A 53,937-nucleotide genomic window follows, 5' to 3' on the forward strand; every position below is an offset into this window, starting at 1 on the left:
GGTTGACCGCGGCGATCATGGGCGCGGTGCGGGACGCGCAGCGCCAGACCGCCCGCAGCGTCGCCGACTCCTTCGCCACCATCAACGGCGACAGTGAATCCACCGACATGGTCCGGTCCTTCCTGCCGCCGGACCCGCCGCCGGACGGGGACTTCGCCGCGCCGGAGAACGCCGAGCCCGAACGGACCCCGCCGCCCGCCGCGACCCCGCCGCCGGCACCGCCGCGGCCGCCGGGGCCGCCGCCCGCCGGGCCTGCCCCGCGTCGCCGTCCCGCGGCCGACGACACCCTCGACGACGAATCGAACCCCTGGTGAGCGGCGGCGGCTTCCGGGTCGACTCCGAGCCGCTGGCGAAGTTCGGCCAGCACCTCGACGAACTCGAGAGCAACCTCAAGAGCACCGCGGACCTGGTCGGTGGCATGACCTGCGACCCCGGCATGTTCGGCATCAACCCGGCGTGCCAGCTGATGGCCGCGGGCGCGAGCACGTGGACCGACAAGGCCCACCACCAGTTCGGGGACTACGCGAAGACCATCGGCGAGTTCGCCGACAAGGTCGCGGAGGCGGCGAAGCGCTACAAGGCGGGCGAAGACGACGCCGTCGACTCGATCGTGAGGTTCGAATAGTGGCCGACGACTACCAGAGCAAGGACGTCAGCCTCCACGGCGGCGAGCTCTTCAACAGCGACAACGCGTCCGCCGGGGCCGGGTTCTTCGAGGCCGCGGTGGGCCTGGACAAGGCCGTCAAGGACAACGACAAGGTCGCGATCGGCATCGGCTCGGCGGGCATGGCGCTGGAGACCATCGGTCTCGTGCTGGACCCGATCGGCAGCCTGCTGACCGCCGGGATCGGCTGGCTCATCGAGCACATCACGATCCTGCGGTGGCCGCTGGACATCCTGATGGGCGACCCGATCGGCATCGCGGCGGCCAGCGAGGCGCTCACGGCCGAGAAGAAGAAGCTGGAACAGTGGTCGCAGGACCACCAGACGGCGCTCGACACGCTGCTGAAGGACTGGTCCGGCAAGGCGGCCGACGCGTTCAAGAAGGACATGGACGCGGTCACCGAGCAGCTGAGCTCGCTCGGCTGGTACCTGGACCAGGCCGGCAAGAACATGAAGATCGCCGGCGGCATCGTCGGCGCGTTCCGCGGCATCTTCCGCGACCTGATCGCGATGCTCCTGGCGACGATCGTCAAGGGTGCCCTGATCGCGGCGGCGCTGGCCCCGGTGACGTTCGGCGCGTCGATCGCGATCTTCGTCGGCACGACGATCGGCACGGTGGCCACGGCGCTGGGCAAGATCGGCACCAAGCTCATCGAGCTGGCCAAGAAGCTGGGCGACCTGGTGGCGGCGCTGGCGAAGATGGGCAAGGCGGGCGACGAGCTGGCCGGGGCGAAGCCCCCGGCCAGCAGCCTGACGCCGACGCCTGCCCCGAAGCCGCCCGCGACACCGCTGCCGAAGCCGGACGCGACGCCGGCCCCGCCGAAACCGGGCGACAGCAGCACGACACCCCCGCCGGCCGCGCCCAAGCCCGACCCCGCGCCGACCACGCCGAAGCCGGACACCACACCGTCCTCGGCCACCCCGGACCCGACACCGGCACCGCCGAAGCCCGACCCGGCACCGCCCAAGCCGGACACGACGCCGTCTTCGGCGACCCCGGACCCGACGCCGGCACCGCCGAAACCCGACCCGGCGCCGCCCAAGCCCGACACCACACCGTCCTCGGCCACCCCGGACCCGACACCCACACCGCCACCGGCAACACCGAAACCCGAACCCGCACCGCCAAAGCCCGACACCACACCGTCTTCCGCCACCCCGGACCCGACACCCACACCACCTCCGGCAGCGCCGAAACCCGAACCCGCGCCGCCGAAGCCGGACCCGGCACCGTCTTCCGCCACCCCGGACCCGACACCACCACCACCACCACCTGCAACACCGAAACCCGAACCCGCACCGCCGAAGCCCGACACCACGCCGTCCTCGTCGTCGACCACCCCGGACCCGGCGCCGCCCAAGCCGGATCCCGCGCCGCCCAAGCCGGACCCGGCACCGTCGTCGGCCACGCCCGACCCGGCGGCCACCCCGGCGCCGACGCCGCACAAGCCGTTCACCGACCAGATGACCAACGTCATCCGGGACAAACTGTCCAAGATGGACGGTGTGACGCCGGAGATCATGCAGAAGTTCGACGAGATCAGCAACTTCTCCGTGCACGAGCTGGGCAAGGTCTTCGGCAAGGAGGGCGCCGAGAAGTTCGAGTCGGCGATCAAGGTCATGACCGACCCGTGGTTCGGCAAGTCCGGCCTGGCCGGCAAGACCGTCGTCGACCTGATCAAGGGCGTGCCGGCCAGCATCGGCAACGTCACCGGCGGCGGGGACGACGGCTAGCCCCACCCGGCGGGGGCGCCGGAAGGCGCCCCGCCGGTCACGGGCCGGACAGGATCACCGCGCGCGAGGCCAGGTGCAGCGCCAGCCGCTCGTCCGGGCGGGACAGGTCCACGCCCAGCAGCTGCTCGATCCGCGCGATCCGGGCCGCCACGGTGTTGCGGTGCACGCCGAGGACCGTCGCCGTCTCCGCGATCGACGATTCGGCGTCCAAATAGGACGCGAGCGTCCGCACCAGGTCTCCCGGCGCGTCCTTCAAGGGCGCGACCAGCGCGCGGGCCGCGGGTTCGAACGTGTCCGTGCGGGTCCACTCCAGCAGCAGCTGGGCCATGCCGAGCTGGTCGACGTGCAGGAAGTGCCCGGTCTCCGGGCGGGTCGCGGCCAGCCGCGACGCGTCACTCGCCTCGGCGACCGTCGCGGCCAGGCCGTCCGGACGCGGGTGCGGCCGCCCCACCCCCATGTGCGCCCCGAGCCGCAGCGCCCGGTGGGCGGCCTGCAACCGGCTCGCCAGCGACCGCACCCGCTCCGCGGTCGGCTCCTGGTCGAACGTGACCCAGCCGGTCCAGCCGTCACCGTGCTCGACCACCACCGCCTCGACGTCCTCGGCCCGTAGCGCCCGCACGACCTCCTGGGTGCGGGCCACGGTGTCGACCGCCGCGGGGACGCCGATGTGCAGCCCGACGTGCCAGCCGCCGAGCCGCCAGCCCGCGTCGGCGACCCGGCGGCGCAGGTCGGCGCCGGGCTCGGAGTCGAGGCGCAGCAGGTCGCCGAGCAACGCCGTGCGCGAGCGCGCGTCGCGTTCCAGCTCGAGGCGGTTGGCGAGCAGCCAGCGCTGCAGGACCCCGGCCGCCACGGCGAGCGCGGGCGGCACGACGTCGGCGCGGGCGGCCTCGGTGCCCCGCAGCTCGACGGTCAGCCACAGGGCGGGTCGCTGCAGCAGGACCGGGTGCGCGAGCAGCACCCCGTCGTCGAGGTCGATCCGCTGCGGCACCGGCTCGCCGAGCCGGACGCGCCCGGCTTCGGCGAGCTCACCGGCCAACGGTGCGCCGCGGTCGTCGAGCACCGCGACCGGGGAGCGCAGCAGCCGCCGCAGCACCGCGACGACGTCCTCGGGCGGGCGCGGCCGGTCGCCGAGGGCGCGGTGCGTGGCCAGCAGGAGGTCCGCCCGGGCCAGTTCCGGCGCCGCGAGCAGCAGCCGGGCCGCCACGACGAGGTCCAGCGGTGACGCGCCGGTGGTCAGCAGCGGCACGGCCAGCCGGTCGGCGAGCAACCGCGACGCGGCGAGCGGCTCGGTGCCCGGCAGCAGCACAGCGGTGGCCCCGGCGTCGGCGCACCGGCGCAGCAGGGCGTCGATCTGCCAATCGATCCCGGCGACCGGCCGGACGACGACGACCAGCTCGTCCGGCACCGGTTCGTGGGAGGCGTCCAAAGTGGCCTGAACCGTCGCGAGTGGACGGTCGAGGCCCGCGGCGCCGGCGAGCAGGCGGACGTGCTCGGCCCAGGACGGCGACGCGAGCACCCGCCGCAGGCTCACCGGACCCCCACCGGATCGCAGTCGATCCCGTACGCGCGCGGCTGCAGCACCGGCAGCCGCCGCGGGTCGGTCCAGAAGGGAGCCGCGGCCAGGCGCACGACGTCGACCTCCAGGCCGACGCGGATCGTGTCGCACTGCACCGGCACCCCGGTGCGGTGGTCCAGCACCGACAGGACGTCCGGGGTGGAGGCGACCGGAACGCCGTCGCGCAACGCTAGGAGGTACTCGTTCTCCATCTCCAGCCGCAGCAGGTCGCCGCCGTCGTGGTCGGCGAGTGTGACGCTGCCCCGGCCGAACCCCGGGCTGCCGTGGGGGCCCGGACCGACGTGCCGCGCCACCTCGAGGACCCGGCCGCGGGCCAGCACCGCACCGTCCAACGCCTCTTCGAGGGCCGTCCGCGCGGGGCTCTCCCCCGCGGCGAGCACGCGGCGGCCGAGCGCCAGCGCGGCGCTGGTGGTCCCCGGTATCGAGCACGCCGCCAGCTCACCGGCCGGGATCGGCGCGAGCGCGAGGGCCGCCCAGCCGCCGGAACCGGCGACGAACGCCCGGGCGCTGCGCTCGACCATCACGTCCGAACCGGCCGCCAGCACCATGACGTGCCCGCCCTGTTCCGCCAGCGCGGCGGGCGCGACCCCGCGGCCGGCCGCGGCGACCGCCAGCTGGTCGAGCCGGGGCAGGCCACGCCCGGACAGGTCGGCGTCCACGTAGGACAGCCCGAGCTGCCCGGCCACCACCAGCGGCATGAGCCCGTTGAGGCCGCCGATCTCGATGGACATCACCGCGTCGGCGCGCTCGCCGGTCCAGCGTTCGACGGCCGCCACGGCGGAGGCGAACTCGTCGCCGCTCGGCAGCTTCTCGGTGAACGCGGCCGTCGCGCCGACCACGCCGACCGGCACCACCCAGGCCGTCGGCGACAGCTCGCGCAGGGACCACACGTCCGGCTCGGGACCACGCTCCAGCTGCCGGCGCAGCAGGAGGGCGCTGGTGGCGGTGTCGCCGCCACCACCGGAGCCGAGCAGGGCGGCGCCGCGTTCGAGAGCGGGCACGTCACCGGCCGTGATGCGCATGGACGACCACATTAGCCGCCCTCAGCGCAGCGCGTAGCCTCCGTCGGGATAGAGCGTCGACCCGGTCGTGTAGCTGTTGCCGAACAGGTACAGCACCGCGTCGGCCACTTCGGACTCGCGGCCGACGCGGTGCAACAGCGTGTCGCGCGAGTACTGCGCGAAGCTCGCCTCCCGCACCGCGGCCGGCCGCCCGGCCCAGAGGTTGCCGTCGATCGTGCCCGGCGCGACGACGTTCACCCGGACCGGGGCCAGCTCCACCGCGAGCCCGCGCCCGAGGCCTTCGATCGCCGCGTTGCAGGCGACGTAGGCGGGCGCCGCCCCGGGTGGCCGGACGCTCGCCGCGCCGGACATCAGCACGATCGACGCGTCCGCGGACAACCGGGGCACCGCGTGCTTCACGGCGTGGTACTGGCCCCAGAACTTCGTCTCGAACGGGCTGGCCGCGTCCTCGTCGCTCAGTTCGCGCAGCGGTCCGACCACATAGGACGCGCCGGGCGTGAACAGGTGGTCGACGCGGTCGAGCGCGCCGAAGAACGCGGCCAGGGAGTCCTGGTCGGTGCTGTCGACGACCTGCCAGGTGGCGCCGAGCGGCTCGGCCGCGGCCGCGAGCTTCGACGACGTGCGCCCGCCGAGGTGCACCTTGGCGCCGTCGAGGGCCGCTCGCCGGGCGACCTCCAGGCCGATGCCCGAGCCGCCGCCGATGACGACCACGGTCCGGTCTTCCAGGCTGCTCACGCGATCTCCTCGACGGGGGTGAAGGGGTGCGGCAGCCCGAAGGCGCCCGGGCCGAACGTGTCCAGCGCCTCGGGCGTGCGCATCAGGGGCGGGGTCGAGATGCCGACCACGGTGACGCGCTGGCCGTAACGCAGGGTCTCGGTGGTGATCGGCTCGGCCGTGGACGCCTCGAGCACGCAGATCAGGTCCGGCACCAGGCAGCGCACCTCGCCGTCCACAGTGGCGAGGAGGTTCTCGTTCTGGAACAGGATCTCCAGCTTGCTCGCACCGTCGAACGAGACGGCCGCCGCGCGGCCCCGGGCGAACCCCTCCTCCGTGCGGCGCTCCACATCGGACACCTTGCCGCGGAACAGCACGCGCAGGTGCTGGTACGGCGTCTCGGTGAGAGCCTCAGCCAGGCGCGCGACCGGATCCTCGTTCCGGGCCCGTGCCTCCCGGATCGTCCGGCCCACGGTCAGGGCCAGGGAAAGCGTTTGCGGAACGGCGGTCCGCTTGACGTCGGCGCCGCTCATCGCGTACTCGGCGATGTGCGCGACACCACCGAGCCGGACGGTGACGCCGCGTGCCAGCCACTCCATCCGCCGGTTGTCGGCGCCGGTGTCGATGATCGTCGTCTCGCCCCGTTCACCGCCGATCGCCATCGGCGAGCCGGGGACGCCGTAGACCCCGAACGTCTCCATCTGCAGTTCGGGGAACGCGCGGCCCATGCCGTCGGCGTCGACCACCGGCAGGCCGAGCCGCGCGCCGACGAGCAGCGGGATCATCGAGTTGATGCCGCCGCACTCGATCGGCATGGTGGCGTCGGCCCGGCGGCCGAGGTGCTGCTCCAGCGTCCGCAACGCCAGCACCGGTTCCGCTCCGCTGGGCAGCTTCTCGTGCACCACGGTCGGCGCGCCCATCTGCGCGGTCGGGATCACCAGTGCCTCCTCGTCCACTTCGGACGGGTCGAGGATCGTGACCGGCCCGTGCGCGCGGATCGCCTCGCGCACGAGCAGCCGCCCGACGTACGGGTCGCCGCCCCCGCCGGTGCCGAGCACGGCGGCGCCGCGGGCGAGGTCGGGCAGGTCGTCCTCGGTCAGGGTCCAGCTCACCCGGCCACCCCGATCGGGTCGATGTCGTACCCGAAGTACCGCGGCCCGGCCAGCGCGAGGCCCTCCGGCGTGTGCCAGCGCGGGTCGGCGGGTGCCGCGATGACCGTGACGCGCTGGCCGTAGCGCAGGCCCTCGGTCGTCACGGCCTCGCCGGACTCGCGTTCCAGCGTGCAGATCAGGTCCGGCACCGACGCCTCGACGACGCTGTCGCGCTCGGCGACCAGGTGCTCGTTCTGGAAGCGCAGCACCAGTTCCGCGCCGGTGTCACCGTCCATCCCGGACAGCCGGGCCTCGCCGCGGGCGAAGCCGGTGACGGTCCGGCGGGCGACGTCGACGACCTTGCCGCTGAACAGCCGCCGGCCGCCGAGCCGCTCGACGACCTTCGCGACGGGGTCGGCGTGCGCTTCGCGCGCGGACCGCACCAGGGCACCCAGCTCGGCGCACAGGCTGAGCGTGCCCGGCACCAGCGCCTCGCGCGCCTGGGTGCCGGACATGGCGTAGTTGCTGATCATCGCCGAGCAGCCCATGTCGATGGTCGCCGACCGGGCCAGCCGCTCGGCCCAGTGGTTGTCCACTGTGTCCAGTACGCCGCGGTTGCCCTTCTCGTCCGCGATGGACATCGGCGTCGCGCGGATTCCGTACAATGTCGGCAAAACCATTTGCAGTTCCGGGAACGCGCGGCCCATGCCGTCGGCGTCGACCAGCGGCAGGCCCAGCTGCGCGGCCGCGACGACCGGGATCAGCGAGTTGACGCCGCCCGCCTCGGCGCACGCGATGTGCGTCAGCTCCTTGCCGAGGTACCCGGCCAGCGTGCGCGCGGCGAGGCCCACCTGCTCGGCCGAGGGCAGCTTCTCGACCATCACGGTCGGCGCGCCCATCATCGCCACGGGCAGCACGACGGCGTCGTCGTCCAGCTCCGCCAGGGGAACCAGCGGGACCGAACCGTGCGTCCGGACCGCCGACGTGGCCAGCAGCCGGCCGATGTACGGGTCGCCCCCGCCGCCGGTGCCGAGGATCGCCGCGCCGCGCGCGATGTCGGCCAGGTCCGCTTCGGTGATCTCGCGCATCACGCCCCCAGCTGCAGGTCGCCGACGGCCTTGACGCGGATGCGCGTGGCGTTGCCGGGCAGGTACGGGATGGGTACCTCGTCGAAGTCGACGATGCCGACCGACGCCGGCGACGCGCCCGCGGCGACCGCCCGGTCGACGGCCTCCTGCTTGGCTTCGTCCACAACGGACTCGCGACGACCGGGTTCGATCACGTAGACGCGGTCGACCTCACCGCCGATCTGCGCGATGGCCGCGCCGATCGCGTTGGCCACGGCGTAGTTCTCCGGCCGGTGCACCGCACCGCAGCCGGCCAGCTCGTCCGGCAGCAGCACCGAACCACCGCCGACCGCCACCACCGGCAGCGGCTCCGCGGACGTCCGCATCCGTTCGACCACATCGGACACGTCGGCGGCGATCTTGTCCAGCGCGGCCCGGACCAGCGCGCGGTCGAGGTGGGCGACCAGCGACGCGTCCCCGATCTCCGCACGGCCGGCGGCGACCGCGATGTCGGTCGCGGTGAGCGTGTCCCCGCCGAAGACCAGGGCCTTCGACGTCAGCTCGTAGCCGACCGAATCCGGGCCCACGGTGACGTTCCCGCGCACCCGGCTGCCACCGCCGAGGCCGATCGACAGGACGTCCGGCATCCGGAAGTTGGTGCGGATCCCGGCGACGCTCACGTCGGTCGTCGCCTCGCGCGGGAAACCCTGCCGCAGCACTCCGACGTCCGAAGTCGTACCGCCGACGTCGACCACCGCGCAGGTGTCCAAACCGGACAGCACGGCGGCACCGCGCATCGAGTTGGTCGGCCCGGAGGCGAAGGTCGCGACCGGGTAGCGGCGGGCGAAGCCGACGTCCATCAGCGTGCCGTCGTTCTGGCTCAGGTACAGCGGCGCGGTGATGCCCGCGCCGGTGACCGACGCGGCCAGCCCGTCGACGATGTGCGCGGCCAGCTCGCGCAGCGCCGCGTTGATCACCGTCGCGTTTTCCCGTTCCAGCAAACCGATCCGGCCGATCTCGTGGGACAGCGAGATCGCGACGTCGGGCAGCTGCGCGCCGATGATCTCGGCCGCGCGGGTCTCGAACTCGGCGTTGACCGGGGAGAAGACCGAGGTGATCGCGACGCTGCGCACCCCGGCCGCCCCCATGTCGTCGGCGGCCTTGCGCAGCTCGCTCTCGTCGAGCTCCGCGATGTGGCGGCCGTCGAACTCGTGTCCACCGTGGACGAGGTAGCTGCGCCCCGACACGGCGTCGACGAGCCGTTGCGGCCAGTCGACCATCGGCGGCAGCGACGCCCCGGCGGGCAGGCTGAGCCGCACGGCCGCGGTCGGCGCCAGCCGGTGCGCCTCCACCAGGGCGTTGATGAAGTGCGTGGTACCGATCATCACCGCCCGCACCGCCGCCGGGTCGAACGCGCGCTGCCGCTGCAGGCCGTCGATCGCGGCCACGATGCCCGAGGTGACGTCCGCGGTCGTGCTGGTCTTGACCGAGGCGAGCACTTGGTGCCCGTCGAGCAGGACGGCGTCCGTGTTGGTGCCGCCGACGTCGATGCCGATGCGCACGAAGATTCTCCTTAAGCGGTCTGGACGGCGGGAGCGGCCTCGGCGGTCCGGCTGCTGCCGAACCCCCGCACGAGGCCGAGCTTCCCGGCGACGACGTACAGGACGAAGGCCACGACGAGCGAGTTGATGCTCGGCAGGCCCCATGCGACGAACTCGCCGAAGAGCGCCGCGGCGATCCAGACGACGATCGTCGCGGGCACCCACAGCGGCGCGTCGTCGGGCAGGGTGCCGCGCGCCCGGGCCGATTCCAGGTCACCGCGCCACTTCTTCACCACGAAGTACTCGGCGACCATGATCCCGGCGATCGGCGGGAACGCGACGCCCAGCACGGTGAGGAAGTCGGTGAACTTCGCCAGGATCCCGGCCGCGGCGAGCACACTGCCGGCCAGGCCGAGCGCGGCCGTGACGAGCCCGCGGTGGGCCTTGCGGCCGGACACCGTGCCGATGAAGTTCACGACGCCGAGCCCGGAGGAGTACAGGTTCCAGTCGTTGATCTTCATCGTGCCCGCGATGACGATCAGCAGCCCGATCCAGCCGACCGACGACGTCACGATCGTCGTGATCCCGGCCGAGCCGACGGCGTGCGCGAGCAGCACACCGGACAGGCCGATGACGTACTCGCCGAGGGTGATCCCGACGAGCGTCTGCTTGACGACGTCCGAAGTGGACCGGTTGAAGCGGGTCATGTCCGGGGTGATCACCGCACCGACGATGAACCCGCCGGCCACCAGGGTGGTGCCCTGCAGCAGGCTCAGTGCCGGCCCGGGCGGGGCCGAGGAGACGAGCGCGCCGACGTCGTGGCGGGTGAGCTCCGAGATGACCGACCAGCCCACCAGGACGAGGAACGCCGGGACGGTCAGGTACGCCGTCCAGGCCATGGAGTGGAAGCCGCGCACCACGATCGCGGTGACGAGCAGGCCGAACACGAGCGCCCAGCCCCACTCCGGCAGGCCGCCGATGAGCGCGACGAGCCCCTGCGCGGAGACCGCGGACTGGATGCCGAACCAGCCGATGAGGCTGATCCCGATGGCGAGCCCGATGAGCGCCGAGCCGCCGCGGCCGAAGCCGGTCCAGCGGGCGATCATGGACGTCGAGAGGCCCTCGCGGACGCCGATGACGCCGACGAGGATGGTGATGAGCTCGAGGATGACCGAGCCGAGGGTGAAGGCCAGTACCGCCGGCCAGAAGCCCATCCCGAAGCCGACGGTGGCTCCGAGCAGGAACTGGGACAGAGCGGAAACCTGGCCGAACCGCTGGACCGCGACCGACCACCACGAGTATCGGGCGTGGTCCGGCACTCTGGTCAGGGCATAGTCGTCGACACCAACTGTTGAGGCCACGCCGACCTCCTTCTCCGGGCTGGGGAACGGTTGCCCGAACCGTAAGCAGCCCTCCCGGAGACGTCACCGTGCGATGTGCACATCCGGAGCGTCAGGACTGTGCAGGTCGCACGGTCAGCCCAGCGGGTCCAGCCCGGTCAGCGTGACGCTTTCCGCCCACAACCGCGACGCGGAGGCGTCTTCGGTCAGGTTCGCCCAGCGTGGTTCGAGCCGGGGCCGGCCACGCAGGCCGAACGTCCGCGGTCCCCACAGCTGCCCGCCCGCGACGTCCGGGCCGAGCACCGCGCGGACGGCGGGGCGCGCGCCGGCGTCCTTGCCCTGCAGCACCACCCGGGCCGGGAGCCCGCGCAGCCACTGGCCGGCGGTGCGGACGTGCACGGGTGGCCGGGACGGCGTCAGCGAGTCGAGCGCGCCGCCCGGGTGCGCAAGCACGCTCAGCCGGGTCGATCCCGCGGCCCGCAGCCGCCGGTCGAGCTCCACCGCGAACAGCATCTGGGCCAGCTTAGACCGCTCGTACGCGCGTTTCGGCTGGTAATCGCGCTCGCCCTGGAGATCGGCGAAGTCGAGGCTCGACGACTTCGCCGCGAAGCTGCCGGTGGTGACGATCCGGCCCTCCGGGGTGAGCTTCGGCAGCAGGTGCGCCACGAGCGCGAAGTGGCCGAGGTGGTTGGTGCCGAACATCATTTCGTGGCCGTCGGCCGTCGTGCGCCGCGGCGGGTGGTCGAGCATGACCCCGGCGTTGCAGACCACGGCGTCGAGCTCGCCCGGGTCGAGATCCTCGAGCGAGGCCAGGTCGGCGAGGTCGAGCCGGACGTACTCGACCTTCGCCCCGGAGACCTGCGAACGGATGGCGGACCGCGCGGCTTCCGCCTTCGCCGGGTCACGGCTGCCGATCACCACCTCCGCGCCGGCCGAGGCCAGCTGCTCGGCGGCGAAGTAGCCGATCCCGGCGTTGCCCCCGGTCACCAGCACCCGCATGAACGTCCCCTCCCCGTGCCAAGCTGTCTCGCGTGGACAACGCTACCGGGGAACGAGCCGGCTACCGGCGATCGGCCGGATCGCCGCGCGGGGAGGCCCGGCGCCGGGAACTGCTGGACAAGGTGACCGACGACGTCGCGGAGAACGGCCTCGTCGACTTCTCGCTCCGGCGGGCCGCGCGCGCGGCCGGGACGACGCACAAGGTGCTGCTCTACCACTTCGACGGCACCGAAGACCTGCTCCGCCAGGCGGTCGTCACCCTGCGCGAACGCCGGATCGGCAACGCGCTGGCGGCGGGCACCGCCGAGGCGGCCACGCTCACCGCCCGCGTCCGGGCCGCGTGGCACAGCCTGCGCGACGAGGAATCGCAGCTGCGGCGGGTGCTCGACCAGGCGATGGGCCTGGCGATGTACGACCCGGGCCGGTACGCCGCCCTCGGCCGGGGCGCGTCGCAGCAGTACCTGCCGACGCTCGTGTCGTTCTGCCCGCCGCACTGGACCGACCAGCGCAAACACGAGGTCGCGGAGATGATCCTGGCGACCCTGCGCGGGTTCCTGGTGGACCTGCTGACCAGCGAAGACGGCTCCGGCGCGGAAGCCGGGTTCGCGGCGCTGCTGCGCGCGGTCGAACGGGAGGAAGCGGCCGGCTGAGGTTCCTCGACAGTTTGCGAACCGCGTGGTTCACTTCTGTCAGGGAGACGTCACTGGGAGGCCGGCATGCAGGTCGAACTGTCCGCGGGAACCGTCGAGTACACCGACACCGGCGGGCCGGGTCCGGTCGTCGTCCTGGTCCACGGCCTGCTGATGACCGGCTCGCTGTGGGACGGCCCGGTCGCGGACCTGGCCGACGGCCACCGCTGCGTCGTCCCGACGCTGCCGCTGGGCGCGCACCGGCACCCGATGCGCGAGGACGCCGACCTGTCGCTGCCCGGGATCGCCCGGCTGCTGGGCGAGTTCCTCTCCCGGCTGGACCTGCGCGACGTGACACTCGTCGGCGTCGACACCGGCGGCGCGCTGGTCCAGCTGCTGATGGCGGACGGCGCGTCCCGGGTCGGCCGCGTCGTACTCGGCTCGTGCGAGGCCTTCGACAACTTCCCGCCCGGACTCACCGGCAAGACGCTGGTGGCGACGGGCAAGCTGTCCCCCGGCCTGTTCGGGGCGTTCATGCAGCAGATGCGCCTGCGCGCGGTCCGCCGGCTGCCGATCGCGTTCGGCTGGTTGACCAAGCGCGGTGACGCGACGACCGCCGAGTGGGTGCGCCCGCTGCTGGCCGACGCGGCGATCCGCCGCGACACCGTGCGGATGCTGCGCGCGGCCGGCGCGGACCCGGGCTTCCTGCTGGAGCCGACCGAGCGCCTGCCCTCGTTCGACCGCCCGGTGCTGGTCGCCTGGGCGAGCGAGGACCGCGTGATGCCCCTGGACCACGGGAAGCGCTTGGCGGTGTTGCTGCCCAAGGGAGAGCTCGTCGAGGTGGCGGACAGCTACACGCTGCTGCCGCTGGACCGGCCGGCCGAGTTCGCGCGGCTGATCCGCGAGTTCACCGCGCGCTGAGGCCGAACAGGCGTTCCGCGTTGCCCGACGCGAACTTCCGCCGGTCCACATCGGACTCGAAGTGCCCGAGGAAGGTGTCGATCTCGGCCCGGCCCGGCCGCAGGTAGGGGTAGTCGGTCGAGAAGAGCAACCGGTCGACGGGGACCACCGACAGGGCGTGCCGCAGCAGCGCCGGGTTGAACATGCCCGAGCAGGTGATGTGGAAGTTCGACCGCAGGTAGTCGGCGATCGGCCGCGGCAGGCCGGCGGCGCGGCCCGCGCTCTCGGCCCGGTCCAGCCAGAACAGCAGCATCTCGCCCCAGTGGCCGAGCACGACCTGCAGCTCGGGGTGCCGGTCGAAGGTGCCGCGCAGGATCAGCCGCAGGGCCGCGGTCGCGGTGTCCAGGTGCCAGCCCCAGCCGTAGGTCGCGAGGGCGAGCTCGGTCGCGGGGTCGAAACCGCGGTACGACGCGTCCCGGACGGCGGCCGACGGCAGCTGGGGGTGGATGAACACCGGCTGCCCGAGCCGCGCCGCGGCGGCGAAGAACCCGTCGTAGGCCGGGTCGTCGAGGAAGACGTCACCCGAGCGGCCGTAGACCATGGTGCCCACGTGCCCCAGCCCCGCGGCGCGTTCCAGCTCCCCCGCGACGTCCGGCGGGGACGACAGGGGCAGCGTGGACAGCGCCCGCAACCGCGACGGACGGTCTTCGACGGCCGCCGCGGCGACGTCGTTGGCGGCGCGGCTCAGGCGCAGGGCGTCCCCGGGCGGCAGCGGCTGGGTCCCGGGTGGCGCCAGGGCGACGATCGACACGTCGATGCCCTGCTCGTCCAGCATCGCGACCCGGCTGGCACCCAGGTCCCGCAGTCGTTCCTGGTTGCCGTCGCGCTCGTTGAAGGCGAGGCTTTCGTCGCGACCGTCGAGGGCGGCCGTCAGCTCCGGCGTGAACCAGTGTTCTTCGATGGCGATGAGCGTCACGGATCGATCATCCCGCGACGGGTCACAACGCGCTGAGGCCCCGCAGGATCCGGTGCATCAGGTCGAGGCTCGGCCGGTTGCCCGAGGTCATCCGGGCCGTGTGCACCGCGACCAGGCCGCGGTCGGCGAGGTCGGACAGCAGGACCCGCGCCACCCCCAGCGGAATCCGGCGCAGGGCGGCGACTTCGGCGACCGACTGGGACGTGCGCAGCAGGGCGCAGATCTCCGATTCCTCCCGCGAACTCCCCCGCACCACCGCCCGGCCCCGCGGAGTGGTCGAGACCAATGTCTCGACCGGGAGATCTCGCGTCGGCCGCGTCCTCCCGTGGGTGCGGAAGTACGGACGGACCATGCCCGCCCCGCCTTCTTCGAGCACGGACCCCCAGTGCACAGCCAGCTCCTCACGGCGATTAATCCTTGTCGGCGATTATTTGACCCTTTGATCGACTCGGCCGCAATCGACCGAACAGAGCAACGCCGGAGAAAGCGCAGGTCAACGCGTCGTCGGCGGGGCGGTACTGCCGCGAAGGACTAGTCTTGTCCGTAGAATCGCCGGGGATGTCAGGATTTTTCCCTCGGACAATCGCGCGAGCAGCCGCCGTCCGGCGTGCTCGCCGAGCTCGGCCACCGGCTGCGCGACGGTGCTCAGCTCGAGCAGGCCGGCCAGGTCGTGGTCGTCGAACCCGAGCACCGAGACGTCCTGGGGCACCCGCAACCCGGCCCGCCGAAGGGCCCGCAGCGCCCCGAAGGCCATCTCGTCGGACGCCGCGAACACGGCACTCGGGCGCCGGGGCAGGCCGAGCAGGGTGCCCATCGCCTGTTCCCCGCCGGCGACGGTGAACCCGCCGCCGGTCTCGAAGCCGGCCTCCGGCACGCGGCCGTCCTCCCGGCACACCGCGTGGTAGACCTCGCGGTAGGCCGCCAGCCGGCGCAGCGGCGTCGCGAACCCGAGCGGCACCGGCGCGGTTTCGCCGATGAACCCGATTTCGCGGTGCCCGAGCTGCACCAGGTGGCGCATCGCGGTCACCGCCGCGCCGTGGTCGTCGATCCCGACGGAGTCCGCGCCGGGTTCCTCGGTGCCGACCGTGACGAGCGGCGCGCCGAGGCTCAGCAGCAGAGCGCGTTCGGCCTCGGAAAGCGGCAGGGAAAGCACGAGCACCGCGTCGACGCGGCGGCGCAGCGGGAGGTCGGCGAAGAACCGGGCGCGGCCCGCGTCGTCACCGAGGTTGTAGAGCAGCAGGCTGATCCCGGCTTCACGCAGCACCCGCTCGACCCCCGAGATGATCCGCGAGAAGTACCAGCGATCGACGTACGGCACGATCACGCCGACCGTGCCGGTCCGGCCCGTGGCCAGGCTCGACGCGGCGGGCGAGACCGCGTAACCGAGCTCCGCGGCGGCCGCCAGCACCCGCGTCCGCGTGCCTTCGGCGACTCCCCGCACGCCCCGCAGCGCCCGCGAAACGGTCGCCGCGGAGACGCCGGCGAGCCGGGCGACGTCGTCGAGCTTGTCCGGCATTCCCCCACCCCCGGCGTTGCAAGCGCTTGCATTCACTCGCGGTTGGCGGATTGACACCCACCTTGATCGAGGATAATCATCGCTGCAAGCGCTTGCAATCAGCGTGGCCTGTCCGGCAAGGAGGCCGACATGCGCCAGATCCTCCCCGTCGTGGGTGCCGCACTCCTGGCGAGCACCGCGCTGGTCGCGTGCTCCGGGAGCTCGGGCACGACGATCAACCTCTACATCTCGCCGGAGGACCACCTCCAGACCGTGGTCGACAAGTGCACGCAGGAGGCCGGCGGCCGCTACAAGATCGTCTACAACAAACTGCCGCGCGGGGCGGACGGCCAGCGCGAGCAGATGGTGCGCCGGCTCGCCGCGGGAGACACGTCGCTGGACGTGCTCGGCCTCGACGTCACGTGGGTGCCCGAGTTCGCCGAGGCGGGCTGGGCGCAGGAGTGGACCGGCGCCGACGCCGCGGCCGCCACCCGCGACGTCCTGCCCGGCCCGCTGGCCACGGCCAAGTGGAACGGAAAGCTCTACGGCGCCACGAAGAACACGAACGTCCAGCTGCTCTGGTACGACGACCGGATCACGCCGACCCCGCCCACCACGTTCGACCAGCTGATGGAGCAGGCGCAGCAGCTGAAGGCGGCCGGGAAGCCGTACCAGGTCGTGTTCACCGGCGCGCAGTACGAAGGGCTGGTCGTCTTCTACAACACACTGGTGGCGTCGGCGGGCGGGCACATCCTGTCCGACGACGGCAAGTCCGTGGTGATGGACGACGGCGCGGTGAAGGCCCTCGAGCTGCTCAAGCGGCTCACCACCGCGGGGATCACCGACCCGTCGCTGACGAACCAGAAAGAGGACGAGATCCGGCAGGCGTTCCAGCGCGGGCAGGCGGCGACCGAGCTGAACTGGCCGTTCGTGTACGCCTCCTACGCCAAGGAGAAGCCGCAAGAGCTGAGCCACTTCAAGTGGACGCGGTACCCGTCGGTGGTGCCGGGCCAGGCGAGCCGGGTGACGATCGGCGGGTTCAACCTGGCGGTCAGCACGTACTCGCAGCACAAGCCGGAGGCGTTCGAAGCGGCGCTGTGCCTGCGCAACGCGTCGAGCCAGAAGTACCAGGCCCTGGTCGACGGCATCCCGCCGAGCCTCGCGTCGATCTACCGCGACACGGCCCCGCTCGACCCGGCGAAACCGGGTGACCCGAAGGAAAACCCGACGATGGCCGACCAGTACCCGATGAAGGGCGACATCCAGGCGGCGCTGACGGACGCGGCGGTCCGCCCCCTGACCCCGGCGTACCAGAACCTGTCGACGGTGATCTCGAAGGTGCTCTCACCCCCGGCGGAGATCGACGTCCAGGCCACGGCGCAGGAACTGCGCGAGCGCCTGGCGGACGCGCTGGCGTCGCGGGGCATCATCCCGTAGCAACCCCGGTCGTGGGTGGGGAACGGTGAGACTTGGCCCTGTTCCCCGCCCACCTCCGCGAAGAAGGCTAGTGTATACAGTATCCTGTAGGCTACGCTGTCGGCATGTACTCAGTCACCGACCCCGCGACGGGTGAGCTGGTCGAGGAAATCCCGAACGCGACCGACGACGAGGTGCGCGCCGCGATCGGCCGCGTGCACGGCGGATACCAGGCGTGGCGGCGCCGTCCCGTCACCGAGCGGGCCGCGATCGTGCTGCGGGCCGCGGAGCTGTTCGCCGAACGGGCCGACGAGCTGGCCGCGATCATGACCCTCGAAATGGGGAAGCGGATCAACGAGGGCCGCGGCGAGGTGGGCGTGGTCGTCGACATCTTCCGGTACTACGGCGAACGCGGCCCGGACCTGCTCGCGGACGAGCCGCTGCCGATCCGCGGCGGCGAGGCCGTGCTCACCAAGGAGCCGATCGGCGCGCTGCTCGGCGTCATGCCGTGGAACTTCCCGTGCTACCAGGTCGCGCGGTTCGTCGCGCCGAACCTGGTGCTGGGCAACACGATCCTGCTCAAGCACGCGTCGATCTGCCCGCGCTCGGCCGAGGCGATCGAGCGGGTGCTGCGCGACGCCGGCGTGCCCGAAGACGCCTACGTGAACGTCTTCGCCTCCAGCAGGCAGGTGCCGTGGATGCTCGCCGACCCGCGCATCCAGGGCGTCTCGCTGACCGGCAGCGAGCAGGCCGGGATCTCGGTGGCGGCCGAGGCCGGGCGGAACCTCAAGAAGTGCGTCCTGGAGCTGGGCGGGTCCGACCCGCTGATCGTGCTGGACACCGACGACCTGGACGAGACGGTGAAGGTCACCGCGACCGCCCGGATGCGCAACTGCGGCCAGTCGTGCAACGCGCCCAAGCGGATGATCGTGCTGAGCGAGCTCTACGACGAGTTCGTCGACCGGCTGGCCAAGCGCGTCACGGAGTACTTCGTGCCGGGCGACCCGGCGGACCCGGCGACGACGCTGCCCCCGCTGGCCTCGATCGCGGCGGCGGACGAGGTGGCCGCCCAGGTCGAGACGGCGATCCGCGAAGGCGCGACCCTGCGCGCGGGCGGCCACCGCGTCCCCGGCCCGGGCGCGTACCTGGAGGCCACGGTCCTCACCGACGTGACGCCGGAAATGGCGGCCTACCACGAGGAGATCTTCGGCCCGGTGGTCCTGGTGTTCCGCGCGGAGACCGAGGAGGAGGCGATCGCCCTGGCCAACGACACCCCGTTCGGCCTGGGCGCGAGCGTCTTCGGCACCGACCGCGCCCGCGCGACCCGGGTGGCCCGCGCGATCGAGGCGGGCATGGTCTACCTGAACAAGTCGGGCGGCTCGGAGGCGGACCTCCCGTTCGGCGGGATCAAGCGCTCGGGCATCGGCCGCGAGCTGGGCCCGCTGGGCATCGAGGAGTTCATGAACAAGAAGCCCATCCGGCTCTGACTGGGCCGGGCGGAGCAGCGAACGCAACCCGCGCGGCGGTGTCGATCACGGCTTGATCGACTATCGTTCCCTCATGACGCTGGAGATCGCCGGCGGCCGGGGCGGGTGGCCCGGATCTTTCGCCGTGGCAACGGAAAACGCTCGCTGGACCCGGGTGTACGCGGGCGGGTCCGTCACGTTCGGCCACCTCGTCGGGGACGACTACCGCACGCCCCGGGTGTGGAGCGCGCACGGGTTCGGGCTGCCGGAAGCCGATCTCGCCGGGTTCGCCGTTCAGCTGGCCAAGGTGATGAAGCACCACGCGTACTGGATCGCCCGCGCCGAATGTCCGGATCGCCGGGCCGGGGACGCGACGCGCTGGTCTCCGGGGCGCTACGACGACGAAGACGCCTTCGTCTACTTCGCCGGGCCGTGTACGCACGGCGACCGGCTGCCGGGTTACCACCCCGCCGCCGCGTTCACGATCGCGCTCCCCCACGTCCGCGGGCTGCGGATCCGGGTCGCCGCCTACCTCGCGGCGTCGTGAGGCGCGCGTTCCGGGCGGGGGTGATCGCCGCCGTGGTGAGCGGGATTCCCTCCACCGCCCACGCTTTGCTGACGCACGGTGACGTCCTCGCCGCGACACGCGCGGCCGGGACGCTGTTACCCGGGCGGCGCGACCGGCCCGGCGTTGCCGCCGGGCTGGTCGCGCACGTCGGTGTCTCGGCCCTCTGGACCGTCGTGCTGACCTTCGCCGCCCGCCGCTGCGAACTCGGCGTCACCCGCGGTGCCGTGGCCGGGCTGGCCGTCGCGGCGCTCGATCTCGGGATCGTCGCGAGAGCCTACCCGGCGGTGCGCACGCTTCCCCGCGTTCCGCAAGTGTTCGACCACCTGGTCTTCGGCGCCGTCCTCTGTGGACTGCTCCACAGTGGAGGAACAGGTCAGGCCACGACCTGGACCACGTCACCCGGGTGCAGCGAGTTGTAGAACGTCACCGCGTCCGCGTGCGAAAGGTGCACGCACCCGTGGGACTTCGCCTTCAGGCTGCCCTGGTGGAACGCGACCCCGGTGTTCGTGAAGAACACCGAATACGGCATCGGCCCGTTGAACTGCTTGCTGTAGTGGTCGATGTCCTTGTACTGCACGTGGAACGTCCCGAGCGGGGTCGGGTACTTCGCGAGCCCGACCGTGATCGGGACCCCGCCGTGCGTGACGTGCCCGGCGCCGTCGGTCAACCACGCCGTGTTCGTACTGCGCTGGACGCAGGCTTTCGCTTCGGCACTGCACGGCGTCGAAGCCGCTTCCGCCGTCCCGGCGAGCGTCACCGTGCCCGCCATGGCGGCGATCCCGCCCAGTACCGCGATCATCCTCCGGTTCATCGTGCGCCTCCCGTTGTCGTTCGGCTACAGGAGGTGAGGTGCCCAGTTTTCCGATCTTCGAATCGCCGAGATCAGTTCTGCGGCCGGGACAGCCCGAGGAACTCGTTCTGCTCGCGGTCGTAGCGCTGGGTCAGGCCGTTGCCGTAGCGGTCCCACCAGTTCGCCGTGTGGCCACCCTGGTGGGTGGTCGTGCCGCCGTAGATCTGGCGGTCGTACTCGATGCGGGCGTCGTGGAACTCCTGCTGGAACTGCTCGGGCGTCAGGCCCTGCGCGTGCTGGATGGCCGCGTCGCTGAGCGTGCCCGAGCTGCGCACGATGTCGTCGCCCGCCATGTGGTTGACGATCGCGCGGACGCCGCCGGCCCCGCGCATGTGCGCGCCGGACATGATCGCGGCCTGCGTGCCGGGGTCGGTGAAGTTGAGCGCGCCCGCCGTGCGGGCGTTCGCGGTCATCAGGTCGCTGACGACGGCGCGTTCCTCGGCGCTGCCCTGCCCGTACTGCTCGCGCGCGGCGATGATCCGGTCGTAGCCGTTGTGCATGTTCTGCCGGAAGCCGTAGGCCTCGGGCACCCCGCCCTGCTCGCCCGTGGCGCCTTCGGACGCCATGATCGAGTCGACGACCCGCGGGTCGAGCTGTGGCGGGGCCGCCCCGGCCGCCGCCCCGCCACCGCCGGTGGCCGCCTGCGCGGTCTGGGTACCGCCGCCGTAGCCCCGCGCGACGTCGGCGTCCGCGGCGTTGTAGCCGTTCGCGGCCGTCTGGACGTTCTGGTTGACGTTCCCGATCAGGCTGAGGAACTTCTGCAGCGCGCTGCCGAGCTGCGAGTGCAGCGCCGAGTTCGCGGCGGCGACACCGCTGCCGATCCCGGCGAACGACATGGCGTCCAGCACCAGGCCTTCGAGGTCGCGCGTGGTGGACAGGAACGACGACCCGACGTCTTCGACCGCCTTGACGACCGTCCCCATCTCCGTCGTTTCGGCGTGGTACGCCCCGGCACTCATGGTCTGCTCCCTCCGGCAGGCGGCTTACCGCGTCGAGAATTCACCACCCCGCCGCGACGGCACACGGCCGAATTACCCACTGCCGGACCGGCACCTGTCGTTCATCTTCAGTTCACCTCAAGGTCGTCTTGCCGGGTACTTCACCGGCACGCGACACAGGGAGGCCCTTCATGAGCACGCCCACGCTGGACACCATCGCCTCCGAGCAGCTGGACCTGCAGCTGTCGGTGGTGGAGGACCGATTGGCCCACGACTACACGGCCGTGAGCAGCAGTTCCGTCCACAACCTCGTCGAGCGCGAGCGGTCCCGCTTCGCCGACGCCCGCATCCACGTCTTCGTGCCGATCCTCGTCGAGCGGGCGGTCCGCGCCACGCTGGCCGCGCCCGCCAAGCACCGGCGCGACTGACCGCTCCGGCGCTAAGGTCGGTGACAGACCGGCTGCGCGAGGAGTGACGATGAACGACAAACCCGGGGACGACCCGGCCGTGGTCGACGGCGAGATCGTCGACGAGACGCCCACCGCCGCCCTCGCGCTGCCGTCGCCGGCCCTGCCGGACCCGGACTACAGCGAGGGCGGCGTCCCCAGCTTCGACTTCGTCCGGGACAAGATCGAAGGCCGGTACACGACGTCGCTCGGCGCGCAGGACGTGGCCGGGCTGGGCACGGAGAACACGACCGAGGCCCTCGACAAGAAGATCGCCGACCGCGACCAGGCGGCCAAGGACAGGCTGGCCGAGATCCGCCGCTCGATGCGCGGCGAGTAGCTCAGCCGAAGATCGCCGCGGGATCGCCGGTGCGCCAAGCGTTTTTGATGACAATGCGGCGTAGCACCCGGCGGTCGCCGTCGTGCCGGCCGGCCTCCCGCTCGACGCGCCGGGCCTGGTCACCGGCCCGGCTCCGCGCGTTCACCGAAGCGGCAGCCGACCTGGTGCGCGAACCGGCCTGACACCGGGCGGTCAGCGGGACTGGGCCTGCAGCCAGCGCATCTCCACCGGCTGGCTGGCCGCGATCGCGGCCAGGCGGTCCGGGTACACCGGGACCCGGCGGTCGAGGCCGCTCAGGCGCACCACCCGGTTGACCGCCGTGTCCGGGGGGACGATCAGGCAGCCGTCGATGCCGCGGTCGCGGCAGAGGTCGAACGCCTCCAGCAGGCCCGCCGCGCCGCGGGCCGAGAGGAAGTCCAGCTCGCCGAGGTCCACCGCCAGCAGGTGCGGGCCCGGCAGTTCGCAGATCGCGGCTTCGAGCACCGCCGTCCAGCGGACGACCGTCGCGATGTCCAGCTCCCCGCCCACTTCGACGACCAGGACGCCACTGGTGTGCTCCGGAGCGATGTCGCGCATCGCGCCTCCTCCCCACGGCCGGAGCCCGGCCCCGGGGTCATGGTCGCACCGCTGCCGGATTGTCGCCGCGTGGGAAACGGAACCCGGCGAAGACAACCCGGATGGCCGCATCCGGTGCCGCCGTCCGGGTCAGGGTCCAGCCAGTGTCTATTGTGGACTACTCGGCCAGGCGCTCCAGCCACTCCTGCATCAGGGTCAGTTCGGCGGCGGACAGTCCGGCCGGTGCTTCCTTGCGCAGCTGGGCGCCGAGCGTCGTCGCCGTGGCGGCCACTCCCCCGGCGGGCTCCGCCGGTTCGCCGGCCAGGATGCCCGCGAACACGCTCTCCCGGACGCGCACCGAGAACCCGGTGTCCGGGTAGAGGGCCGGGCGGGTGATCATCGACAGCGCGACCCCGGCGTTGGCGGCCATGACCATCCGCGCGGCGACCGGCGGTGCCACCGCGAGCCGTCCCGCGGCCGCGCAGCGCCCGAGCACTTCGAGCAGGAGGCTGTGCGCCTCGGCCGCGGCGTTCGGCGGCGTCGACAGGCCGGAGTACATCAGCCGGTAGTAGTTCGGGTTCTCCAGCGCGAACGCGACGTGGTTGTCCCAGCCGTCCCGCAGGTCGCGCACGGGGTCGTCGGACGCCTCCGCGGCCCGCTTCCCGGCGAGGTACTTCTCGAACCCGTGGTCGACGACTGCGGACATCAGGCCCTCTTTGTCGCCGAACTGCCGGTAGAGCGCGGGCGCCCCGACCCCGGCCGCCTCGCAGACCGCCCGCGTCGAGAAGTCGGCCTCGGCCGACCGCGACAGCAGGTCGGCGGCCGCTTCCAGAATCCGCGTTCGCAAGTCCACGGCAGCGACGTTACCAGGGGTTATCGTCGTTATCAAACAGGCGGTAGCGTCGATCCGGCCGTCGTGTTAACGTCGGTTACGTCAGCAAGTAAGCGCCGATACCGAAGGACGCCACCATGCCGTTCGCCAATTTCAAGGTCCCCGCCGGCACACTCACCGCCGAACAAAAAACGCTGCTCGTCACCCGCACCACCGAGCTCTACGCCGAGATCTACGGCGACCGCGCCCGCGCGACCACGATGGTGCTGGTCGAGGAGGTCGCCGACGGCGGCTGGGGCATCGGCGGCGACGTGCTCACCCTCGCGAAGCTCCAGGCCGGGTGACGTCAGGCTTCCGTAATCCCCGCGTGGAATCATCGGCTGACGACAGAAGTTGTACCGGTGGTAGCACCGCACGAGGAGAAGGAGTGACGCCGTGACCACGTCAACCGAGAGGGCCGTCCTGGCCGGCGGCTGCTTCTGGGGAATGCAGGAGCTGTTCCGCCGCCTGCCCGGGGTGATCTCGACCCGGGTCGGTTACAGCGGCGGTGACGTCCCGAACGCCACCTACCGCAACCACGGCACGCACGCCGAGGCCATCGAGGTGATCTACGACCCCGCGCAGACCACGTTCCGCGACCTGCTCGAGTTCTTCTTCCAGGTGCACGACCCGACGACGAAGAACCGCCAGGGCAACGACATCGGCCTGAGCTACCGCTCGGCGATCTACTTCGAGAACGACGAGCAGAAGCGGGTCGCCGAGGACACGATCGCCGACGTCGACGCGTCCGGGCTGTGGCCGGGCAAGGTCGTCACCGAGATCGCCCCCGTCGGCGATTTCTGGGAGGCCGAGCCGGAGCACCAGGACTACCTCCAGCGCATCCCGAACGGGTACACGTGCCACTTCGTGCGCCCGGGCTGGAAGCTCCCGAAGCGCGAGACGACCGCCTGATACGTCCGCACCACGTAAAGGCCCCTTCGCCATTCCCGGCGAAGGGGCCTTTGTCGTTTCCACGGCCGGGAAGATCACCCGAACGGCGGTGAGCCGACGCAAGTCCTCAATGGACGATCAAGGGACAGAATCCCAAAGGCGGCTATTGTCCTTTTTGGGAAGTATCGCCGTATGTCAATAAGACCGTACGTTAGTCGCTTGTTCACGAGCCCTCGGCACCGGATTCTGATTTCCGTTCCACAGCACCACCTCTCGTCCCCTTGATCCGGCCCGGCCTCGAACCCGGGCCTGATTCACCCTGCCCTGAGGAGATCCCTCGATGGAACTGAGACGTCCTGTCGTCTTGGCAGCAACCGGCGTCCTCGTCGGCGCGCTCTGCATCACCGGCACCGCACAGGCGCAACCCACCCCGACCGCTGTCCCGAGTGCCCAGGCCCAGGCCGTTTCCGCGGCCGCCGGTCTCGTGGCGAGCAGGCCCGCCGCGCTGCACGCCAGCTCGGACGACGTTTTCCAGGCCCAGAAAGCGATTTCCTCGACGAACGGCCTGCAGTACATCCCCTACGAGCGCAGCTACAAGGGCCTGCCCGTGGTGGGCGGCGACTTCGTCGTCGCGACCAACGCGACGGGCCAGGTGCTCGGCACCTCCGTCGCGCAGGACCAGACCATCAACCTCGCCACGACCACCGGCAAGGTGACGAAGGCCGCGGCCGAGGCCACCGCCCGGCAGCAGCTGCCCTCCGTGGACAGTGTGAGCCCCGCCCAGCAGGTCGTCTTCGCGCTCGGCACGCCGGCGCTGGCCTGGGAGAGCACGGTCGTCGGCCGCAACGCCGAGGGCCCGAGCCGCCTCGACGTCGTCGTCGACGCGGCCACCGGCAAGGTCCTCCACACGCAGGAACACGTCATGAACGGTGACGGCACCAGCGCGTGGAACGGCCCGAACCCGGTGCACCTCGACACCACGCACTCGGGCAGCACGTACTCGCTGAAGGACCCGGCGATCACCAACACGTCCTGCCAGGACGCGGCCAACAACACCACCTTCAGCGGCCCGGACGACGCCTGGGGCAACGGCAACGCCACCAGCCGTGAGACCGGCTGCGTCGACGCGCTGTTCGCCGCCCAGACCGAGAACAAGATGCTCTCGCAGTGGCTGGGCCGCAACAGCTTCGACGGCAGCGGCGGCGGCTGGCCGATCCGCGTCGGGCTGAACGACCAGAACGCCTACTACGACGGCACCCAGGTCCAGATCGGCAAGAACACCAACGGCCAGTGGATCGGTTCGATCGACGTCGTCGCGCACGAGCACGGCCACGGCGTCGACGACCACACCCCGGGCGGCATCTCCGGCGCGGGCACCCAGGAGTTCGTCGCGGACGTCTTCGGCGCCTCGACCGAGTGGTTCGCGAATGAGCCGGCTCCCTACGACCAGCCGGACTTCCTCGTCGGCGAGCAGGTCAACCTGGTCGGCTCCGGCCCGATCCGCAACATGTACAACCCGTCGGCGCTGGGCGACAAGAACTGCTACGACAGCTCCGTCCCCAACGGTGAGGTCCACGCGTCGGCCGGCCCCGGCAACCACTGGTTCTACCTGCTGGCCGAAGGCACCAACCCGACCAACGGGCAGCCGACCAGCACCACGTGCAACAGCACCAGCATCACCGGCCTCGGTGTGCAGAACGCGGTGAAGATCTTCTACAACGCGATGCTGCTCAAGACCTCCGGCAGCTCGTACCTGAAGTACCGCACCTGGACGCTGACCGCGGCGAAGAACCTCTTCCCGGGCAGCTGCACCGAGTTCAACACCGTCAAGGCGGCGTGGGACGCCATCTCGGTTCCGGCGCAGTCGGGTGACCCGACGTGCTCGGCGACCGGCACCGTGACCGTTTCGAACCCGGGCAACCAGTCCACCACGACCGGTGGTTCGGTCAACCTGCCGCTGTCCGCCAGCGGTGGCACCGCGCCGTACTCCTGGACCGCCACCGGCCTCCCGGCCGGCCTGTCGATCAACGCCTCCACCGGCACGATCTCGGGCACCGCGACCACCGCGGGCACCTCGAACGTCACGGTGACGGCGAAGGACGCGGCCAACAAGACCGGTACGGCGTCGTTCTCCTGGACCGTCGGCACCACCACCGGCTGCTCCGGCCAGAAGCTGGCCAACGGCGGGTTCGAGTCCGGCGCCACCAGCTGGACGCAGACCAGTGGTGTCATCGGGCAGAACGGTTCGCAGGAGCCCACCCACGGCGGCACCTGGAACGCCTGGCTGAACGGGTACGGCACCACGCACACCGACACGCTCGCGCAGTCGGTGAGCATCCCGGCCGGGTGCCACGCCAGCCTGACGTTCTACCTGCACATCGACACGGCGGAGACGGGCAGCACCGTCTACGACAAGCTGACCGTGGCCAACGGCAGCACCACGTTGGGCAGCTACTCCAACGTGAACGCGGCCTCCGGGTACGTCCTCAAGACGATCGACGTTTCGTCGGCCGCCGGCGGGACCCTCGCGCTGAAGTTCACGGGTACCGAGGACAGCTCGCTGCAGACGTCGTTCGTGATCGACGACGCCGCGGTGACGCTGAGCTGAACCAGCTGAATCCGCACTGAAAGGGCGGGGAGACCGGGAAATCCGGGCTCCCCGCCTTTTTCGTTTTCCCGCCGCGGGCGGGCACAATCGGGCGCATGGACACCGAAGAGCTGCGAGCGACCCAGGCCCCGCTGAAGGACAAGTACCGCGACGCACCGGAAAGCGCGCTCGTCACCCTGCACGCCGGCGCCGAGCTCGACGGTCTCGGCATCTCCTGCAAGGTCGAAACCGGCCGCGCGGTCGTCGAAGCCGGGCTGCACCCGGCCACCGGTGGTGACGGCACCCTCGCCTGCTCCGGCGACATGCTCCTGGAGGCGCTCGTGGCGTGCGCCGGGGTGACGCTGCGGGCGGTCGCGACGTCGCTGGGGCTGGAGGTCCGCGGCGGGCGTGTCCGCGCCGAAGGCGATCTCGACTTCCGCGGCACGCTCGCCGTCGCGAAGGACGCGCCGGTCGGGTTCCGCGCGATCCGGCTGTCGTTCGACCTGGACACCGACGCTTCCGAAGAGCAGCTGGCGACCCTCAAGAAGCTCACCGAGCGGTACTGCGTGGTGTTCCAGTCGCTGCGGACGCCGCCGGAGTTCGCCGTGACGCTCTCGGCGAACTGACTCCTCTCAGGGAGAAACCCGGAGGACAAAGCGGACAGCGTGGCTTAGCTTGGCGGTGTCACCGGAAGGGGAGCCGAAATGTCACAACCGGGTCCGGACATCGCCGTCCGGGTACGCGGGCTGGTCAAGACGTACGGGTCGACCCGCGCGCTCGACGGCGTCGACCTCGAGATCCCGGCCGGGCGGGTGCTGGGCCTGCTCGGCCCGAACGGCGCCGGGAAGACCACCACCGTCCGGATCCTGACCACGCTGCTGCGTCCCGACTCGGGCGAGGCGTGGGTGGCGGGCCACGACGTCCTGGCCGAGCCGGACGCGGTGCGGCAGCGGATCGGGCTGTCCGGCCAGTACGCGGCCGTCGACGAGAACCTCACCGGCTTCGAGAACCTCTACATGGTCGGGCGGCTGTACGGCCGGAAGAAGGCCCCGGCGCGGGCGCGGGCCCGGGAGCTGCTGGCGCGGTTCCAGCTCGAGGAGGCGGCCGACCGGCCGGCGAAGGGGTATTCGGGCGGCATGCGGCGCCGGCTCGACCTGGCCGGCGCGCTGGTGGCCGAGCCGGCCGTCGTCGTCCTCGACGAGCCGACCACCGGCCTCGACCCGGGCGGGCGCCTCGACACGTGGGCGGTGATCAAGGAACTGGTCGCCGACGGCACCACCGTCCTGCTCACCACCCAGTACCTCGAAGAGGCCGACCAGCTGGCCGACTCGATCGTGGTGATCGACCACGGCAAGGTCATCGCGCGCGGCTCCGCCGACGAGCTCAAGGCCCAGATCGGCGGCGAGCGCCTCGAGCTGGTCGTCGCGTCGGCCGCGGACCTGCCCGCCACCCTCGAGGTGCTGCGCGCGGTCGGCTCCGGCGAGCCCACCGGGGACGCCCACACGCGCCGGGCGGAGATCCTCGTCGACACCGGCCCGAAGGCCCTCATCGAGGCGCTGCGGCAGCTCGACGCGCACGGCATCACGGTCCAGGACGTCGGCCTGCACCGGCCGACGCTCGACGACGTCTTCCTGTCCCTCACCGGGCACGGCGCCCAGGAGGTGGCGAAGTGAGCGCGTTCGCGAAAGGCCTTTCCGACGGCGGGATCATCACCTGGCGCAACCTGATGAACGTCCGGCGCAACCCGGACTGGCTGATGGCCGCGACGCTGCAGCCGATCATGTTCGTGCTGCTGTTCGCCTACGTCTTCGGCAACGCGATCGGCGGCGACGCGGGCGGCGCGGCCTACCGCGAGTTCCTCATCGCCGGGATCTTCGCCCAGACGGTGGCGTTCAACTCGGCGTTCACCGTGATCGGCTTCGCCAACGACCTGCAGAAGGGCATCATCGACCGGTTCCGCTCGCTGCCGATGTCCCGCCTCGCGGTGGTGCTCGGCCGCACGACGTCGGACCTGGTGGTCAGCGTGGTGGCGCTGGTCGTGATGTCGCTGTGCGGGCTGATCGTCGGCTGGCGGATCCGCGGCAGCTTCCTCGACGCGGTGCTCGGCTACCTGGTGATGCTGATGTTCGCCTGGGCCCTGTCCTGGGTCGGCGCGCTGATCGGCCTCACCGCGCGCAGCGTCGAGGTGGCGCAGAGCGCCGGGCTGATCTGGATGTTCCCGCTGAGCTTCGTGTCGTCGGCGTTCGTCCCGACGGACAAGATGCCGCCGTTCCTCCGGGCGATCGCCGACTGGAACCCGTTCACGGCGGTGATCAACGCGACGCGGGACCTGTTCGGCAACCGCTTCGGCGCCGCGCCGGCGGGCTGGCCCGCGGAACACGCGGCGCTGTACTCGATCCTGTGCTGCGTGGCGATCATCGCGGTGTTCGCGCCCCTGGCGACGGCGCGGTACCGCAAGGTGGCGAGCAAATAGTCCTAAACGGACACTGGAAGACCGAAGGCCGCGAACAGCCGCGGATCCTGGAACACCACGTTGTGCGCGATGCCGGCCGGCGTCACCGTCAGCACCTGCAGGGTGTGCAGGCGGTGGCCGCCGTCGTCGTCCGGGCAGTAGGCGGCGAGCGCGGGCTGGCCGTTCGCCGTGAGCGGGACCGCCCGCCAGGCGCCGGGGCGCATCGTGAACACCCGGGCCATGAAGCGGCCGTAGTCCGCGCGCCCGGCGTACCAGAGCGGCACCGGCGGCATCTCGAGCACGGCGTCGTCGGTCAGCAGCGTGACGAGCGCGGGGACGTCGGCGGCTTCGAACGCGCGGACGTACCGCTCGACCGTCTCCCGGACGGCCTGATCGCCCGGCTCGCGGACCTCGTGCTCCCGGGGCGTGGCCGTGGCCAGCGCGGCGCGCGCCCGCTGCAGTGAGCTGTTGACCGCGGCCGCCGACGTGTCCAGCTGCGTGGCCACCTCGGCCGCGCTGAACTGCAGGACGTCGCGCAGCACCAGGACCGCCCGCTGGCGTGGCGGGAGCAGCTGCACGGCGGCGACGAACGCGAGCCGCACCCCGGCGCGGGCCTGCGGGTCGCCGGTGTAGCGCGCGGGCAGCGGCTGCAGCCAGGGCACCTCGAAGTCCGGGACGAGCGGGACGTCCGGGTCGGTGCTCGCGGCGCCGAGCCCGGACGGCAGCGGCCGCCGCGCCCGGCCTTCGAGCGCGGTCAAGCAGACGTTGGTCGCGATGCGGTAGAGCCAGGTGCGCACGGACGCGCGCCCCTCGTCGTAGCGCTCACGCGCCTTCCACGCGCGCAGGAGCGTCTCCTGGGCCAGGTCCTCGGCGTCGTGCAGCGAGCCGAGCATCCGGTAGCAGTGCACCACCAGCTCACGCCGGAACGGCTCGAAGCCCGCGTCGGAGTCCACGCCGGAGATTGTGCCCCGGATCGCGATGAGTTACGCGGGGGTCCCCGGTATGTACCCGTGACCGCACCGATCGCGAAGGGACCACCATGAACGACGTCATCGTCATCCAGTTCACCACCCTCGACGGGGTCGTCGAGGACCCGGACGGCTCGGGCGGCACCACCGGCGGCGGCTGGGCGTTCCGGCACGGCCCCGAAGCCGTGGCCGGGGACAAGTTCAAGCTCGGCGCGCTGCTCGACACCGGCGTCCTGCTGCTGGGCCGGGGCACGTGGGAGCTGTTCTCGAAGCTGTGGCCCACCCGGACGGACGAGTTCTCGACGCGGATGAACAAGGCCGCCAAGCGGGTCGCTTCGCGCACGCTCACCGACGTCGGCGCGTGGGAGAACTCGGCCCTGCTCACCGGGGATCTGCTGGACGAGGTCCGGCGGCTGCGCGAAGAGCGCGACGTCGTCGTCATCGGCAGCACGAGCATCGTGCACACCCTGGCCGAGCACGGCCTGGTCGACGAATACCGCCTGCTCGTCTTCCCGGTCGTGCTCGGCACCGGCCGCACGTGGTTCACCGGACCCGGTGATCTTCATCCGGTCTCGGTGGAGCAGAACGGCGCCGCCGCCCTGCTGCGCTACCGGACGGCGTAGCGCCTCAGTCCTCTTCGGACAGTTCCACGATCGGGATCGACCGCTTCGCCTTCTCGCGGTGGTCGGCCAGGAAGGGGTAGTGCTTCTCCAGCTCCGTCCAGGTGCGCACGTAGTCCGCGCCCAGCAGCGGCAGCGCCTCCGCCTCGAACGCGCGGCCGTCCACCTCCACCTTCACCCGGGAGTCGGCCGTCAGGTTCTGGTACCAGTCGGGGTCCTTCGGGGCTCCCACGTTCGAGGCGACCACGAACATCCGCTCGCCGTCCCGGTGGAACATCATCGGGACGGTGCGCGGCTTGCCCGAGTTGCGGCCCGTCGTCGTCAGGAGCACGAGCCGGTCGCGGTGCATGCCCTCCACCTCCTCGCCCGCGCGGAACTGCTCGATCACGCGGCGGTTCGTCTTGCGCTGCCCCATGCTCAGCGGTCGTAGTAGCGGGTCGGCGGCTCCTGCTGCTGGTTCCACTGCCGGGTCGGCGGCGGCTGCTGCGCCGGCGGCGGGGTCTGGGACGTCGAGCGGCGCCGGTGCAGGGTGCGCGCGCTCGCCGCCATACTGCTCACGATCGCCGCGATCACCAGGCCGATCACCAGGTTGATCACCGCCGTGGCGATCTTCGCGCTCGGTGCGACGCTCAGCGTCAGCGGCAGCACCACCGCGATCAGCGTCACCAGCACCATGATCCAGCCGAAGAACTGGGACGGTGCCGGCGTCGCCACGCTCAGCAGGTGCATCAGGCCGGTCGCCAGCAACGCCACCGCCGCGGCGACCAGTGCGTACGTCGTGGTGCTGGCGTTGCCCCAGACGCCTTCCCCTTTTGGGGCCAGTACTTCGACCTCGAAGATGCCGCGGGCGATCAGCAGCCCGACCACCGCGACCAGGGCCGCGACCACCGCTGTCGCCACGCCACCGGCCCACAGGCGGCGGGCGTCGATCCCCGGGCGGACGTCCTGGGGTGTGTTCCCGTAGTAGTCGGACATCACGGCCTTCCTCACGTCGGCTGGGCCTCTCGCGGTCGATTGTCCCCTCTTTCGGCCCGGCACGCGCGATTTGCGCTGGAGTGCACTCCAGGTCCTAGCGTCGGGACCATGACCACCGCACAGCACAAGATCGGCTCGGGCTTCGGTGCCGGCACCACCGCGGCGGAAGCCGTCGCGGGCATCGACCTGACCGGAATGCTCGCCGTCGTCACCGGCGGTTACTCCGGCATCGGCCTGGAGGCCACCCGCGCCCTCACCGGCGCCGGTGCCCAAGTCGTGGTCCCGGCCCGCCGCCGCGAGACCGCCGAGCAGGCCCTCGACGGGCTGACGAACGTCGAGGTCGACGAGCTGGACCTGGGTGACCTCGAGAGCGTCCGCGGTTTCGCCGGGCGGTTCCTCGCCACCGGCCGCCGGATCGACCTGCTCGTCACCAACGCCGGGATCATGGCCTGCCCCGAGACCCGCGTCGGGCCGGGCTGGGAAGCCCAGTTCGCCACCAACCACCTCGGCCACTTCGCCCTGGTCAACCGGCTGTGGCCGGCCGTCGCCGAAGGCGCGCGCGTGGTCGCGCTGTCCTCCCGCGGCCACCACAACTCGCCGATCCGCTGGGACGACGTCATGTTCGCCCAGGGCTACGACAAGTGGGCCGCCTACGGCCAGGCCAAGACGGCCAACGTGCTGTTCGCCGTCCAGCTCGACAAGCTGGGCGCGGAGAAGGACGTCCGCGCGTTCGCGCTGCACCCGGGCGGCATCATGACGCCGCTGCAGCGGCACCTGTCCCGCGCGGAGATGGTCGAGCGCGGCTGGATGGACGAGGCGGGCACCATGCTCGTCGAGTTCAAGACGCCGGAGCAGGGCGCGGCGACGACCGTCTGGGCCGCGACGTCCCCCCAGCTGGCCGGGCTCGGCGGGCTGTACCTGGAGGACTGCGACGTCGCCGAGCTGTCCCCCGAGGACGCCGGCGGGCTCTCCCCCTCGGGCGTCCGCCGCTACGCCGTCGACCCGGCGCAGGCCGAGCGGCTGTGGACGCTGTCGGCGCAGCTGACCGGGGTGGACGCTTTCGCGCGCTGACCCCACCCCGCCCGTGATCTTGCGGAGGTTTCCGGCTCACGGGAACGGGGTACATCGCGGGGGTGGCCGACGAAGCGGCAGGACGGGGGAGCCCGGCGATGAGCGACGCGGACGAGGCCACGTGTGCTCACTACGCGCTGGGCGAGTTCGCCGTCGTGCCCCAGGCACCGCTCGGCGGCGAGCGGCCGCCGGCCACGCTCGCCGGGCGCTACGAGGTCGGCCGCCTGATCGGCAGCGGCGGCACGGCCCGCGTCTACCGCGCCTACGACCTGCGGCTCGACCGCGAGGTCGCCGCCAAGATCTACGACCGCGGCGCGGTGGCCCTCGACCAGCGCCGCCGGCTGCGCGAGATGAGCATCCAGGGCAGCATCGCCCACCCCGGCGTCGTCGCCCTGCACGACAGCGGCATCGAGCACGGCCGGACGTTCCTGGTGATGCAGCTCGTCGAGGGCGAGAACCTGGCGGAACGGCTGCTGGGCGGCCCGATGACCGCGGCCGAGGTGACGGCGCTGGCCACCGGGCTCACCGAGGCGCTGGCCCACGTGCACGACCTGCGGGTGGTCCACCGCGACCTCAAGCCGGCCAACATCTTCCTCAGCGCGGACGGCCCGCTGATCGGCGACTTCGGCATCGCCCACGCGCTGGACACCACGCACATCACCGGCACCGGCGTCATCCCGGGCACCGCCGCCTACCTCGCGCCGGAGCAGGTCGGCGGCGAACCGGCCGGCCCCGCCGCGGACGTCTACGCGCTCGGCCTGATCCTGCTCGAGTGCCTGACCGGCGAGCGGGAGTACCAGGGCACGATGGTCGAGGCGGCCATGGCGCGGCTGGCCCGGCCGCCCCGGATCCCGGACGGCCTGCCCGCGGTGCTCGCGCACACCCTCCGCCGGATGACGCAGCGCGAGCCCGCGGACCGGCCGTCCGCCGCCGAGGTGCTGCGGCTGCTGCGCACCCCGCCCGCGACGCTCCCCTCGGCCGCGGCGGCGGTCCGCCCGCGGCGGCGCCGGGCCCTGGTGACCGCCACCCTGGCCACCGCGGCCGCCGCCACCGTCGCCGCCGTCCTGCTGGCGACGCCGGAGACCGGGACCGGCACCACCACACCCGCCCAGCAGCCGGTGCCGGGATCCACCGCGGCCGCGGCGCCCCCGCCGTCCTCGTCGTCGCCGCAGGAGGTGGCCGCGCCCGGCGCGACCGAGTCCGCCGACCTCGAGCCCGCCGCCGTGACGCACCGCAACACGACCCAGGGCACGGCCCAGAACGCACCTGAAGCGCCGAAGACGGTGAAGCAGCGGGGCAAGTCCGGGAAGAGCGGCCCGCCACCCGGCATCGGCAAGGGCAAGGGGCCCGGCAGCGACTCCTGACGGGGCCTCCGGCCGGTGAAGCAGGGACCAACGGCCCTACCGCCGGGAATGGCGGTGGAATAGTCCTTACACCGTCGGAATTCTCTTTTCCGAATTCGGACTCGAAGCAATAACGACCGGTAACCGAAGCGCCCCGCGGCCCGACAAACCCAGCGTGTGCCGGCCGCGCGGAACGCCCGCGTTTCGAGCCGGCACGACCGCCGGGAATCCCCCGTCCCGGCCGGTTCCACTACTTTTCCGGAGGTTGGGATGAGTGTCCACGCTGCCCTGGCGCGACCCGTTCTCGGACCGTCGCGCGGACGGCACGCCAAGCCCGCACCCCCGTGGCCGCGGGTCGTCGCCCGGGCCCTCTTCCTGGCCCTGGCCTTGATCTCCACCGGCGTGGTCGTCGGGCTCGGCTGGCCGCCGGTGCTGCTCGTGGTGCCCGCCGCGGTGCTGGTGCTGCTCGTGGCGAGCGTCGCGAAACTGCGCACCGCGAGCACGAAGATCGACACGATCTTCGCCGAGGAACTGTCCGCCCCGGTCGCGCCGGAAATGGATATTGAAAGCGGTGTCGCGGCCGAGATCTCTTGACCGGAGATCATTTCCGCGGAACTGTTCCGGCTAACCGGCGTCCCGCCAGGGCTCGAAGCTGCGCAGCAGCATCTCGATCTGCGCCGGGTCGGTGACCTCGGCTTCGACGCCGTCCGGCATCGCGATGATGAGGTGCGTACCGCGCGCCGCGCAGCCGGTCACCGTCGCCGCCAGTACCGCCGCGGCACCGCCGTCGACCGCCGTGGCCATCGTCAGGTCCACGACCACGCGGCGGGCGTCGGCGGCGTAGGCCGCTTCCATCGCGCGGTGGTGGGCGGCGGCCACGTCGCCGTCGAACACCCCCTCGACGGAGAGGATGACCTCGTCTTCCAGTAACACGCTGTGAAGGGTCATCTCGCCTCCTGGCGACCGGTTTTCGTCCGACCACGTCCGGGTTCCGTTGCTCGAAGGTTACGTCAGGCGCCCCCGCGGGTGCAGGCTGAGAAGCAGCTAGAGCACACCGGAAGCAGTAACGCCGAGACGTCGACGAGGACGGACCATGAACGCACAGTTGCCGGCCTTCTCCCTGCTGATCGGCGGCAAGGCCGCCGGCGCCCGCTCCGGGCGCACCTTCGCGTCGCCGAATCCGTACACCGGCCGGCCGTGGGCGGTCGTGCCGGACGGCGGCCCCGAGGACGTCGACGACGCCGTCGCGGCGGCCCGCGCGGCGCTCGAGGGCGAGTGGGGCGCGATGACCGGGTTCGCGCGGGCGGCCCTGATGCGGCGGCTCGGCGACCTCGTCGGCGAGCACGCCGAGCGGCTCGCCCGGCTCGAGGTCAACGACTCCGGCAAGCTCTACCGCGAGATGCTCGGCCAGCTCACCGCGCTGGGCGGCTGGTACCACTACTACGCGGGCCTCGCCGACAAGATCGAAGGCCGCCAGATCCCGGCGCCGAACCCGGACTACCTCGTCTACACCCGCCGTGAGCCGGCCGGCGTCGTCGCGGCCATCACGCCGTGGAACTCGCCGCTGCTGCTGCTCACCTGGAAGCTCGCGCCCGCGCTGGCCGCCGGGTGCACGGTGGTGGTGAAGCCGTCCGAGCACTCCCCCGTCTCGACGCTCGGGCTGGCCGAGCTGATCACCGAGGCCGGGTTCCCGCCCGGCGTGGTCAACGTCGTCACCGGCCTGTCCCGTGAGACGGGCGCGGCGCTGGCCGGGCATCCAGGCGTCGACAAGGTGGCGTTCACCGGGTCGACCGCCACCGGACGGGCCGTCGCGGTGGCGGCCGCCGAACGGCTGAACAAGGTGACGCTCGAGCTGGGCGGCAAGTCGCCGCAGGTGGTGTTCCCCGACGCCGACCTGGCCGCCGCCGCGAACGGCGTCATCGCGGGCGTGTTCGCCGCCACCGGCCAGACGTGCATGGCGGGCTCGCGGTTGATCGTGCACGCCGACGTCCACGACGAGCTGATCCGCCTCGTCGCCGAGCGCGCGGCGGCGATCAAGCTGGGCGACCCGAACGACCCCGCCACCGAGATGGGCCCGGTCGCCAACGCGCCGCAGTACGCGAAAGTGCTGCACCACCTGGAAACCGCGAAGGCCGAAGGCGCCACGGTCGCCTGCGGCGGGGTGGCCGACCCCGGCTTGGGCGGGCTGTTCGTGCAGCCGACCGTCCTGACCGGCGTGACGCCGGAATCGACGGTGTTCCGCGAGGAGGTGTTCGGGCCGGTGCTGGCCGCGCTGACCTTCACCGACGAGGCGGAGGCGATCCGCCTGGCCAACGACACGCCGTACGGCCTCGCCGGCGCCGTGTGGACGAAGGACGTGCACCGCGCCCACCGCGTCGCGGCGAAGATCAAGGCCGGGACCGTGTGGGTGAACGCCTACCGCGTGGTCGCGCCGTCCGTGCCGTTCGGCGGGGTGAAGGACTCCGGCCTGGGCCGGGAGAACGGCGTCCACGCGATCGACGAGTACCTGACCGACAAGGCGGTGTGGGTCGAGCTGTCCGGCGGCACCCGCGATCCGTTCACGCTGGGCTGATTCCCCTCTTCCCCTTTCAAGGTATAGCCGGGAGGGGGACTTGCGGCAAGGCCCCGGGGCGGGTCCACACTGCGGGCTCACCATTTCTCGTCGAGGGGATTCCTTCATGCGTGTGCTGCTGTCCACGATCGGTTCCCGGGGCGAGGTCCAGCCGGTCCTGGCGCTGGCTTCGGAACTGCGGGCGCTCGGCGAGGACGTCCGCCTGTGCGTGCCGCCCGACTTCCGCGACTGGCTCGCCGGGCTCGGCTTCGCCGTCACGCCCATCGGCCCCGAACTGCGCGGGACCGCGAAGGCCCGCCCGTCCGGTGACCTGCGGAAACTGGCCGAAGAGACGGTCGCCACGCAGTTCGCCACCGTCGCGGAGGCGGCCGAAGGCTGCGACGTGATCGTGGCCGCGGGCGCGCTGCAGCTGGCCGCCCGGTCGATCGCCGAGCGGACCGGCGCCGCCTACGTCTACGCGGGTTTCTGCCCGATCACCCTGCCGTCGGACCGCCATTCACCGCCGCCGATGCCGTGGCGCTCGGCGGAAACGCATCGCGACCGGTGGAATGAGGACGCCCGGCACCTGAACACCCTTTTCGGGGCGACGCTGAACGCGCACCGGGCGGAAATCGGGCTCGCGCCGGTCGAGGATCTGCAGGGCCACGTGTTCACCGACCGGCCGTGGCTCGCGGCCGACGCCGCCCTCGCCCCGTGGCCCGGCCCCGCCGGCGTCGTGCAGACCGGCGCCTGGCTCCGGCCCGACGAGCGGTCCCTGCCGGCCGAGGTGCGGGAGTTCCTGGACGCGGGTGAGCCGCCGGTGTACGTCGGGTTCGGCAGCACGCGCGCCGAGGACGGCCTTGCCGAGACGCTGCTGGCCGCGGCCCGGGCCCACAGCCGCCGGGTGATCCTCGCCCGCGGCTGGGCGGACCTGGCCCTGTCCGGCGCGCAGCCGGACGCCCTCGGCATCGGCGAGATCAACCAGCAGGCCCTGTTCGAGCGGGTCGCGGCGGTCGTGCACCACGGCGGCGCGGGCACGACAACCACGGCGGCCCGTGCGGGGGTGCCCCAGGTCGTCGCGCCCCGGATGTACGACCAGTTCTACTTCGCCGACCGGGTCCGGGACCTGGGGATCGGCGCGGCGCACGCACCGGGTGCGCCGACGGTGGAGTCGCTGACCGAGGCCCTCGGTAGCGCGTTGCGGCCGGACGTCGCGGCGCGGGCGCGGGAGTTCGAGGGCCGGGTGCGTCACGACGGCGCGGGCGTAGCGGCACGGCACCTGCTGGAGACGGCACCGCTCGCGTCGGCCTGACGTGTCCGTCCGGCCGGACCTCCTGGCGGGCCGTGGCCTCGCCGCCCCCGTCGTAGCGCCTCAGCCCAGCGCGAAGAAGTCTTCGAGGGCGGCGCGGGCGGCGGCGGTGTCCGGCACGGCGGCGTCCCAGAGCACCTCTCCCCCTTCGACGGTGATCTCGAAGCCGAAGAAAGGACAGCAGGCCTTCTCGCGGGCGGCGAGGTCGCGCACCCATTCCTCGATGCCCGGCCCGGCCGCGAACCGGAACCGGACGCCGGTGGCGGTCCGCTCGCGGACGGCCCGGCCGAACAGCCGCCGGTACTCGGCCAGGCGTTCACCGGGGGTGTCTCGGGCGTGGGTCATGTCGCAGGCGATCGGCGTCGAAGCGGGCGGGATCTGCATGGCGGCTCCTTCGGTCTACCCTCGACCCTAAAGTCTGGACCTGGCTCCAGAGTCAAGGGAGAAGCCGCATGAAGATCGGCGAAGTGGCCCGCTCGGCCGGGGTGAGCGTCGACACGGTCCGCTTCTACGAGCGGCGAGGAGTGCTGCCGTCGGCCGACCGGCGCCCGTCGGGCTACCGCGTGTTCCCGGCGTCGGCGGCCGACCGGATCCGATCGGCGAAAGCGCTGCAGGACTTGGGTTTCACGCTCGACGAGGTCGTGGACGCCCTGCGCGCCCACGACACCGGCGACGCGACGTGCGCAAGCGAACGCTGGCGCCTGGAGGCGGTGGTGGCCCGCCTGGACGAGCGGATCGCGCAGCTGCAGCGGGTCCGCCGGAACGCGTCCGGCTGCCTCGCCGACTGCCGGGCGGGCTGCTGCCGTCTGGTCGGCGAGGGCGTCGTCAAGCCGTAGCGCTTCCGGAAAACCCGGGGGTGGGAACGCCTGCCGGCCGCATGGAACGCGGACCCGGCCGGCGTTCGGGTCGCTTTGGTGCGTATGAAACGAACCGGGGTGGGCGGGGGCGTGCGCGCGCCGGCCGCCCTACCCACCGCGACCCCGGCCGCGGCGAGCACCCCGCTGGAGCAGCTCGCCCGGAACCTGGTGGCCGCCGGGGCGCCCGGGGTGATCGTGCGGGTGGACGACGGGCGCGGCCGGCCCGTCGAGATCACCGAACAGGCTCCCTGGGCGCACCGGCTCGAAGCCGGGGACGAGTTCCGGATGGGGTCGAACACCAAGACCGTCATGGCGGCCATCACCCTGCAGCTCGTGGCCGAACACCGGCTTTCGCTGGCCGACCCCGCCGCGAAGTGGTTGCCGGGGACGCCATCCGGCGTCACGCTGCGCATGCTGCTCAACCACACCAGCGGCCTGTACGACTACACCGAGGACCCGGCGATCCGGAACGCGATCCTCGGCAAGGACCCGCACCGGTGGACCGCCGCCGAACTGCTCGCCGTCGGCGTCGCGCACCCGCCGGTGTTCGCGCCGGGCACGGACTGGTCCTACAGCAACACGAACTACGCCGCCGTCGGCGTGATCCTGGAACGCGTCACCGGCGCGAGTCTCGCCGACCTCGTGCGCGACCGGATCGCCCGGCCGCTGCACCTGACGCACACCTACCTGCCCGCCGACGGCTCCTGGCGCGGCCGGCACGCGCACGGCTACGAACCGGACGCCGCCCACATGCCGCCGACCGTGCCCGCCGAGTTCACCGGCGTCGCCGGGACGCCGAAGGCCGGGCACGTGGACGTCTCCGGCAACGACCCGGGCTGGGGCAGCTCGGCCGGGGCGATCGTCAGCAGCGCGCCGGACTGGGCGCGCTTCTCCACCGCCCTGATGTCCGGAAAGCTCCTGCCGCCGGCGCAACTCGCCGAGATGCGCACGGTCGTCGGCCCGGGATACGGGCTGGGGATCCTGACCGCCACCACCCCGTGCGGCACCATCTGGGGCCACGACGGCGGGATCACGGGCTACTCCAGCAGCACCATCACCGACGGCACCGGCCGCCGCACCGCGACGATCCTCGTCCCGACGGAGTTCCTCTACGAGTTCGACGCCGCCCCGGAGCTGGCCGAGGCTCAGCGGGCGCTGCAGGACGCCACGACGTGCGCCATGTTCGGCAAGCCCGTCACCGCAGGTCCAGCCACATGATGCGCAGGCCGACGTCGCCCAGCCGGGGATGGCGGAACGCGCCGGGTGCGACGCCGAGGGTGACGAACCCGAGGCTTTCGTAGAGCCGGATCGCGGCGGTGTTCACGTCGACGACGGCGTTGAACTGCACCGCCGCGAACCCGGTGCGCCGGGCCCAGCCGATCAGGTCCGTGGCGAGGGCCCGGCCCACGCCGGTGCCCCGCGCCCCGGCGGCGACCATCAGGCTCCCGGACGCGACGTGGCTGCCGGGCCCGGGCCGGTTGGCGTCCATGTTCGCGGTCCCGGTCACCCGCTCCCCCTCGGTCGCGACGACGGTTCTGGCGGGTGGACGCAGCAGCCACATCCGCCGGGCGTCGGCCTCCGTCATCGCCGGGTCGTAGGGGAACGTCTCCTGCTCGAGGACGACGTCGTGGAGGATCGGCCAGATGCGCGGCCAGTCCTCCGCGCGGGCCTCACGGATCACCAGCGCCGGCCCGGCCCGTACCGCCACCGGGCGCGGGGACGGCTCCACCGGTGGCGAACCGCCGGCGGCCACGAGGAATCCCCGCGCCGGGGCGGCATCCCGCCCATCGAGCATCTGTCCGAAAAGGACGAAGACCGCGCCGCGCTGCGGAACCGCCGGGTGCCCGGCGCCCGCGACGCGCGCCAGGACTCCCGGCACACCACGGTGTCGGGCGCGGCCCACACGCCGTACTCCTCGTTCATGGTGACCGAGGTTAACCAGCGTTCGGCGGCCCGACGACCGAATTACCGCGCGGGATCGGTGATCAGCAGGGGGTTGCCGGCCCGGATCGCCGCCAGCACGTCCGCGCGAGCGCGGTGAGCCGGGTGTCCGACGCGCCGGTGATCGGTCCGCCCGGGTTCAGGCGATGGCCGGGCTCGAACACGCGGCCGGTCGAGAAGACGTAACCACCGAGCTGCCGCAGGAGGTTCAGCGACCACGGCGCGGGCGGACCGTCACCCGCCGGGACGCGCATCGTCAGCTCGAACCCCCAGCCGCTGATCCCGGTATCGTCGCTCTCCTTGGTGAACAACTCGGTCAACCCGAAGGTGACCAGCAGCCAGTGCCCGGCGTCGCGGTAGGCGCTGAGGCGTGGATGCCGTCCTGGCCGGGCAGCGTGTCCGCCCCCCAGTGCCCGGCGTGGCTTCGTCGATCATCAGCCCTCCGCCGGTACCGGCACGAACGCGACGTCCGGACCGGCGCGCTCGAAGGCCGCCGGGGCCGGATGGCCGAACAGCTCCTCCAAGCCCGGGTCCGCGCGGATCAGGTCACGCAGCGGCACCACCTGGCAGTTCGCGGCGTCGTCGAGGTAGTCCTGGGTCTCGTCGCCGGCGAAGACGCGCCAGCCGCTGTCCTGGTCGTTGTCCGCGGCTTCGCGGTGGAGCCACGTCACCGGCGCGCCCTCGCGCGCGACCCGGGCCGACACCAGGGCCAGCTTCGCGAGGTCGCCGAACCACAGCTGCTCGAAGCGGCGCTGGCGCCGGACGATCTCCGGTGCGCCCAGCTCCACGCGCACGCGCAGCAGGGTGCCGTCGGCGGCGAGGTCGCGGAAGACGGGGTACGCGCCGTCGCCCCAGCCGGTGAACCAGCCCGTCATGGTCGCGCCGCCCACCTCGATCGTGCCCGACTCCGCCGGCGAGCGGTACATCTGCTGCAGCACGCGGTAGTGGTCGTCGTGCGGGCGGAGGTCGAAGCGGAACCGCAGCTCCCCCAGGCCCTGGAGTTCGTGGTGCCGGGACGCCGCTTCGTCGCGGGTCAGGCCGGTCCACCCGAACACCCCGTCGTCGTCCACGGTGGACGCCGAAACCCGATCGGCCGCCGCTGCCGCGTCCGCGCCCCAGAACACGAGGTCGTACCGGCCGTCGTAGGGCACGTCGCTGCGCCAGCCGTTCAGCGCGGCCGGGTCGGCGAACAGCAGCCGGGCCTCGTCCACCAGCACGTACCCGCATTCGACCGCCTTGACCGGTGCCCCCTCCGCGCACTCCACCCACACCGAGTGCCACTTGCCGGCGTCCGGCCCGCCGGCGTCCATCCGCTCGCCGAGCACCCGCAGCTCCCGCCCGGCCGGCACCCCGCGCACCGCCACCGCCCAGCCACCGGGGAACGGCACCTCGGCGCCTCCGGGGTGGTCCTCGAGCAGCCGCCGGACGCGGGTGTGGTGCGCCGTCCGCGGGGTCGGCCGCAGGGCGGCGTCGAGCCCGGTCGTGCGGCAGACCTCGGCGACCTTGGCGGCCACGGCGCTGCCGTCCTCGAGGTCGAACGCGTAGCGGCCCTTGACGACGGCCAGGTCGAGCGCGGCCGCGACCTCCCGGGCGTCCGGGCCGGCGATCTCGAAGTCGGTCTCCGGGCCGGGTTCCGGCGCCCGGTCGCCGGACCACAGGCGCAGCAGCCCGAAGTCGATCAGCAGTACGTCTCCGGACGGGAACGACGCGGTCCCGAGCAGCTCTCCCATGTGGACATCCAATCAGGACGGCCGCAGCCGCAGGGCCAGAACGGGGCAAGCCGCCGCCGCGCGGCGGGCTTCGGCCACCAGCCCCGGCGGGACCGGGCCCGACGCCGTGATCGGGTAACCCCATTCGTCGAGCCGGATCCGTTCCGGGAGCAGGTCCGCGCACAACCCGTGCGCCCGGCAGCCGATCGGGTCCACCGTGAGCCTCATGCCACACCCGCCGGGACCCGGCACCGGCCGCCGGCCAGGTGCGCGTCGACGTCGGCCGCGAACGTCCGCAGGGCCGAAGCCGCGAGGCGGGCCGCGCCGTCCGGGTGGGCGCACGCGCCGCGGCCGCTGAGCAGCGGGATGCGCCGGGCCAGGCGTCCGGTCGCGTCGCCGCCGCGGACCAGCTCGGCGAAGTCCGCCGCGATCGCCGGGAGGCCGAACATGCACGGCCCGCACTGCCGCGCCGACTCCGCCGCGAGGAACGCCAGCACCTTCGCCGTGTAGCCGAGCCCGCAGGCCGACGCCGGCAGGGCGTGCACCGCCGCGATCCCCGGCGGCGGCCCGCCCCGCAGCTCGGACGTCCAGGTCCCGCCGTACCCGCCGGCCAGGACCGCCGGCACCGGCTCGGTCTCGCCGCCCGCGGCCGCGAGCATCTCGGCCAAGGACGCCCCCGGCCGCACCGAGACGACGCCCGGCCGGCGGACCGCGCCCGTCACCGTGACCAGGTCCGTCCGCGCCGCGCGGTAGTGGTGCGGGCCGAGCAGGACGACCAGCGCGAGCTGGGCCAGGGTGTCGACGTTGTCCACCAGCGTCGGCCGGCCCCGCACCCCGCGCTCGGCGGGCCGCGGCTGTTTCCCGAGCGGCCGCGCGTCCCCCGACGTCAGGTAGTGGACGAGCGCCGACTCCTCGCTGGCGACGTACCGGCGCGGGATCTCCGCGACGCGCACCGGCACCCGGTCGTCGCGCTCGGCCAGCGCCGCGGCGACACTCCCGAGCACCGGGCTGCCCGCGTGCACGCACAGCACGGCCTCGGCGGCGCCGATCGCGTGCGCGGCCAGCTGCAGGCCGTCCAGCACCAGGTGCGGGGCCAGCGCGAGCAGGGTCGTGTCCTTCCGGCTCAGCGGGTCGCCCTCACAGCCGTTCGCGACGACGATCGAGCGCCGGGCCCGGGCCGCGCGCAGCTTGACCGCGGTCGGGAACCCGCCGCCGCCGCGGCCGCGCAGGTCCGCCGCCCGGGCGGCCTCGATCAGCCGGTCGCGGCCGTCGTCACCGTGGTAGGCGACCCAGGGCACGACCCCGTGGTGCCGCCGGTGGCCGGCCAGGTCGAGCCGGTGCGGGGTCAGGGTGGTCGTCAAGGTGCTCATCGGGTGCCTCCGAGCGGGGAGAGCCTGCGGGTTTCGGTGTCGGTGTGCCGGCGGCCGGCGCGGAAGGCGATCCCGCCGAGCACGGCGAGCACGCACAGGACGTCGAGCGCGATGAGCCAGCCGTGCGCGGCGTCGCTCTCGGCCATGCCGATCCCGTGCACCAGCGCGACCGGCCAGCACAGGTAGGCCAGCCAGTGCACGGCCTTCCACGCCTTCGCCGGGATGCGGGTGCGCACCAGGCTGGTGACGACGATCGCGAGCAGCAGGTCGATCGCGACGGCGCCGAGGCCGACCCAGAACGGCTGGTAGTCCGCGCCGAACGGGACGACCACGTCGAGCCAGCTCAGCGAGACGTACCCGTCGAGAATGGCCGACGCGATGTGCGCGACGAGGAACGCGAGGCTGGTCAGGGCCAGGTTCCGGTGGACGGCGGCGACGGTGAACCGCGGCCACTCCCGCGTCGCGAACCGGCCGGCGCCGAGCGCGCCGAGGACGACGACGGCGGTGAAGAGCACCAGCGACACCAGCCCGGTCGCGCGGCTGAAGTACCAGACGGCGGAGCTCACGACGCCTCCCGCAACTCGGTCTCGCGCGGCCAGCCGGGCGTCGTGACGACGTCGCCGCCGACGCCGACGAGCCGCGCGGGCAGGCCGCGTCCGGCGAGCCACGCAGGAGCGGCGTCGCCGAGGACGACCGCCGCGGTGCTCGCGGTGTTGGCGTCCACAGTGGACTTCGCCGCGACGGAAACCGTGCGCCAGCGCGATTCCGGCACGTCGCCGGTACGCGGGTCGACGATGTGGTGCACCGTGCGGCCGCCACGCCGCCAGCGGCGCCGGGTCGTCCCGGACGTCGCCAGCCCGCCGCCGGACAGCGCGACGGTCGTGTCCGGCCGGGTGACGGCGCCGGTGTGGTCGTCGCCGATCGCGACCTGCCAGCCGCCTGCCGGTGCCGGGCCCTCGACGCAGAGATCGCCGCCGAGGTTCACCAGCGTCCCGCAGCCGGTCGCGGCGTGGATCCGGCGGGCCGCGCGGTCGGCGGCCAGTGCCTTCGCCGTCGCGCCGAGGTCGAGGTGGACGCCCCGGGGCAGCACGACCAGCGCGCGCACCGGGTCGAACAGCACCCGGTGCCAGCCCGGGGCGGGCGCCGCCGCACCGAGCGGGCCGTCGGTGACGGCGGCGAAGTCGCGGTCGTAGCCCAGCGCCCGGACGGCCGTGCCGACGGTCGGGTCGACCAGCCCGCCGGTGAGCCGGGCCGCGCGCAGGGCGGCGGCCAGCGCCTCGGTGAGCAGCGGGCCGATCCGGACCTGCCGTCCGGCGGCGTCGTGCAGCCGGGAGATCTCGGAGTCGGCCCGGAACCGGCTGCAGGCCCGGTCGACCGCGTCGAGTTCGTCGTGCAGCAGCTCGACGGCCCTTTCGAGCCGGGACGCGTCGGTGACGAGCACCTCCGTGGTCGTCCCGAGCGCCCGAAAAGCCGCCGAAGCCACACCGGCCCCCCGAGCCGCTCGGGCCGGGTCCGTGAATGTCGCATTGAGGGACTTGAAGTCCCTCAATGCGACATTCACGGACTTCGAGCCGGCGGCAGCTTCGGGGGTCATGACGCACCCGAGCCGGTGTGCGCGCTGCCGGAGCCGGAGTCGACGCCGCTGCCGGAGGACTGCAGCTGGTCCTGCGAGCTGGTCGAACCGGAGTCGGTCGTGGTCTGGGTGGTGGTGCTGTCGTCGGCGGCGTTCGCCGACGACAGGCCGAAGCCGATCGCGCCGACGGCGGCCGCGCCGAGCACCGCGGCGACGGCGGTGGCCAGCGCGGCCTTGCGGCGGCCGTGCTCGCGGCGGGCGGTCCTGGCTGTCGTTTCGGGGTCCATGGGAACGAGTCTCCGGCCCGCTCCTGTGAGCCTCCTGGGTACAACCTGTCAGATCCCTACAACCCATTCCCGCTACCAAAGGAGGTTGACGCCGGAAAGCGATTCACCCACTCTTTCCCTTGTCCGATGGTGGTTTCCCGGTGTTCACGTGCTGGACCGCGGCACGGCACGCACCGGCTCCCTGCCGTCGGCACCATGAGGCGCTCCCACCACGAAGCCCGCGGCCGGACCGGCCGCACCAGCGCTGGAGGACCCATGATCCGGAAGCGGATCTTCGCCGTGTTCGCCGCGGCCGCACTCGTCACCACCGGGGCCGTGACGGCGGCCGTCGTCACCCGGTCGGCCGAGCCGGCGGTACAGCCGGCGGCCGCGGCCGTGCCCGCGTTCGACCACATCGTCCTGGTGATGTTCGAGAACAAGAAGTACTCGTCGATCAACGGCAGTTCCAGCGCGCCCTACTTCAACACGCTGGCCGCGCAGAGCGCGAAGTTCACGAACTCGTTCGCGATCACGCACCCGAGCCAGCCGAACTACGTCGCCCTGTTCTCCGGCGCGACGCAGGGGGTCACCAGCGACAGCTGCCCGGCGAACCTCGGCGCCAAGGACAACCTGGGCCAGCAGCTGATCGGTGCCGGGAAGACGTTCAAGGGCTATTCCGAGTCGATGCCGTCGGACGGTTACACCGGCTGCTCCAGCGGCACCTACATGCGCAAGCACAACAGCTGGGTGGACTTCAGCAACGTCCCCGCGGCGAGCAACGTGCGCTACACGAGCTTCCCCACCGACTTCACCCAGCTGCCGACGGTCGCCTTCGTGACCCCGAACATGTGCAACGACATGCACGACTGCTCCATCGGCACCGGCGACACCTGGCTGAAGACCAACCTCGACGCGTATGCCCAGTGGGCCAAGACGCACAACAGCCTGCTGATCACCACCTTCGACGAGGACAGCGGCACGTCGGTCAACCAGATCTTCACCTCGTTCACCGGCGCGCACGTCAAGGTCGGCAGCTACAGCGAATCGATCAACCACTACACCGTGCTGCGCACGATCGAGGCGTCCTACGGCCTGCCGGGCATCGCCGGCGCCGCGAGCAAGTCGCCGATCCTCGACGTCTGGCAGTAGGCCGCGTGTACCTTTCGACCATCGGCCGCCGAGAGCACACTGCATCCGTGTCGAAGCGGAAGCTCTCGGCGGTCGGGGCCAACGTCTTCGCGCTCGGCGCCGTCAGCCTGGTCACCGACGTCTCCTCGGAGATGGTCACCGCGATCCTGCCGGTCTACCTGGTGCTCGGCCTGCACCTGAGCCCGGCGGCGTACGGCCTGTTCGACGGCCTCTACACCGGCGCCACGGCGTTGCTGCGGATCGTCGGCGGGTACGTCGCGGACCGGGTGCGGCGCCGGAAGGTCGTGGCCGGCGTGGGGTACGCGCTGTCCGCGGTGATGAAGCTCGGCCTGCTCGCGGCCGGGTCGTCGGCCGCCGCGATCGGCGCCGTGATCACCCTCGACCGCACCGGCAAGGGCCTGCGGACCGCGCCGCGAGACGCGCTGATCACGTTGTCGGCCCCCGAACCCCTGCTCGGCCGGGCGTTCGGCGTGCACCGCGCGATGGACAGCGTGGGCGCGTTCGCCGGGCCACTGGTCGCGCTCGGCGTCCTCGCGGCGGTCGGCGCCACGAACCCCGAGGCGTTCGACGCGGTGTTCGTCGTGAGCTTCTGCATCGCGGCCGTCGGCGTGCTGCTGCTGGTGCTGTTCGTGCGCGACCGCCGGACGCCACGATCGGCCACCGCGGTGTCCCCCCGCGCGGCGCTGGGACTGCTGCGCGGCAGCGGCGTGCGGCGGCTGCTGGTCGCGGCGTGCGTGCTCGGGCTGGCGACCGTCGGCGACGGGTTCGTCTACCTGCTGCTGCAGCACAAGGAGGACATCGCCACCGGCTGGTTCCCGCTGCTCGCGGTCGGCACCAACCTCAGCTACCTGCTGCTCGCGGCACCGCTGGGCGCGCTGGCCGACCGCGTCGGGCGGCTGCCGGTGGTGCTGGGCGGGTACGGCGCGCTGGCCGTCGTCTACCTCCTGCTGGCCGGGCCGGTGACGGGCTGGCCGCTGTTCGCGCTCGCGCTCGCGTTGTACGGCGCGTTCTACGCGGCCACCGACGGCGTGCTCATGGCCCTGGCCGGCCCGCTGCTGCCGGAAGCGTTGCGCACCACGGGGATTTCGCTGGTGCAGACGGCGCAAGCGCTTGCGTACTTCACCTCGTCCGTCCTTTTCGGACTGGCCTGGCAGTTCTGGGGCGCGGAGCAGGCGATCACCGTCGCGGCCGGCGCGGCGGTGATCGCGATCGGCGTGACGTTCGCGGTCCTCGCCCCGCGGAAGGCGACGGCGTGAAGGCGCGGATCCTCATCGCCCTCGCCGGCGTGCTCGTGCTGGCCGGCGTGGCCGTCGCGTACGTCGGGTTCGCGAGCGCGCGCAACCACGACGTCACCCCGACCGGGTCGGTCAGCCTCACGCCGGGGCCGCGGCTGCTGTTCCGCAGCACCGCGGACGCCGACCGCGGGCACGTCGCCACCGTCGCGGCCGCCGACCCCGGCGGCGCGCGCACGGTGTCGCCGCTGTCGTGCGCCCGGGTCTACGCCGCCGGCGGCACCGGCCTCTGCCTGCGCCCGGATGGCGACCTGACCACCTACCAGCTGGTGGTGCTCGACGCGAAGCTCACGTCCCAGCGGGAGATCCCGCTGGTCGGGCTGCCGAACCGGGCACGGGTGTCGGCGAGCGGCCGGATGCTGGCGTGGACGGTGTTCGTCACGGGCGACTCGTACAACGGCGGGATGTTCTCCACGCGCGCCGGGATCCTCGACACGGCGACCGGTGACCTGGCCGGCACGCTGGAGGACTACGCGGTGACGCTCGACGGCCGGCCGTACCAGGCGGCCGACCTCAACTTCTGGGGCGTCACGTTCACCCGCGACGACCGCCACTTCTACGCGACGATGTCGACGGCCGGGCACCGCTACCTGGTGGCGGGCGACTTCGCGGCGCACACGATCCGCACGCTGCGCGAGAACGTCGAATGCCCGTCACTCTCGCCGGACGGGACGCGGGTGGCGTTCAAGTCCGCGATCGACGCGGACCCGGCCAAGGGCTGGCGGCTGTCGGTGCTGGACCTGGCGCGTTCGGGGGTGACGCCGCTGGCCGAGACCCGCAGCGTCGACGACCAGCCGGCCTGGCTCGACGATCACACGATCGGGTACGGCGTGCCCCGCGGCCCGGGCCACGCGGACGTCTGGTCGACCCCGGCGGACGGCACGGGCGCACCCCGCCTCCTGATCCCGGACGCGGAGTCCCCCGCGGCCCTCGGCCCGTAACCCGTCCCGGGTCAGTCCATTTTGCGGAGACCGTCCAGGATGCGGCGCATCAGGTCGTTGTCCGGGGGTGCGAACGCGTAGCGGGCCACCGGCAGCGGGATCGGGATGGCGCCGGAGGACGGGCGCGGCGGCGGGATGGTGCGGGGCACCCGCCACGGCAGCCGGTCCGGTGAGGAGTCGCGGCCGATCTGCTCCGGGATCGGCAGGGTCGGCAGCGCGACCGTACCCGCGTCGGCGAACCGCCGGGCGGCCTGCTCGAACCGGAGGCGTGCCTGGATGCCGGCCACCGTCCAGTCGGGTTCGACGTCCGGCAGGGCGGGTCCGCGGCGCGACCGCCGCTCGAGCGAGATGGCCCAGGCCGCGGCGGCGAGCGCCGGCAGCAGCACTCCGGCGATGATCGCGAGACCGGGCAGATCCGCGGCCATCAGGCGGCCCCGGCGACGGGTAGCAGCATGAGGTTCACTTCCGGACGGACGGTTCTTCCGAAGCATGCGCGGCACCTGGATATTCGACGTAATCGATTGTTCACGGACCCCGAGGACCATCATGAACGACGTACAACGGTCCCGCAAGCGGCCGAACGGGGTCGCCCATCCGGGCGGTGAAACAGCTGGTCAGAGCGTTTTTGCGATGGCTCGACCGAGCCCCTCACTGGGTAGTACGCACACCGGTTCGATCCGGTTCACTTTTCTTTTGCAAGACGCTCGTACCGCACCCACGCACGCTGCGGGAATGCGAATTCCGACCGGTCTCGTGGCCGTCGCCGCCGACGGGTGACCTGATCGAGAAGGCGAACGGCTTCTGCGTCGATCCGGACGGCAACGCGGCCTCGTGGGGTCCATGATCACCCTGAAGAAGGACGGGCCGGGCCGATCAGCCGGTGACCGGCCGCGCGCCGAACACCCCATTGGGGCGCATGAAGATGTCAGCCCAGCGAGCAGGTGCTGGCCAGGTCCGCCGGGGTCGCCCCGGCGGGCCGGGTGATCGTTCCCGAGGCCGGCGGACGCGCGCCGCGCAGCCAGCCCGCCAGCGCGTCGAACGCCGTCCGGAAGCACGGGCCCAGCGGGCGCAACCGGTCCGGGAACTGGTCGACGAGCCCGTCGACGTGGTTGCCGCCCTCGACCCGGTAGTACCGGTGCAGGGCGCCGCGGCCGGCGTCGGTGATCATCCGGTCGTAGACGTCCGAGTCGCGGGTGATCGGCAGCAGCGTGTCGAGCGTGCCGTGCAGGGTCAGCAGGGGCTTGCCGATCCGGCCGGTCAGCGAGATCCGCTCCACCGCGCGGGCCACCGAAGCGGGCCGGGACGCGTAGGCGTAGTCCGCGTCGCACGACGGCGTGCCACTGGCGCAGAAGGGCACCCCGGCGGCGAGCGCACCGTCGAACGACGGGTCGACCTCTTCCCGGTAGATCCGCTGCGTCAGGTCCCAGTAGACGCGGTAGTGGTAGTCCCACAGGAACTCCGAGCCGGGCGCGAACCCGGCGTCCAAAATGGACTGGTGCGCGGCCTCGGATCCGGCGGCGTAGGCCGGGTAGCCGCGCATCGCGGGCGGCAGGAAGGTGAACAGGTTCGGGCCGTCCGCGCGCCAGAGCGTGCCTTCCCAGTCGACGCCGCCGTCGTAGAGCCACGGCCGGTTCTCGAGCTGCCACCGCACGAGGTAGCCGCCGTTGGACAACCCGGCGGCCAGGGTCCGCGACGGCGGCCGGCCGTAGCGCTGCGCCACCGCCGTGCGCGCCGCGAGGGTCAGCTGGGTGACGCGCCGGTTCCACTCGGTCAGCGCGTCGCCGGGCCGGGCACCGTCTTCGAAGAACGCGGCACCGGTGTTGCCCTTGTCGGTCGCGGCGAACGCGTAACCCTCGGCCAGCACCTGGTCGCCGATCGCGCGGTCGTTCGCGTACTGCCGCCGTGTCCCCGGCGAGCCGGCGACGACCAGACCGCCGTTCCACCGGTCGGGCAGGCGCAGCACGAACTGAGCGTCGTGGTTCCAGCCGTTGTTCGTGTTCGTCGTGGACGTGTCCGGGAAGTAGCCGTCGACCTGGATGCCCGGGACGCCGCCCGGCGCGGGCAGCCCGGCCGACGTCAGCCCCGCCCAGTCCGCTTGGACGGTGTGGCCGGACGCGAGGGTGCCCGTCGTCGTCAGGTCGTCCAGGTGGACGGCGACCTGCTTTTGGGCGCCGGGCACGAAAACCCGGGAAGCCGACGCCGGTGCGGGCACCGCCGTCGCCAGAACAGAAGCCAGCACCACAGCAAGCCAACCGCGCACGGTCCACCTCCGGTCTCGGATGAGACAGAACCCAAGCGCGCGCGGACCGGAAGAGCCATCCCGGCCGCCACCATGAATTCCCGCGCCGATGTGGTGCGGAGCCACATGGTCAGGCCTTCGCGCCCGACCTAACGTCGTCGGAAACCCTCTCAACGCCGAGAAGGACGTCACTATGCGCAAGCTCGCCTTCGCCGGACTCGCCGCGATCACCGCCGCCGTGCTCACCACGGTCGGGGTCGCCGCCGCCGACCCGCCCGCCGCGTCCCTGGTCCAGGTCTCGTCGTTCGGCGCGAACCCGGGCGCGCTGGCGATGTACACCTACACCCCCTCCGGCCTCGAGACCGGCCGCCCGGTCGTCGTGGCGCTGCACGGCTGCACGCAGAGCGCGTCGGACTACTACGCCCACTCCGGCTGGCCCGCGCTGGCCGACCGGTGGCGCTTCGAGGTCGTGTTCCCGCAGCAGTCGACCGCGAACAACTCCCTGAAGTGCTTCAACTGGTTCGACACCGCGGACGACACCCGGGGCAACGGCGAAGCCGCGTCCGTCAAGTCCATGGTGGACAAGGCGGTCGGCGACCACGGCTCGGACCGGTCCCGCGTGTTCGTCACGGGGCTGTCGGCGGGCGCCGGCATGACGGCCGACCTGCTCGCCGCCTACCCGGACGTCTTCGCCGGCGGCGGCATCAACGCCGGGCTGCCCGCGCAGTGCGCCACCAGCATCACGCAGGCGACGAGCTGCCAGCAGAACAACCAGAACCTGACCCCGGCACAGTGGGCGTCCCGCGTCACGGCGCAGTACCCCGGTTACGGCGGCCCGTGGCCGCGCGTCGCGATCTGGCAGGGTACCGGCGACTACACGGTCTACCCGGTCAACGGCACCGAACTGCGCGACCAGTGGACCGCGGTCCACGGCCTGTCCCAGACGCCGACGAGCACGCAGTCCCTCCCGGGCGGCACGACGTTGACGAACTACGGCGACAAGGTCCAGCTGTACTCGATCGCGGGCATGGGCCACGGCACCGCGGTCGACCCCGGCACCGGCACGACGCAGTGCGGCAGCACGGGCGCGTACTTCCTCGCCGGGATCTGCTCCAGCTACTACACCGGTGTGTTCTTCGGGCTGGACAAGGGATCCGGGACCACGCCCCCGCCGACCACCACGACCACCACCCCGCCGACGACGACGACCACCACGCCGCCGCCGGGTACCTGCGTGTCGGCCAGCAACTACGCCCACACCCAGGCGGGCCGCGCGCACCAGAGCGGCGGCCAGACGTACGCGAACGGCTCCAACCAGGCGATGGGGCTGTGGAACACCTTCACCACCCACGCCCTGCGCGAGACGTCCACGGGCTACTGGGTGCTGGCCGACGGGCAGTGCTAGGACGCGGGTCCTGGGCCGGGGATCCGGTCCAGGACCCGCTCCACCAGCGCGGTGTCGCAGTGTTCGACGACTTCGCTCAGCCGGCCGCCGGTGACGCGGTAGACGAAGCAGTACGTCTGGTCGTACCGCTCGCCGCGCAGCGTCGTGGCGTGACTGCGGGCCTGGACGACGACCTGGTCCCCCTGCGCGACGATCCGGTCGGCCTCACACCGGTAGCCGCCGGCGAACTGCGCCATCAGCGGCCGGAGCAGCCCGTGCACGACCTCGGACTTCGGTCCCCAGGTGCCGGACCACGACCAGTGGCCGGGGAAGATCCAGCGGAAGTCGTCGGCCATCGCGTCGGTGAGGGCCCGGCCGTTGCCCACGGCGAGCTGGTCGAAGATCTCCCGCAGGAGCTTTTCGTTCTGTGCGGCGCTCATGCGACCGACCCTAGGATCGGCGCAGCCATGCGACAAACGACTGTCTCGCATATGTGCTATCAGTAGTACGCATGAGTGAGTTCACCGTCGCCGGCCTGCGGGTCGTGCGCGAAGCGGCCCGGCACGGCTCGTTTTCGGTGGTGGCGGACCGGCTCGGGTACACGCAGTCGGCGATCTCGCGCCAGATCGCGCTGATGGAACAGGCGGCGGGCCGGCCGCTGTTCGACCGCCTGGCGCGCGGGGTCCAGCCCACCGAAGCGGGACTGGTCGTCGTCCGGCACGCGGAGGCGGTGCTCGGCGAACTGCAGGCCACCCGCCAGGCGCTCCAGGACCTGGGCGACCGGCCGCCCGCCCGGCTGCGCGTCGGCGCGTTCTCCACCGCGATGGCAGCGCTGGTGCCGCGCGCGATCGCCGCGTTCGCCGGCCGCGCGCCGCGCACGCGCGTGCCGCTGCGCGAGGGCCTGAGCCCGGGGCTGCTGAAGGCGGTCGCCCGGGGACGGCTCGACCTCGCCGTCGTCACCCCGCCCCGGACACCGGTTCCCGAGGTCGAGCTGGTCACGATCCTGGAGGACCCGCTGTTCGTGGCGATGGCGCCGGGCCACCCGCTCGCGCGCCACCCGAGCGTCACCGGCGAGATGCTGCGCGACCAGCCGTGGATCACGGGCAGCACCGAGCCGGGCACCCCGCTGCTCGGCGCGTGGGCGGACCCGTCGTGGCAGCCCGAAATCGCTTTCGTGGCCCGGGATTGGGTCGCGAAGCTCGGCCTGGTCGCGGCCGGGCTCGGCGTCACGATCGTGCCCGGGCTGGCCGTG

60 protein-coding genes and 1 pseudogene (1 of these 61 only partly in view) are annotated in these 53,937 nt (G+C 72.5%); 30 read left to right on the forward strand and 31 right to left on the reverse strand.

The window, feature by feature from the left end:
- The 3 genes and pseudogenes from ACGFMK_RS22310 to ACGFMK_RS22320 all read left to right on the forward strand — a co-directional run.
- A pseudogene (locus ACGFMK_RS22310) lies at window positions 1-314 on the forward strand (YbaB/EbfC family DNA-binding protein); the annotation flags it as partial.
- Entirely contained in the window at window positions 311-625 is a 315-nt protein-coding gene (locus ACGFMK_RS22315) for a hypothetical protein (protein ID WP_392766204.1), read from the forward strand. The pseudogene ACGFMK_RS22310 and the gene ACGFMK_RS22315, both read left to right, overlap by 4 nt.
- A complete protein-coding gene (locus tag ACGFMK_RS22320; protein ID WP_392766206.1) occupies window positions 625-2,397 on the forward strand; it encodes a WXG100 family type VII secretion target in 1,773 nt (590 codons plus the stop codon). Before ACGFMK_RS22315 ends, ACGFMK_RS22320 begins: the two co-directional genes overlap by 1 nt.
- A gap of 37 nt (window positions 2,398-2,434) precedes the next feature.
- Here ACGFMK_RS22320 and ACGFMK_RS22325 read toward each other — a convergent pair whose 3' ends face one another.
- From ACGFMK_RS22325 to ACGFMK_RS22360, 8 genes are all read right to left on the reverse strand, one after another.
- Window positions 2,435-3,928: a helix-turn-helix domain-containing protein gene (locus ACGFMK_RS22325; RefSeq protein ID WP_392766209.1), complete on the reverse strand. Its 1,494-nt coding sequence runs from the start codon at window positions 3,926-3,928 to the stop codon at window positions 2,435-2,437.
- Complete coding sequence (locus ACGFMK_RS22330) at window positions 3,925-4,995, reverse strand: DUF917 domain-containing protein (protein ID WP_392766212.1); 1,071 nt, start codon at window positions 4,993-4,995, stop codon at window positions 3,925-3,927. Before ACGFMK_RS22330 ends, ACGFMK_RS22325 begins: the two co-directional genes overlap by 4 nt.
- Before the next feature lie 21 nt (window positions 4,996-5,016).
- Window positions 5,017-5,730, reverse strand: coding sequence for an SDR family oxidoreductase (locus ACGFMK_RS22335; RefSeq protein ID WP_392766215.1), 714 nt, complete (start codon window positions 5,728-5,730; stop codon window positions 5,017-5,019).
- The gene (locus tag ACGFMK_RS22340) at window positions 5,727-6,821 is read right to left on the reverse strand and encodes a DUF917 domain-containing protein (protein ID WP_392766217.1); all 1,095 of its coding nucleotides are present in this window, start codon (window positions 6,819-6,821) and stop codon (window positions 5,727-5,729) included. The genes ACGFMK_RS22335 and ACGFMK_RS22340 overlap by 4 nt, the downstream gene beginning before the upstream one ends.
- Window positions 6,818-7,888, reverse strand: a complete 1,071-nt coding sequence (locus ACGFMK_RS22345) for a DUF917 domain-containing protein (protein WP_392766220.1) — start codon at window positions 7,886-7,888, stop codon at window positions 6,818-6,820. The genes ACGFMK_RS22340 and ACGFMK_RS22345 overlap by 4 nt, the downstream gene beginning before the upstream one ends.
- Complete coding sequence (locus ACGFMK_RS22350) at window positions 7,888-9,429, reverse strand: hydantoinase/oxoprolinase N-terminal domain-containing protein (protein ID WP_392766223.1); 1,542 nt, start codon at window positions 9,427-9,429, stop codon at window positions 7,888-7,890. The genes ACGFMK_RS22345 and ACGFMK_RS22350 overlap by 1 nt, the downstream gene beginning before the upstream one ends.
- Before the next feature lie 11 nt (window positions 9,430-9,440).
- Complete coding sequence (locus ACGFMK_RS22355; protein ID WP_392766226.1) at window positions 9,441-10,769, reverse strand: purine-cytosine permease family protein; 1,329 nt, start codon at window positions 10,767-10,769, stop codon at window positions 9,441-9,443.
- A 114-nt stretch (window positions 10,770-10,883) separates the two neighbouring features.
- A complete protein-coding gene (locus ACGFMK_RS22360; RefSeq protein ID WP_392766229.1) occupies window positions 10,884-11,747 on the reverse strand; it encodes an SDR family NAD(P)-dependent oxidoreductase in 864 nt (287 codons plus the stop codon).
- Window positions 11,748-11,779: 32 nt separating this feature from the next.
- On the opposite strand from ACGFMK_RS22360, the gene ACGFMK_RS22365 reads away from it, so the two are divergent.
- Together ACGFMK_RS22365 and ACGFMK_RS22370 are read left to right on the forward strand one after the other, a co-directional pair.
- On the forward strand, window positions 11,780-12,397 hold the full coding sequence (locus ACGFMK_RS22365; protein ID WP_392766231.1) for a TetR/AcrR family transcriptional regulator: 618 nt from the start codon (window positions 11,780-11,782) through the stop codon (window positions 12,395-12,397).
- A 66-nt stretch (window positions 12,398-12,463) separates the two neighbouring features.
- Window positions 12,464-13,297, forward strand: coding sequence for an alpha/beta fold hydrolase (locus tag ACGFMK_RS22370; RefSeq protein WP_392766234.1), 834 nt, complete (start codon window positions 12,464-12,466; stop codon window positions 13,295-13,297).
- Here ACGFMK_RS22370 and ACGFMK_RS22375 read toward each other — a convergent pair.
- The 3 genes from ACGFMK_RS22375 to ACGFMK_RS22385 all read right to left on the reverse strand — a co-directional run bounded on the left by ACGFMK_RS22375 (window position 13,284) and on the right by ACGFMK_RS22385 (window position 15,768).
- Window positions 13,284-14,252, reverse strand: a complete 969-nt coding sequence (locus tag ACGFMK_RS22375) for an amidohydrolase family protein (protein WP_392766237.1) — start codon at window positions 14,250-14,252, stop codon at window positions 13,284-13,286. The genes ACGFMK_RS22370 and ACGFMK_RS22375 overlap by 14 nt on opposite strands.
- Window positions 14,253-14,274: 22 nt before the next feature.
- Entirely contained in the window at window positions 14,275-14,643 is a 369-nt protein-coding gene (locus tag ACGFMK_RS22380; protein ID WP_323326007.1) for a DUF742 domain-containing protein, read from the reverse strand.
- 102 nt (window positions 14,644-14,745) lie between these two features.
- Window positions 14,746-15,768 carry a LacI family DNA-binding transcriptional regulator gene (locus ACGFMK_RS22385; RefSeq protein ID WP_392766240.1) on the reverse strand — a complete coding sequence of 341 codons (1,023 nt, stop codon included), beginning with the start codon at window positions 15,766-15,768 and terminating at the stop codon, window positions 14,746-14,748.
- A gap of 129 nt (window positions 15,769-15,897) precedes the next feature.
- Between ACGFMK_RS22385 and ACGFMK_RS22390 the strand changes: the two genes are divergently transcribed.
- From ACGFMK_RS22390 to ACGFMK_RS22405, 4 genes are all read left to right on the forward strand, one after another.
- Window positions 15,898-17,184, forward strand: a complete 1,287-nt coding sequence (locus ACGFMK_RS22390) for an ABC transporter substrate-binding protein (RefSeq protein ID WP_392766243.1) — start codon at window positions 15,898-15,900, stop codon at window positions 17,182-17,184.
- A gap of 104 nt (window positions 17,185-17,288) precedes the next feature.
- Window positions 17,289-18,650, forward strand: a complete 1,362-nt coding sequence (locus ACGFMK_RS22395) for an NAD-dependent succinate-semialdehyde dehydrogenase (protein ID WP_392766246.1) — start codon at window positions 17,289-17,291, stop codon at window positions 18,648-18,650.
- A 73-nt stretch (window positions 18,651-18,723) separates the two neighbouring features.
- On the forward strand, window positions 18,724-19,176 hold the full coding sequence (locus ACGFMK_RS22400) for a hypothetical protein (protein WP_392766249.1): 453 nt from the start codon (window positions 18,724-18,726) through the stop codon (window positions 19,174-19,176).
- Complete coding sequence (locus tag ACGFMK_RS22405; protein ID WP_392766252.1) at window positions 19,173-19,616, forward strand: hypothetical protein; 444 nt, start codon at window positions 19,173-19,175, stop codon at window positions 19,614-19,616. Before ACGFMK_RS22400 ends, ACGFMK_RS22405 begins: the two co-directional genes overlap by 4 nt.
- Here the strand turns inward: ACGFMK_RS22405 and ACGFMK_RS22410 are convergent.
- Window positions 19,571-20,008, reverse strand: a complete 438-nt coding sequence (locus tag ACGFMK_RS22410; RefSeq protein WP_392766255.1) for a L,D-transpeptidase — start codon at window positions 20,006-20,008, stop codon at window positions 19,571-19,573. The two genes, ACGFMK_RS22405 and ACGFMK_RS22410, sit on opposite strands and share 46 nt — an antisense overlap.
- Before the next feature lie 71 nt (window positions 20,009-20,079).
- Entirely contained in the window at window positions 20,080-21,006 is a 927-nt protein-coding gene (locus ACGFMK_RS22415) for a hypothetical protein (RefSeq protein ID WP_392766257.1), read from the reverse strand.
- A gap of 170 nt (window positions 21,007-21,176) precedes the next feature.
- Here ACGFMK_RS22415 and ACGFMK_RS22420 point away from each other — a divergent pair, with 170 nt between their 5' ends.
- Window positions 21,177-21,413 carry a three-helix bundle dimerization domain-containing protein gene (locus ACGFMK_RS22420; protein ID WP_392766259.1) on the forward strand — a complete coding sequence of 79 codons (237 nt, stop codon included), beginning with the start codon at window positions 21,177-21,179 and terminating at the stop codon, window positions 21,411-21,413.
- A 49-nt stretch (window positions 21,414-21,462) separates the two neighbouring features.
- Window positions 21,463-21,771: a hypothetical protein gene (locus ACGFMK_RS22425; protein WP_392766262.1), complete on the forward strand. Its 309-nt coding sequence runs from the start codon at window positions 21,463-21,465 to the stop codon at window positions 21,769-21,771.
- Window positions 21,772-21,963: 192 nt separating this feature from the next.
- Here the strand turns inward: ACGFMK_RS22425 and ACGFMK_RS22430 are convergent, their stop codons facing one another.
- Together ACGFMK_RS22430 and ACGFMK_RS22435 are read right to left on the reverse strand one after the other, a co-directional pair.
- Window positions 21,964-22,347, reverse strand: coding sequence for an anti-sigma factor antagonist (locus ACGFMK_RS22430; protein WP_392766265.1), 384 nt, complete (start codon window positions 22,345-22,347; stop codon window positions 21,964-21,966).
- Window positions 22,348-22,504: 157 nt separating this feature from the next.
- Window positions 22,505-23,179, reverse strand: a complete 675-nt coding sequence (locus ACGFMK_RS22435; RefSeq protein WP_392766267.1) for a TetR/AcrR family transcriptional regulator — start codon at window positions 23,177-23,179, stop codon at window positions 22,505-22,507.
- A gap of 116 nt (window positions 23,180-23,295) precedes the next feature.
- Between ACGFMK_RS22435 and ACGFMK_RS22440 the strand changes: the two genes are divergently transcribed.
- The 6 genes from ACGFMK_RS22440 to ACGFMK_RS22465 all read left to right on the forward strand — a co-directional run bounded on the left by ACGFMK_RS22440 (window position 23,296) and on the right by ACGFMK_RS22465 (window position 29,148).
- The gene (locus ACGFMK_RS22440) at window positions 23,296-23,502 is read left to right on the forward strand and encodes a 4-oxalocrotonate tautomerase family protein (RefSeq protein WP_392766269.1); all 207 of its coding nucleotides are present in this window, start codon (window positions 23,296-23,298) and stop codon (window positions 23,500-23,502) included.
- A 91-nt stretch (window positions 23,503-23,593) separates the two neighbouring features.
- Window positions 23,594-24,109, forward strand: coding sequence for a peptide-methionine (S)-S-oxide reductase MsrA (gene msrA / locus ACGFMK_RS22445; protein WP_392766272.1), 516 nt, complete (start codon window positions 23,594-23,596; stop codon window positions 24,107-24,109).
- A 319-nt stretch (window positions 24,110-24,428) separates the two neighbouring features.
- Window positions 24,429-26,696, forward strand: coding sequence for a M4 family metallopeptidase (locus ACGFMK_RS22450; protein WP_392766275.1), 2,268 nt, complete (start codon window positions 24,429-24,431; stop codon window positions 26,694-26,696).
- A 95-nt stretch (window positions 26,697-26,791) separates the two neighbouring features.
- Window positions 26,792-27,301, forward strand: a complete 510-nt coding sequence (locus ACGFMK_RS22455) for an OsmC family protein (protein ID WP_392766278.1) — start codon at window positions 26,792-26,794, stop codon at window positions 27,299-27,301.
- Window positions 27,302-27,379: 78 nt separating this feature from the next.
- The gene (locus ACGFMK_RS22460) at window positions 27,380-28,348 is read left to right on the forward strand and encodes an ATP-binding cassette domain-containing protein (protein ID WP_392766281.1); all 969 of its coding nucleotides are present in this window, start codon (window positions 27,380-27,382) and stop codon (window positions 28,346-28,348) included.
- A complete protein-coding gene (locus ACGFMK_RS22465) occupies window positions 28,345-29,148 on the forward strand; it encodes an ABC transporter permease (protein WP_392766284.1) in 804 nt (267 codons plus the stop codon). Before ACGFMK_RS22460 ends, ACGFMK_RS22465 begins: the two co-directional genes overlap by 4 nt.
- A 2-nt stretch (window positions 29,149-29,150) precedes the next feature.
- On the opposite strand, the gene ACGFMK_RS22470 is transcribed toward ACGFMK_RS22465, so the two are convergent.
- The gene (locus ACGFMK_RS22470; RefSeq protein ID WP_392766287.1) at window positions 29,151-30,080 is read right to left on the reverse strand and encodes a sigma-70 family RNA polymerase sigma factor; all 930 of its coding nucleotides are present in this window, start codon (window positions 30,078-30,080) and stop codon (window positions 29,151-29,153) included.
- 86 nt (window positions 30,081-30,166) lie between these two features.
- Between ACGFMK_RS22470 and ACGFMK_RS22475 the strand changes: the two genes are divergently transcribed.
- Window positions 30,167-30,718: a dihydrofolate reductase family protein gene (locus ACGFMK_RS22475; RefSeq protein ID WP_392766291.1), complete on the forward strand. Its 552-nt coding sequence runs from the start codon at window positions 30,167-30,169 to the stop codon at window positions 30,716-30,718.
- 4 nt (window positions 30,719-30,722) lie between these two features.
- On the opposite strand, the gene ACGFMK_RS22480 is transcribed toward ACGFMK_RS22475, so the two are convergent.
- Both ACGFMK_RS22480 and ACGFMK_RS22485 read right to left on the reverse strand, forming a co-directional pair.
- Window positions 30,723-31,130 carry a nitroreductase/quinone reductase family protein gene (locus ACGFMK_RS22480; protein WP_392766294.1) on the reverse strand — a complete coding sequence of 136 codons (408 nt, stop codon included), beginning with the start codon at window positions 31,128-31,130 and terminating at the stop codon, window positions 30,723-30,725.
- Between the two features lie 2 nt (window positions 31,131-31,132).
- The gene (locus tag ACGFMK_RS22485) at window positions 31,133-31,690 is read right to left on the reverse strand and encodes a DUF6069 family protein (RefSeq protein WP_392766297.1); all 558 of its coding nucleotides are present in this window, start codon (window positions 31,688-31,690) and stop codon (window positions 31,133-31,135) included.
- A gap of 108 nt (window positions 31,691-31,798) precedes the next feature.
- Between ACGFMK_RS22485 and ACGFMK_RS22490 the strand changes: the two genes are divergently transcribed.
- From ACGFMK_RS22490 to ACGFMK_RS22500, 3 genes are all read left to right on the forward strand, one after another.
- Window positions 31,799-32,761, forward strand: a complete 963-nt coding sequence (locus ACGFMK_RS22490) for an SDR family NAD(P)-dependent oxidoreductase (RefSeq protein ID WP_392766300.1) — start codon at window positions 31,799-31,801, stop codon at window positions 32,759-32,761.
- A 98-nt stretch (window positions 32,762-32,859) separates the two neighbouring features.
- On the forward strand, window positions 32,860-34,125 hold the full coding sequence (locus tag ACGFMK_RS22495) for a serine/threonine-protein kinase (RefSeq protein WP_392766303.1): 1,266 nt from the start codon (window positions 32,860-32,862) through the stop codon (window positions 34,123-34,125).
- Window positions 34,126-34,374: 249 nt separating this feature from the next.
- On the forward strand, window positions 34,375-34,698 hold the full coding sequence (locus ACGFMK_RS22500; protein WP_392766305.1) for a hypothetical protein: 324 nt from the start codon (window positions 34,375-34,377) through the stop codon (window positions 34,696-34,698).
- Window positions 34,699-34,728: 30 nt separating this feature from the next.
- Here ACGFMK_RS22500 and ACGFMK_RS22505 read toward each other — a convergent pair whose 3' ends face one another.
- Window positions 34,729-35,052 carry an STAS domain-containing protein gene (locus ACGFMK_RS22505; RefSeq protein ID WP_392766308.1) on the reverse strand — a complete coding sequence of 108 codons (324 nt, stop codon included), beginning with the start codon at window positions 35,050-35,052 and terminating at the stop codon, window positions 34,729-34,731.
- A 145-nt stretch (window positions 35,053-35,197) separates the two neighbouring features.
- On the opposite strand from ACGFMK_RS22505, the gene ACGFMK_RS22510 reads away from it, so the two are divergent.
- Window positions 35,198-36,676, forward strand: coding sequence for an aldehyde dehydrogenase (locus ACGFMK_RS22510; protein ID WP_392766311.1), 1,479 nt, complete (start codon window positions 35,198-35,200; stop codon window positions 36,674-36,676).
- A 106-nt stretch (window positions 36,677-36,782) separates the two neighbouring features.
- Window positions 36,783-37,967, forward strand: a complete 1,185-nt coding sequence (locus ACGFMK_RS22515) for a glycosyltransferase (RefSeq protein WP_392766314.1) — start codon at window positions 36,783-36,785, stop codon at window positions 37,965-37,967.
- Between the two features lie 60 nt (window positions 37,968-38,027).
- On the opposite strand, the gene ACGFMK_RS22520 is transcribed toward ACGFMK_RS22515, so the two are convergent.
- The gene (locus ACGFMK_RS22520; RefSeq protein WP_392766317.1) at window positions 38,028-38,348 is read right to left on the reverse strand and encodes a hypothetical protein; all 321 of its coding nucleotides are present in this window, start codon (window positions 38,346-38,348) and stop codon (window positions 38,028-38,030) included.
- A gap of 68 nt (window positions 38,349-38,416) precedes the next feature.
- Between ACGFMK_RS22520 and ACGFMK_RS22525 the strand changes: the two genes are divergently transcribed.
- Window positions 38,417-38,800, forward strand: a complete 384-nt coding sequence (locus ACGFMK_RS22525; RefSeq protein ID WP_392766320.1) for a MerR family transcriptional regulator — start codon at window positions 38,417-38,419, stop codon at window positions 38,798-38,800.
- Between the two features lie 84 nt (window positions 38,801-38,884).
- Window positions 38,885-40,039 carry a serine hydrolase domain-containing protein gene (locus ACGFMK_RS22530; RefSeq protein ID WP_392766323.1) on the forward strand — a complete coding sequence of 385 codons (1,155 nt, stop codon included), beginning with the start codon at window positions 38,885-38,887 and terminating at the stop codon, window positions 40,037-40,039.
- Here ACGFMK_RS22530 and ACGFMK_RS22535 read toward each other — a convergent pair.
- The 8 genes from ACGFMK_RS22535 to ACGFMK_RS22570 form a co-directional block, all read right to left on the reverse strand.
- Window positions 40,017-40,724 carry a GNAT family N-acetyltransferase gene (locus tag ACGFMK_RS22535; protein ID WP_392766326.1) on the reverse strand — a complete coding sequence of 236 codons (708 nt, stop codon included), beginning with the start codon at window positions 40,722-40,724 and terminating at the stop codon, window positions 40,017-40,019. The genes ACGFMK_RS22530 and ACGFMK_RS22535 overlap by 23 nt on opposite strands.
- A gap of 82 nt (window positions 40,725-40,806) precedes the next feature.
- On the reverse strand, window positions 40,807-41,172 hold the full coding sequence (locus ACGFMK_RS22540; protein ID WP_392766511.1) for a suppressor of fused domain protein: 366 nt from the start codon (window positions 41,170-41,172) through the stop codon (window positions 40,807-40,809).
- A 24-nt stretch (window positions 41,173-41,196) separates the two neighbouring features.
- A complete protein-coding gene (locus tag ACGFMK_RS22545; RefSeq protein WP_392766329.1) occupies window positions 41,197-42,492 on the reverse strand; it encodes a DUF2185 domain-containing protein in 1,296 nt (431 codons plus the stop codon).
- A 12-nt stretch (window positions 42,493-42,504) separates the two neighbouring features.
- Complete coding sequence (locus tag ACGFMK_RS22550; protein WP_392766332.1) at window positions 42,505-42,699, reverse strand: ferredoxin; 195 nt, start codon at window positions 42,697-42,699, stop codon at window positions 42,505-42,507.
- Window positions 42,696-43,841: an NADH-ubiquinone oxidoreductase-F iron-sulfur binding region domain-containing protein gene (locus tag ACGFMK_RS22555; protein ID WP_392766334.1), complete on the reverse strand. Its 1,146-nt coding sequence runs from the start codon at window positions 43,839-43,841 to the stop codon at window positions 42,696-42,698. The genes ACGFMK_RS22550 and ACGFMK_RS22555 overlap by 4 nt, the downstream gene beginning before the upstream one ends.
- Entirely contained in the window at window positions 43,838-44,407 is a 570-nt protein-coding gene (locus ACGFMK_RS22560) for a ferric reductase-like transmembrane domain-containing protein (RefSeq protein ID WP_392766337.1), read from the reverse strand. Before ACGFMK_RS22560 ends, ACGFMK_RS22555 begins: the two co-directional genes overlap by 4 nt.
- Window positions 44,404-45,324, reverse strand: coding sequence for an FAD:protein FMN transferase (locus tag ACGFMK_RS22565; RefSeq protein WP_392766340.1), 921 nt, complete (start codon window positions 45,322-45,324; stop codon window positions 44,404-44,406). Before ACGFMK_RS22565 ends, ACGFMK_RS22560 begins: the two co-directional genes overlap by 4 nt.
- A 107-nt stretch (window positions 45,325-45,431) precedes the next feature.
- Window positions 45,432-45,701, reverse strand: a complete 270-nt coding sequence (locus tag ACGFMK_RS22570; protein WP_392766343.1) for a hypothetical protein — start codon at window positions 45,699-45,701, stop codon at window positions 45,432-45,434.
- Between the two features lie 255 nt (window positions 45,702-45,956).
- Between ACGFMK_RS22570 and ACGFMK_RS22575 the strand changes: the two genes are divergently transcribed.
- From ACGFMK_RS22575 to ACGFMK_RS22585, 3 genes are read left to right on the forward strand one after another with little or no spacing between them, the layout of a single operon-like run.
- Window positions 45,957-46,829: an alkaline phosphatase family protein gene (locus tag ACGFMK_RS22575; protein ID WP_392766345.1), complete on the forward strand. Its 873-nt coding sequence runs from the start codon at window positions 45,957-45,959 to the stop codon at window positions 46,827-46,829.
- 5 nt (window positions 46,830-46,834) lie between these two features.
- Window positions 46,835-48,085 carry an MFS transporter gene (locus tag ACGFMK_RS22580; protein ID WP_392766348.1) on the forward strand — a complete coding sequence of 417 codons (1,251 nt, stop codon included), beginning with the start codon at window positions 46,835-46,837 and terminating at the stop codon, window positions 48,083-48,085.
- On the forward strand, window positions 48,082-49,062 hold the full coding sequence (locus ACGFMK_RS22585) for a TolB family protein (RefSeq protein WP_392766351.1): 981 nt from the start codon (window positions 48,082-48,084) through the stop codon (window positions 49,060-49,062). The genes ACGFMK_RS22580 and ACGFMK_RS22585 overlap by 4 nt, the downstream gene beginning before the upstream one ends.
- 11 nt (window positions 49,063-49,073) lie before the next feature.
- Here the strand turns inward: ACGFMK_RS22585 and ACGFMK_RS22590 are convergent, their stop codons facing one another.
- Both ACGFMK_RS22590 and ACGFMK_RS22595 read right to left on the reverse strand, forming a co-directional pair.
- Window positions 49,074-49,487, reverse strand: a complete 414-nt coding sequence (locus ACGFMK_RS22590) for a hypothetical protein (RefSeq protein WP_392766354.1) — start codon at window positions 49,485-49,487, stop codon at window positions 49,074-49,076.
- A 500-nt stretch (window positions 49,488-49,987) separates the two neighbouring features.
- Window positions 49,988-51,304, reverse strand: coding sequence for a tannase/feruloyl esterase family alpha/beta hydrolase (locus ACGFMK_RS22595; RefSeq protein WP_392766514.1), 1,317 nt, complete (start codon window positions 51,302-51,304; stop codon window positions 49,988-49,990).
- 190 nt (window positions 51,305-51,494) lie between these two features.
- Here ACGFMK_RS22595 and ACGFMK_RS22600 point away from each other — a divergent pair, with 190 nt between their 5' ends.
- Window positions 51,495-52,706 carry an alpha/beta hydrolase family esterase gene (locus tag ACGFMK_RS22600; RefSeq protein WP_392766357.1) on the forward strand — a complete coding sequence of 404 codons (1,212 nt, stop codon included), beginning with the start codon at window positions 51,495-51,497 and terminating at the stop codon, window positions 52,704-52,706.
- Here ACGFMK_RS22600 and ACGFMK_RS22605 read toward each other — a convergent pair.
- Window positions 52,703-53,125, reverse strand: coding sequence for a nuclear transport factor 2 family protein (locus ACGFMK_RS22605; protein WP_392766360.1), 423 nt, complete (start codon window positions 53,123-53,125; stop codon window positions 52,703-52,705). The genes ACGFMK_RS22600 and ACGFMK_RS22605 overlap by 4 nt on opposite strands.
- A 71-nt stretch (window positions 53,126-53,196) precedes the next feature.
- On the opposite strand from ACGFMK_RS22605, the gene ACGFMK_RS22610 reads away from it, so the two are divergent.
- On the forward strand, window positions 53,197-53,937 hold the 5' portion of the coding sequence (locus ACGFMK_RS22610) for a LysR family transcriptional regulator (protein WP_392766363.1). 183 nt of this gene lie beyond the right edge of the window; the window shows 741 of its 924 coding nt (coding positions 1-741); its start codon is at window positions 53,197-53,199; its stop codon lies beyond the right edge, outside the window.

The sequence above is a fragment of the Amycolatopsis sp. NPDC049252 genome (assembly GCF_043197175.1).
In the GTDB taxonomy this organism is placed as follows: domain Bacteria; phylum Actinomycetota; class Actinomycetes; order Mycobacteriales; family Pseudonocardiaceae; genus Amycolatopsis.

What these genes read in the sequence shown, in the direction of transcription:
- ACGFMK_RS22330 (WP_392766212.1), bottom strand. Translation starts at nt 4,995, where the DNA reads ATGCGCATCACGGCCGGTGACGTGCCCGCTCTCGAACGCGGCGCCGCC.
- ACGFMK_RS22345 (WP_392766220.1), bottom strand. Translation starts at nt 7,888, where the DNA reads ATGCGCGAGATCACCGAAGCGGACCTGGCCGACATCGCGCGCGGCGCG.
- ACGFMK_RS22360 (WP_392766229.1), bottom strand. Translation starts at nt 11,747, where the DNA reads ATGCGGGTGCTGGTGACCGGGGGCAACGCCGGGATCGGCTACTTCGCC.
- ACGFMK_RS22370 (WP_392766234.1), top strand. Translation starts at nt 12,464, where the DNA reads ATGCAGGTCGAACTGTCCGCGGGAACCGTCGAGTACACCGACACCGGC.
- ACGFMK_RS22385 (WP_392766240.1), bottom strand. Translation starts at nt 15,768, where the DNA reads ATGCCGGACAAGCTCGACGACGTCGCCCGGCTCGCCGGCGTCTCCGCG.
- ACGFMK_RS22390 (WP_392766243.1), top strand. Translation starts at nt 15,898, where the DNA reads ATGCGCCAGATCCTCCCCGTCGTGGGTGCCGCACTCCTGGCGAGCACC.
- ACGFMK_RS22395 (WP_392766246.1), top strand. Translation starts at nt 17,289, where the DNA reads ATGTACTCAGTCACCGACCCCGCGACGGGTGAGCTGGTCGAGGAAATC.
- ACGFMK_RS22400 (WP_392766249.1), top strand. Translation starts at nt 18,724, where the DNA reads ATGACGCTGGAGATCGCCGGCGGCCGGGGCGGGTGGCCCGGATCTTTC.
- ACGFMK_RS22410 (WP_392766255.1), bottom strand. Translation starts at nt 20,008, where the DNA reads ATGAACCGGAGGATGATCGCGGTACTGGGCGGGATCGCCGCCATGGCG.
- ACGFMK_RS22415 (WP_392766257.1), bottom strand. Translation starts at nt 21,006, where the DNA reads ATGAGTGCCGGGGCGTACCACGCCGAAACGACGGAGATGGGGACGGTC.
- ACGFMK_RS22420 (WP_392766259.1), top strand. Translation starts at nt 21,177, where the DNA reads ATGAGCACGCCCACGCTGGACACCATCGCCTCCGAGCAGCTGGACCTG.
- ACGFMK_RS22425 (WP_392766262.1), top strand. Translation starts at nt 21,463, where the DNA reads ATGAACGACAAACCCGGGGACGACCCGGCCGTGGTCGACGGCGAGATC.
- ACGFMK_RS22430 (WP_392766265.1), bottom strand. Translation starts at nt 22,347, where the DNA reads ATGCGCGACATCGCTCCGGAGCACACCAGTGGCGTCCTGGTCGTCGAA.
- ACGFMK_RS22440 (WP_392766269.1), top strand. Translation starts at nt 23,296, where the DNA reads ATGCCGTTCGCCAATTTCAAGGTCCCCGCCGGCACACTCACCGCCGAA.
- ACGFMK_RS22450 (WP_392766275.1), top strand. Translation starts at nt 24,429, where the DNA reads ATGGAACTGAGACGTCCTGTCGTCTTGGCAGCAACCGGCGTCCTCGTC.
- ACGFMK_RS22455 (WP_392766278.1), top strand. Translation starts at nt 26,792, where the DNA reads ATGGACACCGAAGAGCTGCGAGCGACCCAGGCCCCGCTGAAGGACAAG.
- ACGFMK_RS22460 (WP_392766281.1), top strand. Translation starts at nt 27,380, where the DNA reads ATGTCACAACCGGGTCCGGACATCGCCGTCCGGGTACGCGGGCTGGTC.
- ACGFMK_RS22475 (WP_392766291.1), top strand. Translation starts at nt 30,167, where the DNA reads ATGAACGACGTCATCGTCATCCAGTTCACCACCCTCGACGGGGTCGTC.
- ACGFMK_RS22480 (WP_392766294.1), bottom strand. Translation starts at nt 31,130, where the DNA reads ATGGGGCAGCGCAAGACGAACCGCCGCGTGATCGAGCAGTTCCGCGCG.
- ACGFMK_RS22485 (WP_392766297.1), bottom strand. Translation starts at nt 31,690, where the DNA reads ATGTCCGACTACTACGGGAACACACCCCAGGACGTCCGCCCGGGGATC.
- ACGFMK_RS22490 (WP_392766300.1), top strand. Translation starts at nt 31,799, where the DNA reads ATGACCACCGCACAGCACAAGATCGGCTCGGGCTTCGGTGCCGGCACC.
- ACGFMK_RS22495 (WP_392766303.1), top strand. Translation starts at nt 32,860, where the DNA reads ATGAGCGACGCGGACGAGGCCACGTGTGCTCACTACGCGCTGGGCGAG.
- ACGFMK_RS22500 (WP_392766305.1), top strand. Translation starts at nt 34,375, where the DNA reads ATGAGTGTCCACGCTGCCCTGGCGCGACCCGTTCTCGGACCGTCGCGC.
- ACGFMK_RS22505 (WP_392766308.1), bottom strand. Translation starts at nt 35,052, where the DNA reads ATGACCCTTCACAGCGTGTTACTGGAAGACGAGGTCATCCTCTCCGTC.
- ACGFMK_RS22510 (WP_392766311.1), top strand. Translation starts at nt 35,198, where the DNA reads ATGAACGCACAGTTGCCGGCCTTCTCCCTGCTGATCGGCGGCAAGGCC.
- ACGFMK_RS22515 (WP_392766314.1), top strand. Translation starts at nt 36,783, where the DNA reads ATGCGTGTGCTGCTGTCCACGATCGGTTCCCGGGGCGAGGTCCAGCCG.
- ACGFMK_RS22520 (WP_392766317.1), bottom strand. Translation starts at nt 38,348, where the DNA reads ATGCAGATCCCGCCCGCTTCGACGCCGATCGCCTGCGACATGACCCAC.
- ACGFMK_RS22525 (WP_392766320.1), top strand. Translation starts at nt 38,417, where the DNA reads ATGAAGATCGGCGAAGTGGCCCGCTCGGCCGGGGTGAGCGTCGACACG.
- ACGFMK_RS22530 (WP_392766323.1), top strand. Translation starts at nt 38,885, where the DNA reads ATGAAACGAACCGGGGTGGGCGGGGGCGTGCGCGCGCCGGCCGCCCTA.
- ACGFMK_RS22545 (WP_392766329.1), bottom strand. Translation starts at nt 42,492, where the DNA reads ATGGGAGAGCTGCTCGGGACCGCGTCGTTCCCGTCCGGAGACGTACTG.
- ACGFMK_RS22550 (WP_392766332.1), bottom strand. Translation starts at nt 42,699, where the DNA reads ATGAGGCTCACGGTGGACCCGATCGGCTGCCGGGCGCACGGGTTGTGC.
- ACGFMK_RS22555 (WP_392766334.1), bottom strand. Translation starts at nt 43,841, where the DNA reads ATGAGCACCTTGACGACCACCCTGACCCCGCACCGGCTCGACCTGGCC.
- ACGFMK_RS22570 (WP_392766343.1), bottom strand. Translation starts at nt 45,701, where the DNA reads ATGGACCCCGAAACGACAGCCAGGACCGCCCGCCGCGAGCACGGCCGC.
- ACGFMK_RS22575 (WP_392766345.1), top strand. Translation starts at nt 45,957, where the DNA reads ATGATCCGGAAGCGGATCTTCGCCGTGTTCGCCGCGGCCGCACTCGTC.
- ACGFMK_RS22590 (WP_392766354.1), bottom strand. Translation starts at nt 49,487, where the DNA reads ATGGCCGCGGATCTGCCCGGTCTCGCGATCATCGCCGGAGTGCTGCTG.
- ACGFMK_RS22600 (WP_392766357.1), top strand. Translation starts at nt 51,495, where the DNA reads ATGCGCAAGCTCGCCTTCGCCGGACTCGCCGCGATCACCGCCGCCGTG.
- ACGFMK_RS22605 (WP_392766360.1), bottom strand. Translation starts at nt 53,125, where the DNA reads ATGAGCGCCGCACAGAACGAAAAGCTCCTGCGGGAGATCTTCGACCAG.